Genomic DNA, 55818 nt, shown 5'->3' with positions numbered 1-55818 from the left:
TGCGATCTGGCCGTACTGCAACGCCGGGTGCTCGTAGGGCGGCTGCACCTGTGCCATCAGGGCCGTGGCCACGGTGGTCGACAGCGCGATCAGCCCGAGGAAAACACGACGTCGCACGACGGCCGCCTGCTCCCAGCCCGACAGGGGGGCGGCGGGCTGACCGGAGCGCTGCCTGAACAGGCCTGCGATGCCATCCACCAGCCCGCGCAGGAAGCCGCGCCACGGTTGTGCCGGCATCGAGGCGCGGCGTATCGGCGGCGCGCTTGCCCCGGCAGTGGTGCTGGGCAGGCGCGGCGTGAGATCGCCACGGGGGCTCATTGGGGGGGAATGATGTTGCTCCATGTCTCGGTCAGGATGTCGTTGCCGTGTTGGAGATAGCCCCGCAACTCGACGGGCTCGGCCGTTGAGAGCTGCTGGACGCGCACCGCCATGCGCCACGAGTTGTTGGCCTCGTTGCGGTAGACGTTGCGTTCGGTGATGCGGCCGTTGGGGCCGCTGGTGACCATGGCCTGCAGCTCGGCCCGCAAGGGCAGGTCCGCGAGCTTGGGGCCGGTGAAATCGACGATGAACTGGTGCTCGTTCTTCGCCAGTTGCTGAAAACCGCGGCCCGAGCGGGTCTGTGTGACCCAGCCGCCGGGCGGGCGCTGCTGGGCGTCGCCCTGCCAGCGCATGCGATAGCGCAGCTCGAGCGGCTGCCCGGCAGCGGGTAGCCGCTCCGGCACCCAGTAGGCGACGATGTTGTCGTTGGTTTCGTCGGGCGTCGGCAGCTGCACCAGTTCGACGCGGCCCGGACCCCAGTCGCCGACCGGCTCGATCCATGTGCTGGGGCGCTTTTCGTAGCGAGCCTCGGTGTCTTCATAGCTGCCGAAGGACCGGTCCCGCTGCATCAGGCCGTAACCTTGCAGGCCCTGCATCGAGAACGACGTGGTCAGGGGCCGGCGCGGGTTGACCAGCGGGCGCCACAGCCACTCGCCACCCCGCGTGGCCACCATCAGGCCGTCGGAGTCGTGCACCTCGGGGCGGAAATCCTCGGGGTGCGGCTGGTTCTCGCCGAACATGTACATGCTGGTCAGCGGCGCCAGGCCGAGCGTCGCGACGCCGTCACGCAGGTAGAGCCTGGAACGCACCTCGACGAGCGTCTGTTCGCCGGGCTTCACTTCGAATTGCCAGGCGCCGGCGGCGCGCGGCGAGTCGAGCAGCGCATAAACGGTCAGCGAGGCCGCGCCGCGCTCGGGCTTGCGGATCCAGAACTCCTTGAAGCGCGGAAACTCCTCTCGCTCGCCGCCGACGGTGTCGATCGCCAGCCCGCGCGCCGACAGGCCGTAGTGCTGCCCGGCGCCGAGTGCGCGGAAATAGCTTGCACCGAGGAAGACGATCAGTTCGTCTTTGTAATTTCCCTGCTTCAACGGGAAGTGGACCCGGAAGCCGGCGAAGCCGACATCGCCCCACGTCTGCGGCGAGAGCCGATTCTTGCCGTAGTCGAAGTTGTCGCGATCGAAGCCGACGTGACGCACGCCCTGGGCCGTGATTTCGTTGATGAGCACGGGTTCGGTCTGCTGCTTGCCGAGGTGGAAGAACATCACCTCGAAGGGCAGGCCCTCGCCGCGCCACAACGCGCGTTCGGGCTTGAAGCGGATGTCGCGGTACTGGTCGTAGCTCAGCGCCTGCAACTCCCCCGGCAGCGTCGATGCCGACGCGCGATGGGGCTGCTGCGCCAGGCGGCGCGCACGCTCGCTCAGTTCATCGAAGCCGAAGGCGTTCGCGAGGCCGGGCAGCGCGAACGCGGCCGTCGACCACATGACAAGACGCCACCAACCGGCGTTCCGGTCCCACAAGGGCACGTGCAGAGTCCTTTCCCTGAATCGTCTGCTGATCTGCGAGGAGGCTGCGAAGCTCGCTGCACTCCCCGGTTCGTGACGCAGTTCGCAATGGCTGTGCCAACAGGGAAAAGATCTGGAAGATCAACAACTTAGGCGTGCTTACAAGGGGTTGCATGCCCCAGGGAAACCCTAGGAGCCAGCCGCCCCCTCGAAAATGTCGCCAAGTGGCGACAGGAGGCGGCGCCCAGAGCGCTAAGCTATTGATTTAGAACGAAAAAGTCGGTCGCTATTCGGCGACAGGCGAATCGCCGCGGAACAGCCCGGGCGTCAGGCCGTGCTTTTGCAGCAGCCGGTAGAACTCGGTGCGGTTGCGCTCGGCGAGTCGGGCGGCATCGGCGACGTTGCCGTCGGTGAGCTTGAGCAGCCCGACCAGATAGTCGCGCTCGAAGCGGTGGCGCGCCTCGGCATAGCTGACCACTTCGACGCTGGGGACGCGCAGCGCGCGCTGCACGAGCGCCAGCGGTACCAGCGGGGTGGTCGCCAACGCGCACACCTGCTCAACCACGTTATAGAGCTGACGTATGTTGCCCGGCCACGAGGCGGTAGCCAGTGCTTTCAGGGCGTCCGGGGCGAAACCGTTGAGGCGCCGGCCGTACTTGACCGCGAGCTTGGCGAGGAAGTGGTTGGCCAGCAGCGGGATGTCTTCGCGCCGCTCGGCCAGCGGCGGCAACGTCAACGAGACGACATTGAGCCGGTAGTAGAGGTCTTCGCGAAACAGCCCTTCGGCCATGGCTTCGTCGAGGTTGCGGTGCGTGGCCGAAATGATGCGCACGTCGACCGGCACGGCCTGGGCCGAGCCGACCGGGCGCACCGAGCGTTCCTGCAGCACCCGCAGCAGCTTGACCTGCAGCGGAACGGGCATGTCGCCGATTTCATCCAGAAACAAGGTGCCGCCGTCCGCGGCCTGGAACAGCCCTCGATGGTTGGTGACCGCGCCGGTGAACGCCCCCTTCACGTGGCCGAACAGCTCGGACTCGAGCAACGCCTCGGGGATGGCGCCGCAGTTCACCGCGACGAAGGGCCGGCTGGCCCGCGAACTGGCCTGGTGGATGGCTTGCGCGAGCAGCTCCTTGCCGGTGCCGCTTTCGCCGCGAATCAGCACGCTCGCGTCCGAGGCGGCCACGAGCTTGGCTTCCGCCAGCAGATCGGCCATGCGGTTCGAGCGGCTGACGATGGCTTCGCGCCAGGCCTCGTAGGCCGGCGCCTCTTGCCCGGCCGGCACCGAAAGAGACAGTGCCTGCGCGATCTTGTCGAGCAGCTCCTTGCCGTCGAACGGCTTGGTCAGATAAGTGAACACGCCGCGCGAGGTCGCTTCGACCGCGTCGGGGATGGTGCCGTGCGCGGTCAGAAGGATCACGGGCAACGCCGGATGCCGGGCACGGATCTCGTCATAGAGGGCGAGCCCGTCCTTGCCGGGCAGTTGCACGTCGCTGACGACAAGCTGCGGGCGTTCGACAGCGATCTGCGTCAGGGCGGCCTCGGCAGTCTCGACCGCCGTCACACGATAGCCGGCCGCACCGAGCCGCATCGACAGCAGCCGCAGCATGTCCGGGTCGTCGTCGACGACCAGTACATGGGCGCTCATCGGAGTCTCCTGGGGTCGTTGGTGCGTGATGTCATGGCGGGGTGGGTCGGGTACCGGGCACCGGTGCCGAGGCCGGTGCTGCGGGCACCGGCCTCGGCGCCAGACTGCGCTCGATGGCCTTCAGTGCCTCGAGCTTCTCGTTGAGCTGGTCGATGCGGCGCTGGCTGTCGCGCAACTGCTGGTTCTGCTTGTCGAGCTGTTCCTCGAGCCGGCGCATTTCCAAGAACCTTGCAAGAGTCATGCGAGCCATGGGTTGCCAGGGGGCGGCCTCGGGCTCGGTGGAGCGCAACAGGCCTTCGAGCAGACCGACGGCTTTTTGCAAGTCGCCGGGTGCGCGCGTCTGACCGAGTGCGAACGCGAGCTCCAGTGTCGATTTCGGCGTCACCGGGCTTTCGTTCAACCGCACGATCTCCTGCTGCAGTTCCGGCAACGGCAGGCCGCGTACCCGCTCGGCATAGCGCATGGCATGGCGGTTGGCCTGGTCGACCGGGTCCATCATCGGCACGGGCACGTCGACGCGCACCGGCACCTTGACCTGGCGCACTTCGGTCACTTCGGGCAACGGGGCGCAGCCCGTGATGATCCACAGCAGGCAACAGAAAAGTGCGGCGGGCCTAGGCGGCATGAGGCAACTCGATACGGAAATGGGCACCAGGAGCATTCGGCAGCAGTTCGACCCGGCCGCCATGGGCAGCGACGTACTCCTGCACGATGGACAGGCCCACGCCGGTACCGCGCTCGGCACCTTCGGGCTGGCGTTCACCGCGGTAGAAGGGCTCGAACACCCGGGCACGGTCGGCAGGCGACACGCCCGGGCCTTCATCGACGATGTCGATGCAGGCGAGGCCGGCGTGCCGGGTCAAGGAAAACCGAATGGTAGCGCCCGGCGGGCTGAAGCGTATCGCGTTGGACAGCAGGTTGCCGATCGCCGTGCCGAGCTTGTCCTGGTCGACTTCGGCGTGCAGCGGCTCGCCATTCAGCTCCACGCGCAGTTGCTTGGCCTGCCATTGCAGCTTCTGTTCTTCGACGAGCTGGCGCAGCAGCGCGAGCAGTTCAGTGCGACGGCGCAACAGCCGGCGCGCCTCGAACGCTGCGGCGTTGAAGCGTAGCAGGTCCTCGATCTGCCGTTGCAGCACGCCGGTGTTGTGGTGCAGGATGCGTGCGATCTCGCGTTGGTTGTCGGTCAGCGTTCCGGCGACACCGTCCTCCAGCAGCGCAACGCCTTCGCGCAGCGCTGCCAGCGGTGTTTTCAGCTCGTGGGAGATGTGCCGCAGAAAACGGGCCTTGTCGGCATCCAGTTCCGCCAGTCGCAACCGCAGCCAATCGAGTCGCCGCCCGACCAGGCGCACGTCGGCCGGGCCCTGGATCTCGATCGGTTGATCGAGCCGGTTTTCACCCAGACCGACGATGGCGCGCTCCAACCGCTTCAGCGGCCTCGCCAGCCACAGGCCGAAACCGAAGGCCAGCACCACCGCGACCGCAATCGCGGCGAGCACCTGGCGGCCGAGTTCGAGCCGGCTGGCCTCGAGTTCGTCCTGCAGTTCGCGGTTGCGCTTTTCGTTCGCGCGCCGGATCTGGTCGGCCACCGCGGTGTTGATGTCGGCCAGCTCGCGAAAAGCGAGGCTCAGCGTCTGCTCGCGCAGGCGTGCGGTGGCGCGCGGGCCCTGCATCTGCTCGCGGATGCCGGCCAGGTGCGTGCGCCACTCGTCAGCCAGCTTGGGCGGCAGCCCGTTGTCAGCCAAGCGGGCCAGCACCGTCTCGGCGGCTTCGGCGTCGTCCTCGAAACGCTCACGCAGCACCTTGTCATCCAGCACCACGTACTGCCGCGCGGTGCGCTCCAATCCGACGCTGCGATCTGCCAGGGTCTGTACCTGCGCTGCCAGCTGCACCGCCTGTTCAGCCCCGGCGCGCGACTGCGCCATCAACCGTTCGAGCGTGAACAGCCCGCGCAGCGACACTGCACCGAGCAGGGCGGCGATCAGCAGAAAGGCGACCAGCAGCAACTGGCGGAAGGAGGCTCGGTGCAGCGTGAGCATGGAGTAGGAGGGTGCCGCGCGGTGTGGCGGCTCGCGGCGGCGACTATACCGGGGCCGCGTCAGCGTCGAGGCGCAGGGTCGCCACCACGGGCAGATGGTCCGAGGCAACCCGCGCGAGGGGCGTTGCATGAATTGCGACCTGTTGCAAAAGCGTGCGCGGCTTGGTCCATATGCGGTCCAGCGCAAAGATCGGCCAACGCGACGGGAAGCTCGCCGGTGCCGGCGCTTTCTCGAAGTGCCGGTGCAGCCATCGCAGCGGCCGGCCCGCCAGCAGCCACTCGTTCAGGTCGCCCATCAGCACCGTGGGCATGACCGGGTCTTGCTCGAAGGCGGCGAGCAGCGCCCTGACCTGCGCGCGCCGCTCGGCCGGCCGCAGGCCCAGGTGCGTGGCGACGATACGCAATGCCGCGCTATCGACGCGCAATTCGGCATCGATCGCACCGCGCGGCTCCCGGCGCGGCCATGACAGGTCGAGCCGGCGCACCGCCAACGGCGGGTGGCGCGTGAGCAGGCCGTTACCGTAGTCGCCCTGCGCATCGAGCAGCGTGGGGCCCGCGATGGGGTGCAGGCCGGTGGCGTGGGCGAGGAAGCCCAGCATGTCGAACCCGGTGCGACGTGATTCCACCTCTTGCAGTGCGATCACGTCGGCCTGCAGCTCAGCCAGCACATCGGCGATGCGCCGGGGCACGAAGTGACCGTCGCATCCGACCCCGCCATGGATGTTGTAGGTGGCGAGCCTCACGCTGCTCATCGGGCCGCACGCCGCGCCAAGAGCTGCTGGCGCAGCAGCAGCGAGGCGGCGACCACCACCGCGACGACGATCGCGAGGAAAGTGAGATTGCCCAGGTCGGGGCTGCGCACCGCGTCGACGATGCCGTTGGCGAACAGCACCGTTGCGCAGATGCCCGGCGCCATGCCGAGCAAGGTGCCGAGCAGGTAGTCGCGCAGGCTGATCTGCGAGGCACCCGCGACCACGTTGACGACGGTGAACGGTGCCACCGGCAGCATGCGCAGCACGGTCATCGCGACGACGCCACGCCGTGCGAGCTGGCGACTGAGCCGGTTGATGCGTCGCCCGGCGAAGCGGCGCACCGCGTCGCGCCCGAGCAGGCGGCCGAGGCCGTAGGTGACGGCAGCACTCGACAGCGCACCGGCGACGGCGTAGACGATGCCGAGCAGCGGTCCGAAGACGATGCCGGTGACGGCGATCAGCGCCGTCACCGGCATCACGAGCAGGCCGCCGACGACGTAGGCCAGCAGCGTCAGCAATGGGGCCATCGGCTGCTCGCGCAGGCGTTCGGCCAATGCGGCCAGCGTGGCCAGGTCGAGCAGCTCGTTCAGCGGCGTCAGGCGCCATGCCGCGGCCAGCGTGCCGAGCAGCGCGGCCGCCGCGGCCATCGTCACCACCCGGCGGGAGACGCGCGGCTTCGTCTCGGGCGGCACGAATTCGGCCACGAAGCGGTCCGGGTCGAGCGGGGCCTCCGGGTCGATCAATGCCGAGTCGGGCACCAGGGCGTCCAGCTCGCTCGACACCTCGGGATGCGCAGGTCGCAGCGTACGCCCGGTGCCGCGCAAGGCCTCGATGGCGGCCACCAGGCTGCCGCGCTCGCGAGTCGTTGCGGCCACCACGTCGGGCGTGATCGCGAGGTGTTCGGCAAGCAGCCGGTTGCGCAACGCCGCGACGGCGCCGCGCACGCGTTGCGCGCAGTCGCCGTCCCGCTGGCAGGCGGCCTCGATCACCAGATTGCACTCGGTGTCGAAACCCATCGAGCGGTTGGACAGGTTCGCCGAACCGACGGTCAACAGCTCATCATCAACGGTCATCACCTTGCTGTGCACGTTCAGGCACTGCTCGCCCAGTGCAGGCAGCGACGGGCAGTAGGGGCGATAGCGACCGTGCCGGTCAGCCGCACCGAGCCGCCGGTGCAGCCGTGAACGCAGCACGCCCATCGTCGTTTCCTCGAGCCACCCGCTTTCGCGTTGCGGCGTGACGAGCACGACCTCCGGGCCTTCAGCCTCGGCCAGCCGCTGCTCCAGGGCCTTGCCGACCGCGGCCGAGCTGAAGTACTGGTTCTCGAGGTAGAGCCAGCGACGCGCCGACGCGATGGCATCGAGGTGCAGGTGACGGACCTCCTCGACGGCTTCGTGGCCATCGAAGCGGGGCGCGGTGCGTGCGATCGCGACTCGCACGTCTTCGAGGTCGGGTTTCAAGCCGGGAGGCCACGGCGGGGCGTGAGCGGTTTGCAGCGGCGGATGGGCGCGGACACCGGTCGCCCGGCTCCACCGGTCGCGTGCGAGTTGGCCCAGCGCGCGAGCCACATCGCCTTCGACGACGGCGCCCACATCGTGGAACGGTGCGTACGGCTTGCCGTCCGGATCGACCCGGCGCGGGTCGTCGGGTGCATGAGCGGGCGTGTCCCAGCGGCAGCGGGTCAGGTCGAAGCCGGACACGAAGGCGACGGTGTCGTCGACCACCACGACCTTCTGATGATGCGAGGCGCCGAACGGGTGGCGGTCGTCAAGGCGAAAGCGCAGGTGCCGGTGGGTCAGCCAGTCGAGCTTGTACGTGGTGAGCCACTCGCGCTCCAGCGCGAACAGCATGGCGAAGTCCCAGCTCAGCACCCGCGCCTGCACGCCATGCTTGCGTGCGACGATCGCATCGAGGAATTCGCCGAGCGGCTCGGGCAGGCCGTCGTTCGCTTCGGGCACCAGCTTCATGCGACTGTCGATGTCCCAGCCGAGGATGTAGATGGAGTGCCGCGCCTGCGAGAGCGCGGAACGGACCGCGCTGAAGTAGTCCTGACCATCGATCAGGAAAGCCACGCGGCGCGCCGATTCGAGCCGCCAGCAGTTGTGTCCCGGCCGCAGCACGGCGGCGGACGCTGGCGAGCGGTCCGGAGGGGTCACGGCAGGTGGCGAGCGAAGCATCACAGCGCCGAGAGCAAGAACGACGCCATCAGCCAGCCCGCGGCACACCAGCCTTTCGCGTGGCGGCGGCGTTCGGGCAACGGTAAAAACTACATGCCCCCCCGTCAAGCCGGCGCGGCACACAGATGAAACCGGCGCAGCACGGTTGAAATGCGGCGTGCACGCAGCGCCCCGACGATGCGGTGCTCGTCATGCACAGGGAGGGAAACGGATGACGGAAGTCCATATCGTCGTGAAGGCGGAGCTGACCGAGATCGCCGCTGGCGTGGGCAAACTCGCTCCGTTGCTGGCCGCGCTGCACGACAGCCAACGCGTCGACGGTCCGGCGCAGGCCGAGCGCCAGGCCGGCATCGGGCAAGGGTTGCTGGACGCTTATGGCGCCGCCGGCTTCGAGTTCCGTCTGACCGCCGATGAAGACTTGTACGGTAGCCATCGGCGCGAGCCTTGGCGTTTTCCGGGCGAACTCGTGGCGGCCTTGCGGACGCTGACGCTGGCGGAGCGGCCGGTGTCGGCGGCGCTGCCGGCGGGCCGGCACGGGCAGCTGGTGCTCACGCTGGAAGCGGCCGACGACTACCCCGACGCGATCGGCCGCTTCTATGCCGAACTGCTGGCGTTCTGCGGCTGCCGGCACAGTCGGTACGGTCTCGAATGCGACGAATGGGACTGCTCGTACTGACACCGGGCGCGGACGCGGCGGCGCATGCTTTCCACGTTCGCTTGACCCGCCGGCACCGGGCTTCTAAACTTGCAGCCGCTCCGGGGTGCACTCGTTTGTGCTGAGATGGCTGCAAAGCCGAACCCGCGAACTTGATCCGGTTCATGCCGGCGGAAGAAGAGCTGAATCTGTCCCCCGATCCGTCTCTGGCTCTCCAGAGACGCGCATCTCTCAGGGGCACTTTCCGGAGCACACACACCACCGGAAGGAGCCCACGATGAACGCACCCGACAAACTGTCCCAACTGCTGGCGCTGACGCGCGAGCCGTTCCCCGCCTCGCGCAAGATCTATGTCGCCGGTCAGCAGCACGCTGACGTCCGGGTGCCGATGCGCGAGGTGACGCTGACCAACGGCGAAGTGATTCCGCTGTACGACACCTCGGGCCCCTACACCGACCCCGACGCTGCGATCGACGTGCGCCGGGGCCTGCCCGGGGTGCGCAGCGCCTGGATCGAAGGCCGCGGCGACGTCGAGCGTTACGACGGTCGCAACCACCAGGCGCTGGACGACGGCGCCAAGCACGAGGCGAGAGACGCGCAGCGGCTCGAGGAACTGCGCCGCGAGGCCGCCGCGCTGCAGCGCCGGCCGCTACGGGCCAAGGCCGGTGCCAACGTCACGCAGATGCACTACGCGCGCCGCGGCATCGTCACCCCGGAGATGGAGTACATCGCCGTGCGCGAGAACCAGAAGCGCGAGTGGATGGTGCCCTACCTCAACGACGCCGAGCGCGAAGAGCGGCTGCGCGGCAACCCGATGGGTGCCCGGATCCCGGCGATCATCACGCCAGAGTTCGTGCGTGAGGAGGTGGCCCGCGGCCGCGCGATCATCCCGGCCAACATCAACCACCCCGAGATCGAGCCGATGGCGATCGGCCGCAATTTCCTCGTCAAGATCAACGCCAACATCGGCAACTCGGCGGTGACGTCGAGCATCGAGGAAGAGGTCGAGAAACTGGTGTGGTCGATCCGTTGGGGCGCCGACACGGTGATGGACCTGTCGACCGGCAAGAACATCCACACCACGCGCGACTGGATCGTGCGCAACTCCCCGGTGCCGATCGGGACCGTGCCGATCTACCAGGCGCTGGAGAAGGTCGGCGGCATTGCCGAGGACCTGACCTGGGAGATCTTCCGCGACACGCTGATCGAGCAGGCCGAGCAGGGCGTCGACTACTTCACCATCCACGCCGGCGTGCGGCTGCCCTACATCCCGATGACGGCCAAGCGCCGCACCGGCATCGTCTCGCGCGGGGGCTCCATCCTCGCGAAGTGGTGCATCGCGCATCACAAGGAGAACTTCCTCTACACGCACTTCGAAGAGATCTGCGAGATCATGAAGGCCTACGACGTGAGCTTCTCGCTGGGCGATGGGCTGCGCCCGGGCTCCGGCGCCGATGCGAACGACGAGGCCCAGTTCGCCGAGCTGCGCACGCTGGGCGAGCTGACTCAGGTGGCCTGGAAACACGACGTGCAGGTCATGATCGAAGGCCCGGGCCACGTGCCGATGCACATGATCCAGGCCAACATGGACGAGCAGCTCAAACACTGCCACGAGGCGCCGTTCTATACGCTGGGCCCGCTGACGATCGACATCGCACCGGGCTACGACCACATCGCCTCGGCCATCGGCGCAGCAATGATCGGCTGGTTCGGCACCGCGATGCTGTGCTATGTGACGCCGAAGGAACACCTGGGCCTGCCTGACCGCGACGACGTGAAGCAGGGCATCATCGCCTACAAGATCGCCGCGCATGCGGCCGACATCGCGAAGGGCCACCCGGGAGCGCGGGCGCGAGACGATGCGCTGTCGAACGCGCGGTTCGAATTCCGCTGGCACGATCAGTTCAACCTCTCGCTCGACCCGGACACCGCACGCGACTTCCATGACGAGACGCTGCCCAAGGAGTCGAGCAAGGTGGCGCACTTCTGTTCGATGTGCGGGCCGAAGTTCTGTTCGATGAAGATCACGCAGGAAGTGCGCGAATTCGCGGCGCAGCAGGGCGTCAGCGAGCAGGCGGCCCTGGAGCAGGGGCTGCAGTCCAAGTCCGACGAGTTCAAGCGCGCCGGCGGCGAGATCTACATCCCGATCCAGCCGCAAGGCTGAAGCCGCACGGAAAGATCGGCACGATGAAACGCATGCATGTCGGGGTCGCCGGCGCCGGGCTGCTCGGCCGCCTGCTGGCGTGGCAGTTGTCGGCCCGTGGACATCAGGTGAGCGTGTTCGACCCGTCGCCCGACGGCATGAGCCGCGCACCGGGCACCGCTTACGCGGCGGGCTGGACGGCGGCCGGCATGCTGAGCCCGCTGGCCGAGCTGGAATGTGCCGATGCGAAGGTGGCGCAGTACGGCTTGCGCTCGCTCGACCTGTGGCAGGACATCGTGGCCCGCCTGCCCGGCCCTGTCGACTTCCGCCGCAACGGCAGCCTGTTGCTGGCGCACCGGCCCGACGTCGGTGCCGCACAGCGCCTGCTCGATGTGCTGCGCGCCAAGGCACCCGGCGAGCACTTCCCGCGCAACCTGCCGCTGCAGGACCTGCGCCAGATGGAGCCGTCGATCCACGGCCCGGCACACGCATGGCTGCTCGAACAGGAAGGCCAGATCCACACGGTGCAGGCCATGCTCGCGCTGGCAGAAGGCGCCACGCGGCAAGGCGTGCAGTGGCACTGGGGCCGAAGTGTCGAACGGCTCGGCCCCGGAATCGTCGAAGCCGGCGGTACACGTCGCTTCGACTGGGTGTTCGACGTGCGCGGCCTCGGCGCGCGGCCCGACTTGCCGGTGCGCGGCGTGCGCGGCGAGGTGTTCTGGCTGCACGTGCCCGGCGTGCGGCTCGGGCGACCGGCACGGCTGCTGCACCCGCGCTGGCGCGTCTACATCGTGCCGCGGCCCGGCGACCAGGTGGTGGTCGGCGCCAGCGAGGTCGAGTCGGAAGACCGCTCGCCGGTCTCGGTGCGCACGACGCTCGCATTGCTGAGTGCTGCGCACAGCGTGATCCCGGAACTGGCCGAGGCCCGTATCGTGCACATGGAGTCCAACCTGCGGCCGGCCTTGCCCGACAACCTGCCGGTGATCGAAATACAGGCAGGCCTTACTCGCATCAACGGCCTGTTCCGGCACGGTTGGCTGATCGCGCCGGCCATGGTCGAGGAGGCGCTGTCGCAGATGCCGGACGTCGGCACGCTGCGGCCGCAGAAAGTCGTGGCATGAACGCCTACACCGATGCCTACGTCTCCCCGCAGCAGCCTGGCGCGGTGGCGATCAACGTCAATGGCGCGCAGCGGCATGTCGCCCGCGGGACGACGCTGGCGGCGCTGCTGGAGCGGCTGGGGCATCCGCCAACCTCGGTAGCCACCGCCGTCAACGGCAACTTCGTCGGGCGTGCAGCGCGGGCTGGTTGCGTGCTGCAGTCCGGCGACCAGGTGAGCTGTTTCGAACCCATCGTGGGAGGATGAGATGAGCCGTACGACCTCCGACTTTCAACTGGCAGGCGTTGCACTGCACAGCCGCTTTCTGCTCGGCACCGCCGGCTATCCGTCGCCGCAGGTGCTGCGCGAGGCCGTCGAGGCCTCCGGCGCACAGGTGGTGACGCTGGGCTTGAAGCGCCAGCTGTCGTCCGGCGCGGGCGACAACGGCTTCATCGAGATCATCAAGGGCTGTGGGGCCCGGCTGCTGCCCAACACCGCCGGCTGCCGCACCTCGCGCGAGGCGGTCACGCTGGCGCAGATGGCGCGCGAGCTGCTGGACACGCACTGGATCAAGCTCGAGGTGGTCGGCGACGAGCACACCTTGCAGCCCGATCCGTTCGGGCTCGTCGAGGCGGCCGAACAACTGGTCAAGGACGGGTTCGAGGTGTTTCCCTACTGCACCGACGATCTGGTCACTTGCCAACGGCTGCTCGACGTCGGCTGCCGCATCCTGATGCCCTGGGGCGCGCCGATCGGCTCCGGGCAGGGCCTGTTGAACCCCTGGGCGCTGCGCACGCTGCGGGCACGGCTTCCGGACGTGACCTTGATCGTCGACGCGGGCATCGGCGCGCCGTCGCATGCGGCGCAGGCGATGGAGCTGGGCTACGACGGCGTGCTGTTGAATTCCGCCGTCGCACAGGCGACTGACCCGGTCGGCATGGCGCGAGCGTTCCGCCACGCGATCGAAGCGGGCCGCCTGGGCCATCGGTCCGGTTTGCTGGCACCCCAGGACATGGCGGTCGCCTCCACGCCCGTCACCGGCCGGCCGTTCGAGGTATGACGCGCTCCAAGGGCGCCCGCAGGAGCGCTGGATGAGCCGGCAGGACGACAAGCGCCGGAGCCTGGTCTGGAGCGTGGCCGGCTCCGACAGCGGCGCGGGCGCTGGCATACAGGCCGACCTGAAGGCGTTCGAGGCCTTGGACGTGCACGGGTGCACGGCGATCGCAGCATTGACGGCGCAGAACTCCGTGGCGGTCGAGCGCATCGACGCCGTCTCGCCCGAGATGCTGGATGCGCAACTCGCGGCCCTCGCGGCTGACCTGCCGCCGCAGGTCGTCAAGACCGGCTTGCTCGGCAGTGTCGAGAACCTGCACTGCGTGGCGCGCTGGATCGACCGCCTGCGGCAGCACCGGCCCGTGGCCCTGGTGGTCGACCCGGTGCGGCGCGCGAGCAGCGGCGCCAGCTTCGCGGCCGAGACGTTGCGACAGGCCTTCGTGGCCGAGCTGTTGCCGCGCGCCACGCTGATCACGCCGAACCGGGACGAAGCGGCATGGCTGCTGGGTCTGACGACGCCTTTGCAGACGGACGAGGTGCCGCAAGCGGCAGCGAGGCTGCGCGCTTCGGGAACGGGTGCCGTGGCCATCACGGGCGGCGATGCCGGCAGTCCGGTCTCGCTCGACTTCGCCGACACTCCGCAGGCGCAAGGCTGGTTGTCGCTATCGCGCGTGCCGACACCGCACACGCACGGCACCGGCTGCGTGTATGCGTCGTCCGCGGCGGCGGCCCTGGCGCTCGGCTTCTGCGAGGCCGATGCGGTGGTGCTGGCGAAGATGGCGACCACCGTGGCGTTGCAGCACGGCTACCCGGCCGGACGAGGTGCCGGGCCGGTGCGTCCCCGCAGCGGCTTCGGGTGGCAGTCCGAGATGTTACCCGCATGGCAGGCATCGCCCGGTGGCCCGGACGTGAGCGGTTTTGCGCCGCTCGTCGATGCTCGCATGGGCCTGTACCCGGTGGTGGACAGCGCCGACTGGGTGGAGCGGGTGCTCTCGGCCGGTGTGCGCACGGTGCAGTTGCGCATCAAGCAAGCGCCGCACGAGCTGCTGTCGCGCGAGGTGCGACGCAGCGTGCAGGCCGCTCGCGCCGTGCAGGCGCAGTTGTTCATCAACGATTACTGGCAGCTGGCCCTCGAGCATGGCGCCTACGGCGTCCACCTGGGCCAGGAGGACTTGCAGACGCTCGACAGCGCAGCCCTCGGCGCCATCCGCGACGCCGGGCTGCGCCTGGGGCTCAGCACCCACAGCTACTGGGAGGTGTGCCGCGCGCATGCCCATGCGCCGAGCTACATCGCCTGCGGCCCGATCCACGCGACCACCACGAAGGAAATGCCCTGGCGGCCGCAAGGCGCCGGCAATCTCGCCTATTGGTGCCGGGTGCTGCGCGAGCCGGTGGTGGCGATCGCCGGCATGGACGAGGCGCGCAGCCTGGAAGCCACGCGTTGCGGTGCGGGCGGCATTGCCGTGCTGCGCGGCATCGTGCAGGCTGCGGAGCCTGAGCAGGCGATCGGTCGCTTGCAGGCGGCCATCGAAGCGGGGCGGAAGGCGCCTGCGTTCGCGCCGCCGGAGCTGCCCCGCAGCACGCTGCCAGGCCCGGTGCCCTGGATGTAAAGCGCCGCGAACCACCCGCCCGATACACTTCGGCCTTCTTTCGCTAACGAGACATCGATGACGAACGCCACCGTCACTGAGCAGCCGGTCCAGATCGTGCGCCGTGCACCGACGCCGGAGACCGCTGGGCAGCGCTGGCCGGTCGACGCGGTCCAGGCCCTGTTCGACCAGCCCTTTGCCGATCTGCTGTTCGAAGCACAGACCGTGCACCGGCAGCACTTCGCCGCGAACGAGGTGCAGCTGTCGACGCTGCTGTCGATCAAGACCGGCGGATGCCCGGAGGACTGCGCCTACTGCCCGCAGTCGGTGCACTACGACACCGGTGTCGAGGCCGACAAGCTGATGGACGTGGATGCCGTGAAAGCGGCCGCGGCGGCTGCGCGCGAGCAGGGTGCGTCGCGCTTCTGCATGGGCGCCGCGTGGCGTGCGCCGAAGGACCGCGACATCGAGAAGGTCGCCGAACTGGTGCGCACGGTGAAGGACCTCGGGCTGGAAGCCTGCTGCACGCTGGGCATGCTGACCGACACGCAGGCCCGCACGCTGAAGGACGCCGGCCTCGACTACTACAACCACAACCTCGATACGGAGCCGGAAGCCTACGGCCGCATCATCACGACGCGCGACTACCAGGACCGGCTCGACACGCTGGAGCATGTACGTGCCGCCGGCATGCATGTGTGCAGCGGCGGTATCGTCGGCATGGGCGAGTCGCGCCGCGAGCGCGCCGGGCTGGTCGCGCAGCTCGCCAACCTCGACCCGTATCCCGAGTCGGTGCCGATCAACCACCTGGTGCAGGTCGAGGGCACGCCGCTGCACGGGCTCGACCCGCTCGACCCGCTCGAGTTCGTGCGCACCATCGCGGTCGCGCGCATCACGATGCCCACCGCCCGCGTGCGGCTGTCGGCCGGGCGGCAGCAAATGAGCGAAGCGGTGCAGGCGCTGTGCTTCATGGCCGGCGCCAACTCGATCTTCTATGGCGACAAGCTGCTGACCACCGGCAACCCGGACTGGGAGCGGGACCAGCGCCTGTTCGGCAAGCTGGGACTGCGGGCCGTCTGACCCTCGGGCGCGGGCACGCCTAAGGCATCGGCAACGGCTCGAAACCGCTGTCGCCGCCGTGACGCGGCAGCTCGTCGCCCACACGGTGCCAGGGCACTCGGTCGTCGAAGTAGTAGTGCCCCTCCGGCGTGATGACGGCGCCCGGGGCCAGCACGCCGGCGGGAATGCCGGCGATCCCGGGCAGGCGGCGGTCGTCCGTGTAGACGTGCGTACCGCAATGCCGGCAAAACCGGCGCGTGATGTTGGGGGTGGCCTCGAAGGCCAGCAGATGGCCCGCACCCTCGAGGGTCAATGCGTCGTGGCGCACGCTGGCCCAGGTCGTGAAGGCGCCGCCGCCGAGGCGCCGGCACTGTCCGCAGTGGCAGTGCACGACATTCTGCGGCGCGCCATCGAAGCTGACGCGCACCTGGCCGCAGTAGCACCCGCCCGTCCTCACGTTGCCGCTGTCATTTCGGTTCACGACAAAACCAACCGGATGCCGCTGAACTGCCAGCGCGCTTGCGGCGGAAAGAAGTTGCGATAACTGCTGCGGAGATGGGAAATCGGTGTCGCACACGAGCCGCCGCGCAGCACCATCTGGTTGATCATGAACTTGCCGTTGTATTCGCCGACCGCGCCCTCGGCCGGGCGGAACCCCGGGTAGGGCAGGTAGGCGCTTTGCGTCCATTCCCAGACGTCGCCGAACATCTGCGCCAGGCCGGCGCTGCCGCTGCGCACCGCAGGTCGAGGGTGAAAGCAGCCGTCTTCGAGCAACGCGCCGCAGGGCGTATGAGGGGCCAGCGAGCGCGCAGCGGTTTCCCATTCGGCTTCGGTCGGCAGCCGGGCGCCAGCCCAGCGGGCATACGCTTCAGCTTCGTAGTAGCTGACATGGCAGACCGGTTCGTCGGGATCGACCGTGCAGCGCCCATGCAGCGTGAAGACCTGCCACGGACTCGTCGGCTGCTCGGGAGGCTGCCAGTACAGGGGCGCCAGCCACTCCCCACGTTCCCGGGCGTCCCAGCCGTCCGACAACCACAGTTCGGGCCGCGCATACCCGCCGTCGTCGATGAACTCGAGGTACTCGGCGTTGGTAACCAGGCGCGAGGCCAGCGAGTAGGGTTCGAGCCAGACACGGTGTGACGGGAGTTCGTTGTCGAAGCAGAAGCTCTTATCGCTGTGGCCGATCTCGGTGAGCCCGCCGTCGAACGCGACGTGCTGCAGTGGAGGACGGGACCCGTGAGGCGTCGGCGTGCGCGGACGATAAACCGGTGCGACCGGATTGCGCGAGAAGTGGTGCTTCAGGTCGGTCAGGATCAGTTCCTGATGCTGTTGCTCGTGGTGCAGCCCGAGTTCGACCAGTGCCGCCATGTCGGGAGACAGGTCTGGGCGGTGCAGCACCGCACCCACCTGCTGCTCTATACGGCGGCGATACGCCAGCACCTCATCGAGAGAAGGGCGGGACAGCATGCCGCGCTCAGGGCGCGGATGACGCTCGCCGACACCGACGTAATATGAGTTGAACAACTGCCGATAAGCCGGATCGACGCTGCGATAACCCGGTACCGCGCGCTCCAACACGAAGGTCTCGAAGAACCATGTGGTGTGCGCGAGATGCCATTTGACGGGACTGGCATCCGGCATCGACTGCAGCAGGCAGTCCTCGGCGGACAGTCCCTCGACCAGGGCGTCGGTCTGCCGGCGCACCGCCTGGAACGCGGCAAACAGCGACGTGGGGATGCGCGACTGCGCCGACACGGGTCCGCGGCCGGGTTCCTCGAGCAAGGCGTTCGCCCCGTCGGGCGTCCGGACGGCGCTCATGCCGGTGCAGCGACGAAAACGTGGAACCACTCGCGATCGTCGCTCCAGTGCTGCAATGCACCGAAGCCCGCATCGCGCAGCAATGCCGAGAAGCTCTGCGCCGTGTACTTGTACGAGTACTCCGTCACGACAGCCTCGCCATCGTCGAAGTGCCGTTCGTCGTGGCCGATGCGTACCGTCTGAGCCTCGCGGGACACGAGGTGCATCTCGATGCGGCCGGCATGCGGGTTGAAGACCGCCCGGTGCGCGAAGCGGCGCGGGTCGAAGTCGGCGCCCAGCTCGCGGTTGACGACGCGCAGCACGTTCAGGTTGAAGGCAGCCGTGACGCCCAGCGCATCGTCGTACGCTGCCTCCAGCACGTGGCGTTCCTTGACGCCGTCGACGCCGATCAGCAGGCGACCGTCGGCGCCGAGATGCTCGCGCACGGACCGCAACAGCACCAGTGCTTCGGCCGGCGTGAAGTTGCCGATCGACGAGCCGGGATAGAAGAACACGGCAGGGGCCGGCGAGCGCCTCAGCACGCGTTGCAGCCGCAACGGCTTGGTGAAGTCGGTGGCGACGCCGACGAACTCGACGTCCGGGAAGCGCCCGGTGCCGGCGTCGAGCGAGATGCGCAACCACTGCGGGGAGATGTCGACCCCCAGCCAGCGGCGCGCGCCCACCGGCTCGAGCCACGGCCAAGACTTGGCTCCGTCGCCGCAGCCCAGATCGACCCATTGAGCACCGCGCGGCAGCCGCCGCGCGATGGCGCCGCGGTAGCGATCAAAGATGGCTGCCTCGGTCCGTGTCGGGTAGTACTCCTGCAACTCGCAGATCGCGCTGTACAGCGCGCAGCCTTGCGCGTCGTAGAAGAACTTGGGGGAAATCTGTGCCGGGTGCTCGAACAAGCCGGCGCGCAGCGCGGCGAGCTGCGAGGCACGGTCCTCCACGGCGTCGACGACGATGCTCGGCGGCCCCCACGGGGCGGGCTCGCCGCGGAAGTTCAGTTCGGGGTCGAGGGAGTGTGCAAGAGCCGAGGCGGGGGCCGGTACGTGATGCGGGGGCGGCGGTTTCATTGGGGTCCTTTGTTGCGCGGGCCTGCAGCCGTACGGGCGACGGCTGCAGGCACGGTAACGCCTGCCGGGCGCTCGTGCAAGCCCGCGGCGCCTCGCGACAGGTGGCGCGAAGCCACCCGTCGAGAGCGCCCGGCCGCATCAGCGCTTGCTTCGCGGCGCGTTGGCGGCAGGTGACGGCAATGAATGTCCGGGGTGCTCAGTGCGCGGTGCGCGAACCTTTGCGAGCCGGTTTCGCCGCGCCGCCGTCGCTCGTCCCGGTGGTCGATCGGTCCGGCTCGGACGGTGAGGAGATGCGTTCCAGCGTGTCCTCGACGTCTGCTCCGTGCCTGGTTGCCAGGTCGCCCAATGAGACGATGCCGACCAGATGCTTGTCGCGGTCGACGACAGGCACGCGGCGGATCTGCACGTCGCTCATTTGCTGCATTACTTCGTCGACGTCCTGGTCTTCGAAACACCAGCGCACCTGCTCGGTCATCACGTCCTTCACGGCGGTGCCGTCGGCCGGGAGGCCGCTGGCGACCGCGCGCACCGTGATGTCGCGGTCGGTGATCATGCCGACGAGCCGCTGGCCCGTGCAGACAGGCACCGCGCCGACGTTCAACTCGTCCATCACCTGCGCTGCAGCCTGCAGCGTGTCGTCGGGCGAGACCACGCGCACGTCGCGCGTCATGACTTCAGAGATCTGTTGTTGCATCTTGACGGACTCCTTGAAAACGACCGGGACCCACGCATGCAGGCCTTGCTCGCTTGCTGCAAGCGGCATACCCGATACACGCGTTTCAGCGCCGCCGGTGACAGCGCCGCCGCGTTGCGTCCAGAATCAGCGCCTCGCACCGCGTGTGCAATCACAACGAACAGGAGGCCCATTGCATCCCCCTTCGCATCCCGCGACTTCGCACTCGCGTCCGCACACGTCGCGGTTTCTGCTGCTGCCGGCAGCAGGCTTCGTGGCAGGCGGCATCTTCACCTCGAACAGCACGCAGCAGTGGCTGCGCCAGCTGATGCCGCGGCCGCAGGACGGCATGGAAACGGTGGCCGGCGTCACGCTGCGCGTGATCGCGTCGGCTGCGAGCGACGGTACCAAGGTGGTTGCGCTGACCCCGAACGAAGCCGCGCTGCTGCAGGCCGGCATGCCAGGGCTGCGTGTCGTGCCCGAGCGCCGCTACCTGCCGGCCAGGGCCCCCCGGCTGCGCGCGTTGCGCAAGCCGGCCGTGAAGGCCGCGGAGCCTCCCCAGACCCTGACGCTGCGTGTCACGGCCGGCGAGGGGCAGCATGCGAAGCCGCTGCCGGACTGCGTGGTGGTGGTGCTGACCGACGTCGCGACCGGCACCGGTGTCGAGGGCACCAGCAATGCGCGCGGCGAAGTGCGTCTGCGGCTGCCGGCCACGCTGCGCCAGGCACCGATCGTGGCCGCCTACCCGCTGCACGGTGCATGGGCGCGCGAGTGGCGCAACTTGCCGTTGCAGGCGGGCATGGCGATCGCGCTGCCGGCCCTCGAACTGGGCTTTGCCGATGCCCGGCGCGTGCTGTACGAGGCGCCGAAAGGCGACGAAGGCGGGGGCGTGAAGGTGGCCGTGATCGACACGGGCGTCGGGCCGCACGCCGATCTGCGCGTTGCGATCGGGCGCAACACGACGCTGGTGGAGCCGGTCGACCAGTGGCACGACGAAGACGGCCACGGAACGCACGTCGCCGGTGTCATCGGGGGCCATGGAGCGACCGGGCAGGGCGTCAGCGGGGAGGCGGCACAGGTTCGCCTGCACGCCTACCGGGTGTTCGAGCGCGGCGAAGGTGGGGCCTCGAATGCCGCGATCCGCGAGGCGATCCGCCAAGCGGTGCTCGACGGCTGCGACATTCTCAACATGAGCCTGGGCGGGGGCGACAGCGACCCGGCGATCTCCGAGGCGATCCAGTTCGCACGGCTGAGCGGGGCAGTTTGTGTCGTCGCGGCGGGCAACGAAGGCGGGCCGGTCAGTTTCCCGGCCAACGACCCGCTGTCACTGGCCGTGGCGGCCGTCGGTATCAAGGGTGCATGGCCGAAGGGGGCCGCGCAGCAGCGCCACCTGACCCAGCCGCCCGGCAAACATGACAGCTTCGTCGCGCGTTTTTCCAACCGCGGGCCCCAGATCCGGCAGGCGGCGCCGGGCGTCGGCATCATCTCGACCATCCACCGCGACCGCTACGGCGTGATGGACGGCACCTCGATGGCCAGCCCGGTGGCCGCCGGCGTGCTCGCTCGCGTCCTGGCGAGCACGCCGGAGGTGTTGAATTCACCCCGGGATGCGCGGCGCTCGGAGGCGATTCTGGAACTGGCCGCGCGGCGCGCCGAAGACCTGGGCTTCCCTGCGACTATGCAGGGCAAGGGTCTGGCGCGATAATCCTGCCCATGAAGCGCTTTGTCCTTTATTGCGGGGGGGCTGCCCCCAGCGGCCCGCAGGTCGGCCCCGAAGAGGCGGCCGCAGCCACCCGCGCCGAAGGAGCCAAAGTGGTCGCGGCCGGCACCGGCACATTGATCGTCGATGCCGAATTGCCTCAGATCAAGCGCATCTCCCGGCTGCTGCCCGGATGGTCCTACACCGCCGAGACGCGCAGCGTGCGCAAGCCCGCGCCGCCTCGCCGCAAGGCGGCCTGACGACTCGCGGCACGCCTCGCCGCACTTTTCCGCATTCTGTTCGGCTAGCCGTAGGCGCCTTGGCGCGGCGGGCCGCCGGAGACCCCGGTGGTCGGCAGGCGGTCGGTGCCATGCGTGGGCGGGCCATCGACCCCAGCCACCCGTGCGCAACTCTTGGCGCAGCGCTCGCAGGCGTCCACGCAGTCTTCCATGCCGCCCAACTGCCGGCAGCTTTGCGCGCAGGCGCCGCAGACTTTTGCACAAAGTGCGCAAACCTCCGCGTGCAGCGTCGACTCCGCCAGCATGAAGTGGCCGGCGGTACCGCACATCTCGGCGCAGTTGAGCATCAGGCTCAGGTGTTCGCGTTCGGCGTGCGCACCGCCTTGCTCCAGACAATGACCCATGGCCATCGCCAGGCAGATGGTGCGGCATTGCAGGCAGTCGTCGATGCACTGCTTGACGGCGGGGTCGTTGGCAATACCGGTCACGTCGGGACTCCTCGGGTTGCCTAGCCTGGGCGGCAAGCGACGTACCTGCAGGAATGGGGCTTGCCGCGCAGGCAGCACGAACTTCCTGCAAGCGAGGCGACATGAAGACCTGGTCCGTATCGATGAAAGATTCCCTCGTCTCCGGTGGTACCGCTGGCGTGCTGTCGGCCGCCGTGCTGGCTTGGCGAGGGCGGCACGACACGCGCAGTGCGGTGGCACCGCTCAACGCGACCAGCCATATCGTGTGGGGCGACGAATCGCTGCATGTCGACCGCCCGACCGTGCGGCACACTTTGACCGGCACCTTGCTGCATGCCGGCTCGGCAGTGTTCTGGGGCGTGCTGTTCGAGCGGCTGCTCGGACGTGAACGTCGGCAGGATCACTTCGATGCGGTCGTGCGCAGCGCGGTGAAGGCGACCGCGGCGGCGGCCGTCGTCGACCTGTGCCTGGTGCCGCGGCGCCTGACGCCGGGCTTCGAGCGGCGGTTGTCCGGCCGCAGCCTGTGGCTGGTGTACGGTGGGCTCGCCGCCGGGCTGGTGACGGGCGCCTGGCTGCTGAGACGCACCGGCCGCTGAGCTGCCGCCAAAGAAAACGGGCCCCGGAGGGCCCGTATGAATGCACAGCGAGCTGTGCTCTCAGGAGGAGGCTATATCACCAACGAACGTCTGACAATCGCACCAGAAATCAATGGATGTGCAAGCCACCGCTTGCCTTGCCCTTGCCGGCGCGCGCCGGCGGATTGCACATGCCGCACACATAGTGCCGCGCGATCTCGTGCGGGTGGGTCACGAAGTGCCCGCCGCATTTGCTGCATTGGGTCATCGACAGCATGCCGTTGTCGATGAACTTCACCAGGCGCCACGCGCGGGTGACCGACAACAGCGGCTCCAGCGACTGCGCCTGCGTCTGCTCCAGGTACAGCCGGTAGGCCTTGATGATGGTGTCGATCTCGTCGAGCTCGGCCACCTTGTTCAGGTATTCGTGGATGTTCAGGAACAGGCTGGCATGGATGTTCGGCTGCCAGGTCATGAACCAGTCGGTGGAAAACGGCAGCTGCCCCTTCGACGGCGACTTGCCGGAGACTTCCTTGTACAGCCGCAGCAGTCGTTCGTACGACAGGTCGGTCTCGGACTCCAGCACCTGCAGGCGGGCACCGAGCTGGATCAGGGTGACCGCACGCTCGATCTGCCTGGCTTCGGTGAGGATGCTCTTGTTGCGCATGGGGCGGGCTTTCGCGAGGGGTGTCGATGATCCGGGGGCGGTCAGGCCGCTTCTTGATGGCGGCCGGCCAGCACGATGGACGCGTGCAGTCGCGAGGTGCCGTCATTGGCCGCCGTCTTGCCGTGGTTCGTCAGCAGGCCCCAGACCAGTTCGTCATCGAAGCGGAAGCGGCACAGCAGCGTGTTGCCGGAGGCGATCTTCATCATCTGGGCCGGAGTCAGCATCGCCAGCATGTCCGCGGTGTCTTCACTGATGCCCAGGCGGAACAGCGCTTCTTCGCGGTCGGAGCGGATCAGATTCTGCGCCAGCATCAGGTACGACAGATTGGCTTCGCGGATTTCGGTGAGGATCTGGTCGGCGGTGGTGGTCATCTTCTTGGCTCCTTCTTGTCCCCGCTGTTCGCGGAACTGGCCCGGTTTCTGGTGTTTGCTTTTGCTTGCACCGTGAAACCAATTCTGACCAACCCCTTTCGAACGGCCCATCAGCCCGCTTCTGTTCGGCGCGTCGCCGCGAACTGAGGGGGCTTGTCAGGCAAATTCCTACAAAACTGCCCGAAAGCCGTTTCACTTTCCGCTCAAGTACGCCGAATCAGAAATCCATCACGGGGACGATCTTGAAGACCGCCGCCTCCGGCCAGCGCTCTGCGGCCAGTGCGCAGGCCGTCTGCACCGCACTCTCGCGCTCGGCGTCGAGAATTTCGAGCCAATGAGGGGCGGCGTCCCCGGCTGGGTATTTGAAGGCCACCAGCCAGCCTGTGATCTCTCCGAACATCTGATCCGTCTTGCTCGCAAAACGCCCGCGCGGGCCGGCGCAGGACACTGCGCTGCCTGGGGCTCGAGCGATGGTATCGGTCGCCACGGCGAAGAAGGGCCGTGCCGCCGCAGGCAGCCGCGGGCTCCGAGAATTTGTGCCGCGCCCGCGGTACCGGAGTCAACCGGGATCGCGCAGGGTGTGCGGATGTTGGCGCTCGTAGCGCTCCTGGCAGGGCGCGCAGCGCGAGGCGGTAGGCTGGGCCAGCAGCCTGCGCTCGCCGATCGGCTGGGCGCAGTCGATGCACTCGCCGTAGCTGCCTTCCTGGATGCGGCGGCGCGCCGCTTCGATCTGGTCGAGTTCCTCGATGTCACGCGACATCTCGATGTGGCGGATGCCGTTCTGCAGGTGATCCGTCGCGTTGTCGCCGTGGTCGCCGACCACTCCGGCCTGACCGATGGCCTGCTGCTCCGCTGCCTCGCGCGCACTGCGTACCTCGGCCTGCAGATCGGCCTCGCGTCGGTCGAGCAGACGGCGCAGTGTCTGCAACTGCTGATCGGACAAATGGGACATCGTTTCCTTTCGACGAGGGTCTGGGGTGGCGATGTCAGTCAGCAATTCCGGCGCCTACGCTACGCGCAGGACCGTTCATTCGACCTCGTCGTGCTCGCGCAGCCGGATGCACTGCGGATGATTGAAGAAGTGGCCCTGCCTGCACTGCGACTGCATGCAGTAGTACAGCGAGAAGTTGGTACGCGACCCGCAGGCTGCCCGCGGGTTGCTGGCAATCTGCGGTGCGGCGACCTTGACCGCCGGCTCGGCCGCAGCAGGCGCCGGTCCTGCGGCGGGCGGCTGGGCCTGGATCTGTTCGTCTTCAGGGGGGCTGACGTCTTCTGACTCACCGCGCGCAGACACCGGAGCGGCCTCGGGAGCGGGAGAGGCTGCGACCACGGGCTCGCGTGGAGCCGGTGCCGTTTCGGCAACGGGTGGAGGCTCGGGCGCTGTCGGAACTGGCGCCGGCTCTCGTGCAGGCGGTGCGGCGACCGCCGGAGGCACCGCGGTGGCCTGCTGCGGCGGCGTTTCGTCGCTGCCAAGCGAAGTGTTGGCCAGCCGGCGCAGCAACTCTTCGGCGGTGCGGTGTTCCTGCCATTGCCAGGCGCCCAGGCCCAGTGCAGCCAGCACCGCGAGCGCGGCGCCCCACCGCGCACCGGCGCCGCGGCCCGCGCGCGTGCGCTGCTGCACGTCGTCGTCGTCCGGCCGCATGGTGCCCCACGCGGGGTCGGGCCGGCTGGGCGGGATCGAGCCGAGCGCAGCGTTCAGGGCGGCCATGACCGCAGCGTCCGAAGGGACCTCGTCGGACAGTGTGGGCGGCGCGGCGACGGAAGGAGCCGCGGCGGGAGACGGCGCAGGGGCCGGCGGCGGAACCGGCGTGGCAGCCGTCGCAGCGGGCGGCACGGCCGTGGGCGCCGGGGAAGGCCCGAGCGGCGGGATGGCCGCGAAGAAGGGGGACTCCGCGGGTGCGGATGCAGGTATGGGCGCGGGTGCGGGGGCGAACGAAGCGGCCGGTGCCGACACCGGACGCGACCAACCTGGCTGGCTCAATGCGTCGCGCAGCTGGGCCACCGTTTGCGGCCGGTCCTTGGGGCGCACCGACAGCGCCCATTCGATCACCGACAGGAAAGACGCGCTGTAGCGCAAGTCAGGGAAGGTGTTGCGCAGCGATTCGGCCACCTCGGCCAGCGGCTTGAGTTGATCGTCGACGGCTCGCACCGTCGACGGCAGCGGCGAGCGGCCGCTGATCAGGTAGTACATCACCGCGCCGAGGGCGTACAGATCGGTCCAGGGGCCCTGCTGCAGATGCCCGGCCTCGGCGTACTGCTCGATCGGTGCGAAAGCGGGCTTGAGGATGGCTGTCAACGTCTGCGTACGGTCGCCGATCACACGGCGAGCCGCACCGAAATCGAGCAATACCGGCCGCCCGTCGGGCAGCAGCAGGATATTGTCGGGAGCGATGTCGCGGTGGTAGCACGAACTGGCGTGCAGGACCTCCAGGGCGCCCATGAGCGACAGCAGCAGGTTGCGCAACCAGGTTTCGTCCGGAGGCTGCGTCATGGCCATGCGGGCGGCCGCCAGCGTCGTGCCTTCGTAATAGGGCATCACCATATAGGCGGTGCCGTTTGCTTCCCAGAAGCGGTACACACGCACCAGCGAAGGGTGGTCGAAGCGGGCCAGCAGCCGCGCCTCGTTGACGAACGAGCGCAGGCCGAGCTTGAAGGTGTCATTGTGCGACGTGGCGCGCAGGGTGACGGAGGCGCGAGCACCGCGGGCAGCCAGTGCGGCGGGGAGGTATTCCTTGATCGCCACGTGACGCTGCAGCCCGTGGTCGGCTGCGAGGTAGACGATGCCGAAGCCGCCTTCGCCGAGCACCCGCTCGACCTCGTACTCCGCCAGCCGGGTCCCGGCCGGGAGTGCGTCATGGCTGGGTGCCAGTGTCTGTGTGGGTTCGAACCCCGGATCGAAGCTCTCCGGGGGCGCGGGTGGACGAGGGTGGTTCATCGATCGGGCCAGTTCGGAGCCCGGAGGCGCCGCAAGAACTGAGCCATCGCTCAGCAGGTCATTTTGCCCGTTTATAGACGAAAGACCAGCTTGAAACCGTTGCGAAGGGTGACCCTGGTCAGGGGCATCGCGGGCGGGCTTGACTTTCGGCGAACCGTGCGCGCGCCGTGCAAGGGCAGCCGAAGCGACGGGGTGCCGGCCGGCCGCCACGGTTTTCATCGGCACGCCGTTGCTCTGAACCAACGACCGCGCGAGCCTGTCAAGAACCGGACATGGTCTTTGTGTGATGCTCTCGATTCTTCCTCGCTGCCGCGCCCTGCGCGTCCGGGGGCCGAGCTTCAAAGGTGCCGTCATGCCTTTCGCTGCCGTTCGCGATACCCTTGCTCTGCTGCACTGGGTCGGCCGTGTACTGGTCCCGCTGGCACGCCGACGGCGATCGCCGTTGCACCGGCACTTGGCCACCGGCCCGTCCATCCTGCAGCATCGACCGCGCACCGGGCTCCAGCGTCACGCCGATTTTCAGGACACCCAGCCGCGCATCCACCCGCTGCCACCGCACCACATCGGGCGCGAGGGGCCGCTCGGCCTGGGCTGACGGTACTTGCCCCTGCTGAGGGAGGGGGTCGCAGGTCCGGCGCCGCCGCGAGAGACCGATACTGGGGCGTTTCGGCTGCCATGGCCCCACCACTCTTCGACGATCGCGCTCATGCCGGACGGTTGCTTGCCGCCCGGGTGAAAGCGTTGTCGCTTCACGACCCTCTGGTGATCGCGCTGCCGCGCGGCGGCGTGCCGGTGGGGGCCGAAGTTGCCAGGGAGCTGCAAGCCCCGCTCGAGTTGTTGCTGGTGCGCAAGATCGGCGCACCGTGGCAACCCGAACTGGCGGTGGCAGCGGTCGTCGACGGCTCGCCGCCGGAGTTGGTGGTGGACGACCATGCGCTGCGGGCCGTCGGCTGTGGACGCGCGCATGTGGAAGCACAGCTGCCATATGCGCTGGCCGAGATCGAGCGTCGCCGCGCAGCCTACCTTGGCGCCGAAGCACCGGTGGACCCATCCGGGCGCGACGTCGTGGTGGTCGACGATGGCCTGGCGACAGGCACCACTGCCCGCGCGGCGTTGCGAGCACTCAGAAGGCGCCGCGTGCGGCGTCTGGTGCTCGCCGTTCCGGTGGCGGCGCGCGAGAGCCTCGAAGCCTTGCGTGGCGAGGCGGACGACGTCGCATGCCTGTCCACCCCCGAGCACTTCGAGGCGGTCAGCCCGTACTACCGGCGCTTCGAGCAACTGGAAGATGGCGAGGTGGTCGAGCTGATCCGTGCAGCAAGAAGCGCAGAAAGATGAGCCGGTCCGGGAACGTCCCTTGCCGAGACGGGACATGGCTGTACCGCCCGCTGACTTCGACCTGAGTGAGCTGCTCGCTCAACTGGCTCGCAGCGGTCTCGAAGCCTGCTGCGCTCGCGGCCTCGTCTTCCTCTATGACCACGAAGGCCTGCATGCGCTGGTGCGTGGCTCGGAAGAGCGCTTCGCGGCGCTGGTATCGGCGGTGCTTGCGCGGGCCATACACCTCGCGCGTGGTGGCCATGTGTTTTGTGGGGCGCAGGTCACCGCCGGCCAGGACGGAGCCTGCGACATCGTCGTGCAGATCGCGTTGAGCGCGCCGATGCCGGAGTTCCTGCGCGAATGGTCCGCGCTGGGTGAAATGGAAGGGGTGCCCTGGACGGCGCCGCCGGTGCAGGGGTCCGGCGGCGTTCAAATGCTCAGTTCGCACAGCGCCGCGACGGCGGCTCAGATTGCCGTGCTGAGCTTCGCCGACGCGGGAGCCGTCGTGCGCCTGGAGACCCGCATGCCATGGACGGCGTCGGCCGGAGCCTGGGCCGACGCACGTGGCGCCCGGGCCTGGGTGATCGCGCCGCCGGCGCGCTGTGCACATGGGGAAACGCTTGCCCGGCGTCTGCAGCGACTCGGATGGCACACGACGCAGTTCGCGTCGCCGGGCGATGCGCTCGCCCATCTGGACGATCGCTCGTGCGAGTTCGCTCCGCCTCTGCTGGTGCTTGGTCTGGCGGACGAGGCGGCAGCACTCGCCGAACTCGAGCAACTCGCGCAGCGGGTGCCGCTGGGCACGGCGGTGATGCAGGCGTGCCTGCCCGGCGGGCCGCGTGGCAACGAAATGGTGTTGCCGGCCTGCGCACTGCCGCTCGGCTTGTCGGATCTGCTCGAGTTGACGCGCGGTGTGGCCGAGCGCGCGCCGCTGCCTTCGGGCAGGACACAGCCCGGTCCCTTGTCGATGAAGGCCCGACAGCATCTGTTGCTGGCCCTCGAAAACCCGGTCGAGCAGGCGCTGGCGAGCGCAATGCTGCACGCGCACGGTTATGAGGTGGCGCTGGCCAGTACCTTCGACGAAGCTGCCGCGCACTGCGAGCGTTTTGCACCGCGCGCCGTGTTGATCGACCTGCAGCCCGACGGCCGCGGGCTCGCGGCCCTGCGCGCCTTGCGCCAGCGCCAGCTCGACGGCAGCCTGCCCGAATCGCCCTTGATCGCTGCGTGCACGAGTACCGGCCTGCGCGACGCGGCGCTTGCAGCCGGCGCGCACGCCGTGGTCGGCAAGCCATTTGACGCGGCGCAGCTGCGGCACGCCATCGACGCGACTACCGTCGGACGCTGAATCGGCGAGGTTCCGGTCCCATATCCATGGGATAGGCGCATGCGCTGACGCAGTTACGATGGCGTGCGCACTACGCGCGGCCGTTCCCCGAGGTATCCCTTGATCACGCGCCTGGACCTGTTCTCCCTCAAACTGTTCGTCGACATCGTCGACCTGGGCAGCATCGGCAAGGGAGCGGAGAAGAACTTCATTGCCGTATCGGCGGCGAGCAAGCGCATCGCCGATCTGGAGCACGAACTCGCCGCACAGCTGCTGCAGCGGCAGGCGCGCGGCGTCGCGGTCACGCAGGCGGGGCTCGCGGTCTACAAGGGGGCGCAGGAAACCTTCGTGCAATTGCAGCGGATGGCGACGGAGGTCGACGAAATGAGCAGCGGCAGACGGCAACCCGTGCGCCTCTACGCCAACCTCACGGCCATGATGTGCCACCTGCCGGATGCCGTCGCAAGTTTCTGCGCCAGCCACCCCACGATCAAGGTCGACCTGCATGAACAATCGACCGCGACGACGCTGAAGGCGGTGTCGCGCGGCGAAGCCGACATCGGCATCGTCGCCCCGATCGTTCCGTATCCGGACGACCTGCAGCGCAGCCGCTACCAGCAGGTCCGGTTGGCAGTGGTTGTCAGTTCTCGGCACGCACTGCGCGGTCGCGGCCCGGTGACTTTCGAGCAGGCGGCGGTGTACGACTTCATCGGCCTCGACAGCGACGGCGCCTGGGACCGTATGCTGGGCCGGTTCGCGCAGGAACGCGGCTGCGCGTTCCATGTGCGCGTGCGCGTGCACGGCTTCGACGCGATGTGCCGGATGGTCGCAAGCAACCTCGGCGTGGGCATCGTGCCGTTGCCGGTGGCGGTGCAATGCGCGGCCAGCATGGACCTGTGCGTGCTGTCGCTCGACGAGCCATGGGCCGACGTACCGCTGGACATCTGCACCCGCGCACCGGAATTGCTGTCCGAGGGCGCACGGCTGTTGCTCGACCACTTGCGCCGCCATGGCAACGTGCAGCGAGCGGCACCACAGCCGCCTGTCTCGTTGCTGCACTGGCCGTCGGCAACGGCGCCGGCCGCGGCGCTGCCACTATGAACCGGCCATGCTAAGCAGTTCAGCGTTCGCCGGCAGCCGTCAGTGCAGCGGGCGCCCGATGAGCGCCCGCGTCCTGGGCCATGGCCGGTGCCGCCAGCGGCAGCCACAGTCTGACCACCGAGCGGCCGGGGGCCGATTCGATCGTCAACTGTCCGCCCAGGCCGGCGGCGCGTTCGCGCATATTGCGCAGCCCGTGCCCATACGATTGCGCAACGGCGGCGTCGAAGCCGACACCGTCGTCGGCGATGCTCACTTCGACGCCGGAGCGCCCGTCGTGCGCCTGCTCGGCGGTGCGCACGGCAACGCTCGTCGCACGCGAGTGCCGCACCACGTTGCTCAGCGCCTCTTGCAGCACGCGCATGATGGACAGCGCCTGCGTCACTTCCAGCCACGGCAGCGCGGGCAGTTCCTGAACCTGCCACTCCATGCGGATGCCGGCCGCCAGCAGGCGCTTCTCGAGCCGGTAGCGCAGCGTCGCGATCACCGCGACGAGGTCGTTCTCCATCGGCTCGAGCGAGTCGATCGTCAGCTTGAGTTCATCGATGCATTCGCGCACGACCGCAGCCAGGCTGTGGCGGTCCATGCGGCCGCGCTCGATCATCGCGAGAGAGGTGTTCAAGCTGGCGCCGATGCCGTCGTGGATTTCCCGCATCAGGCGCTGCCTTTCCTGGGCCACCGCGAGTTCCTGCTCCTTGCGCGCACGCCCCAGCAGCAGTTCCTGGATGCGGTCCAGGGACTCCTGCAACTGCCGGTTGCGCTCGTGCAGTTTCTTGCGCAGCAGGCCCACGTGGGCGGCGACCACCGTGAAACGCCCGAGCAAGAACATCAGCAGCACCCACAGCACCAGCGCTTCGTGCGGCGTCGACGCGGGCAGCGCGAGCCGGTCCCAGACGAAATAGAAGATCGCCGCCGAGCCGGCGCCGACGACGAGCAAGGCCCGGCGGAACTCCGGCAGGCCAAACTGCACCAGCCCGAACACACCGGTGACGAACAGGCTCGACAGCGATGCAAACGCGAGCTGCGGCGCCACGCTCAGGAAGGTCAGCGCGACCAGGCCACCGTGGGCCATCTGCCAGCCGAACAGGTTGGGGTCGCGCAAACGCAGGTTGGCGCCCCGGCGCACGAGCAGGAAGAATACTGCGCTGCCGCCCATGCTCGCGACCGCGTACAACGCCGGAATGTCCCAGCCGACCGTGCCGATGAGCGCATACAGCGACATCGTCAGGATGCCGAAGAGGTAGTTGACGGCCGAGACGCCGATCATGCGCACCCGGTTGTGCTGGTCGCGTGCGACGCGGTCGGTCGGAGCAGGAATGTCGGTCGCGGTCATGCGGCAAGGCGAGGAGTTGCCGCGATGCTCGCCGGCTTGTGCTGCCCATGCAACCGGGCCTTTCCCTCGCCGGACCGGCAACGCGCGCTGCACCGCCGACCGTGCGCGGCAGGCCCGGCCGGAAGAGGCGAGTGATGATCGAGGTCATGCTGGTCGAAGACGACCTTCACTTCGCGGAACGCTTTGCCGAGGCGCTGGAGCGCTCGGGCAGCATGCGGCTGGCCGCCCGCTGCGGCACCGTGCGCGAAGCGCTGGAGCGGCTGCAATCGCTGGCGCCCGACGTGCTGCTGGTCGATCTCGGGCTGCCGGACGGCAACGGCATCGAAGTGATCCGCAGCGCGGTCCAGCGCTACCCGAACTGCGACGTGCTGGTCGTCACGATGTACGGGGACCAGACCAACGTGCTCACCTGCATCGAAGCCGGCGCCAGCGGCTATTTGCTGAAAGAGGCCGTGAAGGAGGACATCGTCAAGCACATCGACGACCTGCGCTCGGGTGGCTCGCCGATCTCGCCGGTCATTGCGCGCCAGCTGTTGCGCAAATTCCAGCCGTCGCGACCGGCCGGACCGGCGCCGACGCCGCTGGCCGAGCATGTCACCGAGCGCGAGCTGCAAGTGCTGCAACTGCTTGCACGCGGATTCAACTACCAGGAGATCGCCGGCCTGCTGGGTGTGTCGATCCATACCATCGGCACCTACATCAAGCGCATTTACCGCAAGCTGCACGTCAATTCGCGTGGCGAAGCGGTGTACGAGGCGCAGCAGATGGGCATCCTGAAATAGCCGCGCCCTGAGCAGACATCGTGTGCAGCCAGCCGCGAGTCGAGCCATCAATCGGCGGGCGCCGAATGCACCGGCCGGTTGCGCGTCTCCCACCAGCGCATCACCTGCATCGGTGCGTCCGGCTTGCGGGCCGTGAGGTGCTTGACCAGCAGACGCGCGGAAACCGGCAGCGTCTTGAGGTCGCGGAAGCACACGTGCAGCGGCACCGATGCCCACATTTCGTTGAGCAGCAGCGTGCGCAGGCCCAGAGAGGCGGCATAGATCTCGGCCGTCGTCGTCGGCACGATGGCGAGGCCCAGGTTTGCCTCTACCATGCGGCATGCGGCCTCGAAACCGTTGACGCGGACGCGCACCTTGACGCTGGCGCCGCAGGCCCGCGCCATCTGCGTCAGCAGCAGGTCCCAGCCGCCTCGCGCTTCGAGCCCGATGTAGTCGTAAGCCAGCGTCTCGGGGAAGCTGAGGGACTGGCGTGCGGCAAGCGGATGCGTGGGATGAACGACCACGACATGCTTGACCGTTTCATAGTGCCAGTAGTGCAGCTCGTCTGGGTACGGCACGACCGGCGCGACGATGCCAACATCGGCGCTGCCGCGCTGCAAGGCCTCGAGGGTCGGCAACGTCGAGTGCTCCTCCAAATCGACGCGCACGTTGCGGTGCTCGTCCACGAAGGCCGCCAGATCCCCCGGCAGGCAATGGATCATGGCCGTGAGATTGGAGTACACCCGCACCTGACCGCGCACGCCCTTGGCGAACTCGCTCATCTCCACCATCAACTGCTGCAGGTCGCCGAGCGTCTGCTTGATGCGCATGTGCAGCGTCTCGCCCGCGTCCGTCGGCAGGACGCCCCGAGCGTGACGGTGCAGCAGGTTGGTGCCGAACAAGTGCTCGAGGTCGGCGATGCGTTTGCTGGCCGCCGACACCGCGATGTTGTTGCGCTTGGCACCCTGGTTGATGCTGTGCGTGTCGACGATGTCGGCAAAGAGATGCAGCGAGAACAGATCGAGGCGCATCGGGGCTTTCTCAACGTTCCGTAACGAATGCCCTTCGGCAAGGCGGGGGGCGATGATATCGAGTGCTCGCCGATGCGAGCAATGACGCCGGGTGCACAGGGGGCGGCGATTCAGTTTTCTTGCAACGCGAACGCTCGTTTTCCCAAACAACGCTTGTGCGCAAGTGCGCATTCCTTCACGCTGCGGCTGCCCCGTTTCGATCTTGGGGAACGGGTCGCTCACAACGACCCAATCCGAGTGCGGCGCCCCACCTGAGCGCTGCCACGGTCGGGAGATCGCAGGAGCAAAGGGAATCGACAATGGATCTGACGATTTGCGAGCCATTTCATGCGCCGGAAACACCGCCGGCGTGTTCCGTCCCCTCGATCGGCGCGCCCATGGCGTCTTTCGCAGCGACATCGCGTGACAGGGGCATCCAGCTGCCGCCCGCCCAAGGCAACGGCGTGCTGCTGTACGGCGAGCGCGATCTCGTGCCGCGCGGCGACGCTCGCCGCCGAGGCGGCATGCCGGGGCTGGTCAATGACCTGCTCAATGCAGGCACCATCGAGGAGCGCGAGCGTCTGGTACGCGGCATGCTGCACGCCATCGGCTTCGAATGGCTGGCCTACGGCACCACTGTGCAAATGCGCGGCATGTCGGCGCCGCGCAGCTTTTTCACCAGCTACGCACACCCTGCCTGGACGCAGCGCTACTTCCGCGAACGCTATCACGAGATTGACCCACGCCACCAGGACGCGCCCTGTTCGAGCCTGCCGCTGGTGTGGGACCTGCAGGACGTCGATGCGAGCGCGCAGACACGGGTCGCCATGGGCAAGGCGCGCCGCTTCCTGGACGACTTCCGCGACAGCGGCATCCGCAGCGGCGTGTTCTTCAGCCTCGCCTCGCCGGTGCATCCCAACGAGCGCACCGTGATCAGCCTGATGTCGAGTTCGCCGAGCCGGCGCTGGATCGTCGAAAGCGTGCTCGGACAGGCGTTGACGCTCGGACTGTCGATGCACGAGTTCCTGTCGCGCCACATGCAGCCGGATCAACCGCACGCCGACAACGGCACGCCGCTGTCGGCGTTGCAACGCGACATCCTCGACTGCCTGATCCGGGGGCAGAGCGACAAAGAGATCGCATCGAGGCTGCAGCTGTCGCTGCACAAGGTCGACTATCACCTGCGCCAGCTGCGCCGCCGCTTCTCGGTGCGCAACCGCGTGCAGCTGGTCAACGCCGCAGTCCAGGCGAGCGCGGTGAACTGACGGACTTCGCGCGTCTGCTCTTGCGGAATCGGCCGGGCTTGCCCGGCCGATATGCTTTCACGGTGCGTGATCGGGTTAACGAGTACGTGTCACCGCGCAGCGCGCTTCGTGGTGCAACGGATGTGCGCCATGGAAAAACCGCCCACACTGGGCGCGTTCCGTGCGTCAGCACGGAACCCTTTCTTCCGTCAGGAAGGAGAGCGAAGCGCAAGAGGAGACGGGCCGGTGTCCGCCGCGGACCCAACGGCGACAAGCGCAGCCGCGCTGGCGGAGCCGGCCCCGCATCCTGACGGCAATCGGGGCAGAGCCAAGTTACATTGTGCGGTCATCAGTGCACAGTCACGGTGCGCCGCATGCTGTCCGAGAGCGCATGCATGCGGCGAAGACCGGACGAGGAGAGCAGGACAGTTCATGGCCACCGCAATGCCGCTCAAGACCAAGATCGTGCTGCTGGCGGTGATTCCGCTGGCGGCAACGGTGATGCTGATGGCGCTGGCCGTGCGCTTTCAGGGGCAGGATCTGGCACGCCGCGAGCGGCAGCTGGTCGAGCAGGCCTACATGAAGTCGAAGGAAACCGAGCTGCGGCACTACGTCGAGCTCGCACTCAGCGCTTTGCAGCCCTTGTATGCCTCCGGCCGCGACGACGACGCCGTGCGGCAGCAGGCGATCCGGCTGCTCGCATCGATGGACTTCGGCAGCGACGGCTATTTTTTCCTGTACGAGATGAACGGCCTCACCCTGATGCACCCGCGGCAGCCGGAGCTGGTGGGCCGCAACCTGTGGGAAATGCGTGACCCGAACGGGCTGGCGGTGATCCAGGCGCTGATCGCGCAGTCGCGCAGGCCCGAGGGCGGCTTCGTGCACTATCTGTGGCGCAAGCCGTCGACTGGGCAGGTGACACCGAAGCTGGGGTATGTCGTTTCGCTCGAGCGCTGGGGCTGGATGTTCGGCAGCGGTCTTTATCTCGATGAGATCGACGCCACCCTGGACCAGATCGACGGGCAGGTGAGGGCCAACGTCGACCAGACCATGCTGATCATCGCCGGCATCGCGGTGTTCGGCGCTGCATTGATCGGCGTGTGCGGGCTGATCCTCAACCTGAGCGAGCACAAGGTGGCCTACGCCAAGCTGAGGCTGCTCGCGCACCAGGTGGTGCAGTCGCAGGAGAACGAGCGCGCGCATCTGTCGCGCGACCTCCACGACGGCACCAGCCAGACGCTGGTGTCGATCAAGCTGCTGCTCGAATCGGCGATCGAGCAACTGCGCCGTGCGCCGGTGGTCGGGGTGCCACCCGCCTTGACGAAGGCGCTCGCGCGCCTGCAGGACGCGGCCGCCGAGGTGCGTCGCATCTCGCACCGCCTGCGGCCGGCGCTGCTTGACACGCTGGGCCTGCCGTCGGCGCTGAAACACCTGGGCGAGGAGTTCTGCGAGCACAGCGGCGTCGCGTTCTCGATGCAACTCGAAGGGGCCCCGGTGGAACTGCCGGAAGACATCAAGACGGTGTTCTTCCGCGTCGCGCAGGAAGCCCTGACCAACATCGAGAAGCATGCCGGGGCGAACCGGGTCGAGATGGTGCTTGCGTTCAGGCGAGACGCACTTGTGCTCGTCGTGCGCGATGACGGTTCCGGTTTCGACGCCGCGTGCGTGCAGCAGGACCCGAGCCGCGGCATCGGCCTGCGCAACATGCGCGAGCGCCTGCAATCGATCGGGGGGCGCTGCGATGTGAACTCCAGCGCTCATGGCACCGAAGTGCGGGCGGAGGCCGGCTGGTCGGCGACCCGGGTGTTCGAACATCACGTACGGGCCTGACATGCTGCGCGACACCATCCGGATGCTGATCGTCGATGACCACCCGCTCGTGCGCGAAGGACTGACAGCGCGCCTGTCCAGTGTGCCGGGCATCGAGGTCGCGGGCGACACCGGCAGCGCGAAACAGGCGCTCGAACTGCTGCCCAGGTTGCGGCCGGACCTGCTGCTCACCGACATCGGCATGAAAGAGATGAACGGTATCGAGCTGACGCGTGCGGTGGTGCAACAGCACCCGGCCGTGGCCGTGCTGATCCTCAGCATGTACGACAACCCCGAGTACGTGCAGCAGTCTCTGCTGGCCGGGGCGCGGGGCTACGTGTTGAAGGACGCGCCTTCGTCGCAGATCGTCGCCGCGATCGAGTCGGTCGCCGGCGGCGGCACCTACCTCAGCCCCGGCATCGCCAGCCGGTTGTTTGCGCAGCGCAGTGTCGAGCGCAACCTGTCGCAGCGCGAGAAGGAGATTCTCGACTGCCTCGCGAAAGGCCAGTCGAGCAAGCAGATCGCACGGGCGCTCGACATCAGCGTGCGTACCGTCGAGTCGCACCGGCAGAGCATCAAGCGCAAGCTCAACCTGGCGGGCCAGGCCGAACTGATCAAGTACGCGGTCGAACGTGCGCGACCGTGACATACGTCGGCAGGGCGTCGAAAAAGAGGCTCAGGGACGGGATCCTTCGCATTGCATTCGACTCTCGCCCAGATAGTCTGGCCGCGATTGCCGTCGAAGCCCACGAAACCCGATACCGGAGACCGACATGAACATCTGCCGAGCGAACTGGATCGCGCGTTGCAGCGCTGCCTTGCTGTTGACATGGTGCGCCGTGAGCCAGGCGCAACCGCTGCGTGTGGGATTGATCGGGCCGTTCTCGGGAGGCTCGGGCGACTTCGGCAACAGCGCGCGCTTCGGTGCCGAACTTGCCGTCAAGGAGATCAACGCGGTGGGCGGCTTCCTCGGCCGGCCGCTGGAGTTGGTGGTGCGAGACGACCAGGCGGTGCCCGACGTCGGCCGCCGGGCCGCCGAAGACCTGGTGCTGAAAGAGAAGGTGGCCTTCACGATCGGCTTTTGCAACACCGGCGTTGCGATGAAGGCGCTCGACGTGTTCCAGCAGAACAAGCACCTGCTGATGGTGCCGTGCTCGCAAGGCACGGCGGTGACCACCAAATACCCACCGGCCGAGAGCTACATCTTCCGCATTGCCCCACCCGACCTGCTGAACGCCAAGTTCCTGATCGCCGAGATCGTGGACCGCCGCAAGCTCTCTCGCGTGGCGATCTTTGCCGACCAGACCGGGTATGGCGAAGGCGGACTGAAAGACCTGACCGCCGAGCTCGAAAAGCGCGGGCTGAAGCCGGCCTACATTGCGCGCTTCCCGCTCGGCGTGACCTCGCTGCACGAGCAGATGCGTGCCGCTCGCGACGCCGGGGTCGAAGCGATCGTCGCCTACACCGTGGGCCCGGAGCAGGCTGCGGCCGTCAAGAGCCGCCTCGAGGTCGGCATGAACGCGCCGTTCTTCGCCCCGTGGCCGCTGTCCTTCGGCAGCGTGCTCGAGAACGCCGGCGCCGCTGCGGTGGAGGGCACGATGATGGTGCAAACCATCGTGCAGGACAACTTCAACGAACGGCGCGCGTCGTTTCTTGCACGCTATTTCAAGCACTCGAATGAAAAGCGCATCGGCTCACTGATGGCCGCAGCGCAGGCATACGACGCGGTCCACCTGATGCTGTGGGCGTTGTTCCAGACCAAGGGCGACTACTCGGGCGATGCGCTCAAGCAGGCGTTGGAGAATCTGGAGCGCCCCTACCAGGGCGTCGTCACGACATACAGCCAGCCGTTCACCAGCGCGGACCACGATGCGATCGCGATCAACATGCTGTGGCTCGGCGCCTGGCGCAAGGGCCAGATCGAGTACTACTACCGCGAGGATGCCAAGCGGGCTGGCTATGTCAGGCGCAAGGAGGTTCGATGATTTCTATGCTGCGTTGCATCAACATCCTCTCGTTTTCCCGTGTTTTCTTGTGATCCTTCCACACGGCGGTGCGCGTCGCGTCTATATTCGTCAAGCCTCGCTGCAGGTGCATCCGAGGCCAGGCGCCTGCCGCCGATCGCAGCGGCTCTCGGGCGCAGCTTTCCAATCCGGGCGAGCGACACGCCGCGAGATGCAAGGAGACGACCGATGCTGGCAGCGCAATGTGTCTTCACCATGCTGAGCGCGGAACATTCCGTGATCCGTCGCAACTTGTCCGCGCTCATGGACCTGGTGCGAACCGACGGCTGGCATCGGCCCGGTGCGATGCTCGACCGGCTCGGCGATCTGGTGAAATTCCTGCATACCTACGAGCGGGACTTCCACGCCGGCAAGGAGCGCGAATGTCTGTTGCCGGCGCTGCAGGGCCGCGGCCCGGAAGCTGACCGGCTGGTACTCGAAGTGGAACTGGCCGACGCCCACCACGGCGTGCTGCTGTCGCGTGCCCTGGCGTTGTTGCAGGCACTGAGCCGGGGCGACTCGGCGCGCGCCCCCGAGCTGGCCGATCTGCTGGGCCACTACGAGGCCGGCGTGCTCCGGTTGCAAAGCATCGAGGAGGGCGAACTGTTCAGGATCGGTCAGGAGCTGCTGTGCGGCGAGGACTGGTCGCAGATCGCTTCGGCGATGTCCCGCGGAGCGGGAGGCAGCCGCCGCCCGCCCGTCTCGGGGTGGCAGACCGCCGGTGGCAGCACGTCGCGTGCGGCCTCGTCCCACCCCCTGCACTGAGGTTTTCCAACGGGCTGCGTTCAGGCGATGGTGCTGAACAGCACCGCCTGAAGCAGGTAGCCGTGCTTGCCGGTCGCTGAAGACTACCGGGCTCCGGTGCGCGGGCTTTGAACTTCAAGGGTGACAGGCTGGGCTTCGACGGCATCGCGACGGGCCGCTGCGGTTGCGATGCCGTCGCCATGGACACCGGCGAGGACTGGTCCTTTCGTCGTGAGACGCTGTTGCAGGCCTGCACCGAGCCTGCACTGATGGCGCTGGTGCGTGCTGCCATGAGCCGCGAAATCGCGCGCGACCGTGACTCGCTGTTGTCGCTGTGCACGCTGCCGGCCGATGCCCCGTGGCGGACCTCCTGCGCTCCTGGACCAAATCGCGGGCGATGCGCGGCTTGCGCACCGACCAGATCACGCTGCGGTTGATCCATGCGGAGATCGGCGACCGTCTCGGCATGAAGCTCGAAACGATCTGCCGAGCGATGTCACGGCGGGCTCGCGACAACGTGGTCCGCTTGGCCGGACGCGGTCGCCGCGACGTGCAGATTCCCGACGTCGGCGCTCTCCGTGCGTTCATCCAGCGCCGTCGGGCAGCCCGGTCGCCGGGGTCGCAACCGCGTCACCGCGGCCGGTGATGATCACCAGCCCGCAGCGAAATTGCTCGCCCCACTGCCGCGCGATCACGAAACCCTCCTCGCCGGGCAGCCCCAGGTCCGGCAGCACCAGCTCGGGCGGGTCCGACTTCATCAATTCCGACAGCGAGTGGCCGTTGTGCAGCTGGCTGACGCGGAAACGTGGCCCTTCAGGCAGTTGGCCAGCAACCGGGTGATGTCGACCTCGTCGTCGAGAACGGCAATGTAGGAAGAGCTCACGAGAGACAAGAAGGGGAGGTGGAAGTTTCTGCGGTATCGAACGCCGCCGGCCCGGCACAGCGCCGGGGGGCGTGCTGGGCAGGCATCGGCGATGCGTGCGACAGAAGTTGCGCCGCCGCCCCTGGATGGCCGTCAAGAATCGGCGGCAGCCGAGCGGGACCCGGGCGGCGTCGTGATACCTTTGCCGCTTGTTGTTTCGACCGCCCGCCGCGCCGCCCACAGACTCATGAGGTTGCCTCGCATTCCGCCATGCTGCGTTCCACGATAACGATGCTGTGGCGCGCACTGGCCGTCCTGTCGCTGGCGGCAGGGGTGATCGGTGTTTTCCTGCCGGTGGTGCCCACCGTGCCGTTCGTGCTCGTCGCGGCATGGGCGGGCAGCCGTGGCTGGCCCGCGCTGGAACGCTGGCTGCTGGAGCACGCGGTCTACGGGCCGCCGATCCGGCAGTGGCGGGAGCGCGGTGCCGTGTCGCGCCGCGCCAAGTGGTTTGCGACGGTGGCGATGTCCGGCAGCAGCGTGATGATCTGGTTCTTCCCGCTGCCGCTATGGCTGCAGGCGTCCGTGTGTTCCGTCATGTTCTGCGTGGCCTGCTGGCTCTGGATGCGGCCAGAACCGTGAAGACGGCGCGCTTGCTACCCCGTTCCTGTCACTTCCTACAGTTCACATGACCGGTCGGCTCGTCTTGAATGCCACACCAGCGTGAGGCCGGCATTCGTCGTGATCGTCGTGAGGAGCGACGCGGCGGTAACCAGATGTCGAACCGGCCCACGTTCCGGGCTCACGCTTGCGCGGAACGGCGGCAGCGGCCACACTTGCCCGGCAGCCGTCCGGCCGAGGCCCCCGGTCGATCCAAGGGGCCCATACAGGAGAGGCGCCAGGACCCGCATCAGCAGGCCCGGCGAGACCGAACGCACTATTAGAAGGTACAAAGGGACCTGATGTTCCATCCCACCGCCGAGCTTCTGCCGTACTGGTACACAGCGGCCGTGCTCCTGGTCGACGACGACGAGGGCTATCTCGACGCCCTGGCTTCGCTGCTGTCGGCCGAACGCAAGATCTACACCGCCACCAGCCACCGCGAGGCGCTCGCGCTGCTCGACCGGTCGAAGGCGCTGAGTCGCAACTTCATCCGGCGCAGCACCGATCAGAGCACCGCCCCGCACGAGCACATGGTCACGATCGACGCGTCACGCGTCACCAGCCTGGCACAGGAGCCGCGGCGCTACGAAGAAATAGCGCTGGTTGTCGCTGACTATTCGATGCCCGATGGCGACGGGCTGAGCCTGTGCCGCTCGATGCTCGAGTTCCCTTGCCGCCGCATCCTGCTGACCGGCGCGGCCGACGAGCGCCTGGCCGTCGACGCTTTCAACGAGCGGCTGATCCATCACTTCATGCGCAAGGCCGACCGGCTGACGGAACAACTGCAACAGGCCGTGGCAGTACAGCAACACGCCTATTTCCGCGAATTGACCCGGCCGCTCGCCGAGGGGCTGCGCCAGCGACTCGGCGCCTTCGAGCACGAGCCCCCGGTCGCCGCGGCCGTGCTGGAGCTGTTTGCCGCGATCAGCGCCACCGAGTACTACCTCTGCACCGAGCCGGGCGGCTACCTGGTGCGCACGGCGTCGGGACAATGGCGCTTCCTGCTGGTGCAATCCGGCGAGGAGCGTGAATCGACGCTGGAGATCCTGCAAACGATGCCGCGCTTCGAGACGTTGGCCCGCCAGCATGCCCAGGGGGATTCGCTGGTCTACCTGTCGGATCCGTCGCGGCTGCCGAGGGCGGGCGGCTACGAAGGTTTCGTGGTGCCGCCGCTGCGCACCGTGGCGGCCGGCGGCCAGACCTACCGGCTGGCCTGGGTTGACGCGCCGGGTCACATGACACCGCATATCGCACGTGGAGGCCGCTCATGAGCCGGTTGGCCTCGACAGGCACCTTCGCACCGGTTCGCGCGCGCAAGCAAGGCAGCTTGATGCAGGCCTTGCTTGCCAGGGCGCGGGCGAGCGTCGGCACCTTCCATCTGCAGGGGGGCTCGCCGTTGCTCGATGCGGTGCTCGACAGCGCGATCGATGCCTGGCCCGCACGCATCTACGTCGGCCTGATGGGCGTGATCGGTTTCCCGATGTATTACGTCGTCTGGACGTACTGGGCGCCACAACCCTACGAATCGCTCGGGCTGCGGCTGGCGATCGCCGCGCTGTTCCTGCCTTTCCTGCTGCCGCGGGCGTGGCTCGAGCCGCTGCGCCGCTTCTGGCCGTGGTACTGGCACGGCACGCTGCTGCTTGCGCTGCCGTTCTTCTTTCTGTTCATGGCGCTGGAGAACAACACCACGCCCTGGGCACTGAGCTATGTCACGGCACTGATGTTCACGGTGGTCCTGGCGCCGGCTCCGGTCGCGGCCGTGATGTTGTTGACCGGTGGTCTGCTCGCCACGTCGCTGCACCTGCTGCGGCACCCGGATGTCCAGTTGTCGACCCAGTTGATCGTTCAGGCATGGCCGGTCGTTCTGTTCGCGTTGGGCGGGGGTCTGGTGCTGAACGTTGCGGTGGCGCAACATAAGCGCCGCCGCACCGAGGCGCTGCTGTCCGTGGCCGGCTTCGTCGCGCACGAGTTGCGCACGCCTCTGACCGCGATGGAAATGCAGGTCGCGGCCTGTCTGCGCGAACCGCACAATGCCGCCGAGCGGCTGCCGGCGATGGAGCGTGAGGCGCGGCGTGCGCACATCTTCATCGACATGCTGCTGTCCAGCATCCGGCCTGCCAGCTTGCAGGTGCAGGCACACGAACTGGAGCCGGTCGGCATTTCGAACGTGGTGCGCAGCGCGGTGCAGCGCTATCCGTATGCCAACGAGCGTCAGCGCAAGGCGGTCCAGGCGCAGATGTCGCACGACTTCACGGTCGCAGGGGTGGAGATCCTGCTCGAACACCTGGTGCTGAATCTGATGAAGAACGCCTTCACCCACGGCGGGGGCGCCGCCGGCTTCCGTGTCACGATCACGAGCGAGTCCCGTCCCCACGCCAACGTGCTGGTGATCTCCGACAACGGCCGGGGCATCGACGGCGGAGACCTGCCGCGAGTGCTCGATCGCTACTACCGTGGCGGCAACCCGGGCGGAGCCCTCGGCTCCGGGCTCGGACTGTCGTTCTGCCAGGACGTCATGCGCAGCCTGGGCGGACACCTCGAAGTGCAGTCGGCTCCCGGCGAAGGAGCCAGCATGAAGTTGGTGTTCCCGCACTGGCCCGCTGATCAGCAGGCCACGGCCTCCTGAAGCTCTGCCGCCGCTTCGGCCGGGTTCGTCTCGCGTGTGTCGCGCGCTTCGGCTGACGGCCGCGTTGCCGCACCACGCCCGGGCTTCAGGAACGGACGGGCGTACTCCATGGCTTCGAGCACGCGGCCGATCTCGTAGTCGTTCAGCCCGGCGTTGACCGTCAGCCGCAGGATGGCGTTGCGCCATTCGGTCGCCGGGTACCAGAACAGCGAGCCGTAGATGCCGCGGCGTTCCATCGCGTCGCGCAGCGCCACCGCGTTCAGCACCGGGCCGCTGCGGATGCCGATGATCTGCTCGGTGCCGTTGCTGATGTCATAGCCGAGTTCGGTCATGCCATCGCGCAGCAGCCGGGTGTTGCGCCACAGCCGCGTACGGCGGTCCGGTTCGGACGCGATGACGTCCAGCGTCGCGTCGAGCCGTGCGACTTCATGTTCCAGCAGTGTCGAGCTGAAGATCGCCGGAAAGGCCGTGAAGCGGATGTACTCGACGTAGCGTTCGCTGCAGGCGATGAAACCGGCGCGGTAGGCGAACGCCTTCGCGAGGCTGGACGTGATGAAATGGACCCGGTCCGACAGCCCGAGCGTGTGCACCAGGCCTTCGCCGTGCGCACCGTGGGTGCCGAGAGAATGGGACTCGTCGACCACGAACACGCAGCCGAATTCCTCGGCCATGTCAGCCATGCGCGCCAGCGGGCAGACGCTACCGCTGGTGCTGTACACCGAGTCGACGACGATCACGCCCGGCCCGTTCTCGACGATGAGCCGGCGCAGGTCCTCGGTGTCGTTGTGCTTGAAGTGCACGGCGCGGGCCTCGGCGGCGTGGATACCCTGCCACAGCGAGGCATGCGCGTACTGGTCGATGTAGACCGGCAGCCCTTTCTGAGCGACCACCTGCAGCAGGCCGACGTTGGCGTCGTAGCCGGACTGGCACAGGATGCCGGCGTCCATGCCGACGTACTGGGCCAGTCGCTCCTCGAAGCGGGCCGACGGCGTGGCCCCTCCGCGCAGGAACACGAAGATCGGCGACATCACGCTCGACGACGAATGGCGCCGCAGGCTGGCGACGGTCGATTCGACGATGTGCGGATGCTCGGCCAGCGACAGGTAATCGTTGCTTTGCAGCGAAAGGCTGGCGCTTGCGGGAGCTTCAACGCTGTACCAGAAGGGCAAGCCGGGTTTTTCAGGGTGATCGAAGAACCGTTTGCGGAAGAAGCGGTCGATCTGCTGGTCGAGAAAGTTGGGGGTTGCGGCTCGCGTCATGTGGAGGCTCCTTGGTCAAACAACAGGAAAGGGACGAACCCTGGGGAAAACCGGCGGCGCTCCGCATGCCGGACGGCACGGAGACGACGAGGTGGAGGCCTTGAACGAAGACGGTAAGGGCGTCTTCTTTGTATTCTTGTGAACGCATAGCCGCTGCGACGTTGCATGAGGCCGCGGAGGCACCTCGCGGGTGCCGGCGGGTCAAGGGTCGCGCCTGCGCGCAGCTTCGTGGATTGCGTGCTTTGGTGCAAGCGTCCGATGGATGGAGGGCGGTGTTCGGTCAACCGTCGAGCTTCCCCGAGAGCCGAAACCGTGATCTTGTCGGCAATGCAAGCGCTTGTCCCACAAGGGATTTCTCCACTCCCCGGCGGCCGCGGATCGGTGCAGCAGGGCGCCGGCCTAGAATGCCGCGCATCCGTCCGTTTTGATCAACCATGAGTCCTACGCCGCCCGATGAGCGCAGCCGAGCGCGGCCCCGGGGGCCGAGCGCAGGGCTGGCATGGCTGCGGTCGCTGCTGCGCACGGTCGCCGCAGCCGCTGTGCTCGGCGCGGTGGCCATGGTGGCGGTGATGCTGCTGGCCGGCGTGGCCTTCGCCATCGCTTACCCGAACCTGCCCGAGATCGACGAGCTTACCGACTACCGGCCGCGGCTGCCGCTGCGCGTGTACTCGACCGACGGCGTGCTGCTCGGCGAATACGGCGAGGAGCGTCGTCATTTCCTGCGGCTCGACGACATTCCCCAGGTGATGCAGGACGCGTTGCTGTCAGTCGAGGATGCGCGTTTCCACCGCCACGGCGGGATCGACTACCTGCGCGTGCTGGGCGCGGGGCTGCGCAATCTCGCCGTGCCATTGAGCCAGGGAGCCTCGACGATCACGATGCAGGTGGCACGCAACTTCTACCTGCCGACCGAGAAGACCTTCACCCGCAAGCTCTATGAAATGCTGCTGGCACTGAAGATCGAGAGCCAGCTCGGCAAGCGGCAGATCCTCGAGGCCTACATGAACCAGATCTACCTGGGGCAGCGGGCCTACGGCTTTGCGGCGGCGAGCGAGATCTATTTCGGCAAGCCGCTGCAGGAGGTCACGCTGGCCGAGGCGGCGATGCTGGCCGGCCTGCCGCAAGCGCCGGCCACCCACAACCCGGTCGTCAACCCGCAGCGCGCCCGCACGCGCCAGCTGGTCGTGCTCGAGCGCATGTACCGCACCGGCGTCATCACGGGCGAGCAGCGCGATGCTGCACGCGCAGAGCCGCTGCGCTATCGAGTGCGCCAGGCGCTGCCGGTGTATGCCGAGCAGGCCGCCGAAGCGGCTCGCTTGCTGGTGTTCAGCCACTACGGGGCCGAGGCCTACACGCGCGGGCTCAATGTGCACCTGACGATCGACTCGCGCGAACAGCAGGCGGCCTACCGCGCCGTGCGACAGGGCGTACTCGACTACGAGCGCCGCCAACCGTATCGGGGGCCGGAAGGCTACGTCGATCTGCCGGCGCAACCCACCGACGTGGACGACCGGGTGGCCGAGGCACTGCAGGCGCACCCCGACAGCGACGACCTGCGCGCGGCGGTGGTGCTTGACGCGGCCCCGACGCAGGTGACGGCGATGCTGCAGGACGGCACGCTTGTCAGCGTTGCCGGCGAAGGCCTGCATGCCGCGGCCGCAGGCTTGGCGCGGGATGCCGGGCCGAGGCAGCAGATCCGCCGCGGCGCCGTGGTGCGGCTGCGTGCGGCGGACGACGGCAGCTGGTCGCTGACGCAGTTGCCCGACGTCGAGTCGGCTTTTGTCGCGCTCGACCCCCGCAATGGCGCTGTGCGGGCGTGGGTCGGCGGGTTCGCGCCATCGCGCGGCGGTTTCGACCGCGTCACCCAGGCCTGGCGCCAGCCGGGCTCGAGCCTCAAGCCCTTCATCTATTCTGCTGCGCTGGAGCAAGGCTACACGGTGGCGACCGTGATCGATGATGCGCCGCTGACGCTCGACGCCGCAGAAACCGGCGGCCAAGCGTGGGAGCCGCGCAACTATGACGGCACCTACCAGGGGCCGATGTCGCTGAGGCGCACGCTGGCGGCGTCACGCAATCTGCCGGCCGTGCGGCTGATGCGGGCGATCGGCGCACCCTACGCGCAATCGTGGCTCGAACGTTTCGGCTTCGATGCGCAGCGTCACCCCGCCGTTCCATCGATGGCGCTCGGCGCCGGAACCACAACGCCGCTGCAACTGGCACTGGCCTATGCGGTGTTCGCCAACGGCGGCTACCGTGTCGAACCCGTGCTGGTGCGCCGGTTGACGGATGCGCACGGCCGTGTGCTGAAAGAAGAAGCGCTGCCGGCGCTACCCGACGAGGCCATGCGTGCCATCGATGCACGCAACGCTTTCGTGATGACCGACCTGCTGCAGGAGGTCACTCGCTCGGGCACGGCGGCGTTGGCGCAGCAGGCGCTGAAGCGCCCCGACCTGTACGGCAAGACGGGCACCACGAACGACGCCATGGACGCCTGGTTCGCGGGTTTCCAGCCCAGCGTGGTCGCCGTAGCCTGGATGGGCTACGACACGCCGCGCAAGCTGAGCGACCGGGCGTCCGGCGGCACGCTGGCGCTGCCGATATGGATCGACTACATGCGTGCCGTGCTGGCCGATGCGCCGGTCGAGCTGCCGAGCGTGCCCGACGGGGTGGTGAACATCGACGGCGAGTGGTACTTCAGAGAGTACACGCCCGACAACGGCGTGCACAGCCTCGGCGTGCCGCCGGTGCTGCCGGCATCGACCGAGGACGAACGCAGGTCCATCCTCGATCTGTTCAGGGACTGACCGGCCGTCCGGCGTCCGTCATTCGCAGGGCACGATCTTGAATTCGACACGACGGTCGAGCGCGTCGACCGAGTTGTCCGAGCCGCTGCCGACGATGTTCTGCCGGAAGCCCATGCCGACCGGCTTGGTGCGTGCGGCAAGTTCGGCCGCTTCGGACGACAGGCGCTGCTTCACGTAGGCTGCACGCTGCAGCGACAGCGCGTCGTTGGCCTGCTCGGAGCCGGTCCGGCTGGTGTGGCCGATGATGTTCATGCACGCCTTGGCGAGGGTCGCTTCGCGCGCGATCTGGCGCAGCCACATGCCGTAGGCACCGCTGATGCGGGTGTCGGACCAGAACTCGGTGCTGCCAGGGTTGAACAGGAACTTCACCCCCAGCTCGTTGTAGGCGATGCCCATCGCCACCACACGGCCGAAGGCCTGCTCGGCTTCCTTCATGCGTCCGAGCTTGACGTTGGTGAGGTAGATGCCGTTGAGCACGCGCAGCTGTTCGCCGGCCGGCGTGGCGAGCGCGCTGCGGTACTGGCCCAGCGCGTCCTGGTAGCGCTCGGAGTTGTACAACGTGGTCGCCTCGTTGATCAGCGTGGCGGTGGCGATGCGTTCGAGGTAGGTGGCGTCGGCGCGCTGACCCGGCGCCGTGGCCGACGTGCGCACATAGCCGTCGACCACCTTGTCCTTGGCCAGCAGCACCGGGCTGTCGCGGTAGTAGGGCAGCGGGTTGTGGTCCAGGCCTTCGTCGCGTGCCACCGCGGAAGACTGTGCGACGACGTTGCCGCTGCGCAACTCGGTCAGTGCAAGGTTGATCTTGAGCGCGGCCTTTTTCGAGCGTGCGGTCTGCACGCGCGTCATCGTGCCGGTCAGCAGGTATTGGGCCTTGCCCAGGTTGGACGACTGGAAGGGCAGGATCTCGATCTGGTCGTACTTCGCCGTCATGTGCTCGGTGACCTGTTTCTCGAGCGTCTGCGTGGCCCCGGTCTGCTGGCCGCTGCCGGCGTCGAGCATCGGGTCGAGCACCACGCCGCGCTTGGCGATCTTCGATTCGACCTTGGCCAGGAAGGCCGGCAAGGTCTGCGTCTGCGAAACCAGGCCGTCGGTGGCCTGCACGACGGCCTGCTCGAACGGCAACTCGTCGGTGACCCGGGTGGCCTGCGGTGCCGCGCAGCCGGCGACGAATGCAATCAATGCAAGCAAGGCAGCGGCGAGCGCTCCTCGCTGTCTTGTGGTGGTTGGCTTCATTTGCATACCCTCTTCAGAAAATCGGTCTCGCTGGAACTCAGGGCCTGGAGTGAGGCCTTTTGCAGGATGTCGGTGCAGCGTGCCTGGTCAACCGCCGAGACGGCCGGGGCCGGGGCCGGCGCGGGAGCCGGGCGCGCCGGCGCCGGACGGGCCGATGCCTCGATGCGCACAGCCTGCACCGGTGCAGGTGCGGGTGCCGGTGCAGCGGCCGGCATCGGCGTTGGTCGAGGCGGCACGACCGCCTCGGCAGCGGGTGCCGGTGCGGCGGCGGGGGCGACGGCCGGCATTGCGACGGGCGTGGGTGCCGGCTCGTGTGCGCGTCTTGCGGCGGCCGGCGCGGCCACGGCCTGCAGCGGGCTCTCGATCACCGCGGGCGTGCCAGCAGGGGCAGCTTCGACGGCCACCGGCGGCACAGCAGGACCAGTCACATACGTCCACGCGGCGGCACCGCCCAGCAGCGCGACCGCCAGCGCGGCGATGGCGACGCCCTTGCGGCTGCCCTGCGCGGAGGCCGCTCCGGCCGGTGTGCCCGTGCTTTCCCCGGGCACGCCCGGGCGCGGCGTCGCCTGGGGCGCGGAGGCCGCCTGCGCCGGTTCGATGCCGAGCAATTGTCGGAATTGGGCGACGCTCTGCGGTCGGTCCTGCGGCTTGACCGACAGGGCGGTATCGACGGCGCGCAGGAATTGGTCGCTGTAGCGGCCGGCGGCCTGCTGTGCCAGCGGCTGCAGCCGGTCGGCGATCAGTCGCTCGACCGACGACATCGGCGTGGTGCCGGTGATCGCGTAGTAGACAACGCAGGCCAGTGCGTAAAGGTCGGTCCAGGCGCCTTGTGTCATCGACGGCGCCTCGCCGTACTGCTCGATCGGCGCATAACCCGGTTTCAGCACGACGGTCAGCGCATGCGTCATGTCGCCCACCACGCGGCGGGCTGCACCGAAATCGAGCAGCAGCGGGCCGCTGTCGGTGAGCAGGATGTTGTCGGGTGCGATGTCGCGGTGGTAGCAACTGGCCTGGTGCATCACCTCCAGTGCATCGAGCAGCGGGCGCAACCAGCCCCGCAGCGTGGCCTCGTCAGGGCGTTGACCCATCGCCGCGAGGGCGGCCTTCAACGTGGGGCCCTGGTAGTAGGGCATCACCATGTAGGCGGTGCCGTTCGCTTCCCAGAAGCGGTAGACCTTCACCAGCGCCGGGTGGTCGAAGCGCGCCAGCAGCCGCGCTTCGTTGACGAAACTGCGCAAACCGACCTTGAAGGTCTCCGCGTGCCGCTCGGACTTGGCCGCCACGTTCGCGCCCAGTGTCGAGCGCGACGCGAGCGATGACGGCATGTATTCCTTCAGCGCGACCTGCCGCTGCAGCGAGGCGTCGTACGCGAGGTAGACGATGCCGAAACCGCCTTCGCCGATCAGGCCGGTGATCTCGAACTCGCCGAGCCGGGTGCCGACCGGCAGCGTGTGGCTCACGAGCGCGGAGTTCGAAAAATCCTGCCCGCGGTCAGGCATCACGGACGACGGCCCGATGATCGTCTTGTCGTCGTCCGATGAAGCCTGGGTCATGCGCTTTCCTCGCGATGGCGGCCCGGGCAGGGGCCCCGTGCTACGTACAGAAACAAAGGCAGTCATTGTCGCGCGTACGCCTCGTCACACCACCCGCGGATGAGGGTGGCGTGCCCTGCAAGTTAGGGATGGATCACGACGTTCGAGCCGGCTGCCGTGGGCGATGTCCCATGAAGGGGGGACAGGCAAGGCAGGGCGGCATCGACGCTGCCCACCTTGCCCACGGCGGGGAGTTGCGCTTGGGACGATGATCCGATCGGTCGCCAGGGTGAAGGGACACGCCGTGACGTCATCGCTGTGGTCGCGCCGCCAGGTGCTGGTGCTGGGGCCGGGATGGATGGCCGTGCCAGCAGGGGGCCAGGCTGGGCCGCCTGCGGTCGAATTGTTGCGTCGGGGCGGTGTCGCGGTGCTGCTGCGGCACGCCGCGACGGTGGCCGGCGTGGGCGACCCACCGGGTTTCCGGCCAGGCGATTGCCGCACCCAACGCAACCTGTCCGAGCAAGGCCGCGAGCAGTCGCTGCGCATCGGCCGGTGGTTCGGGCGGTACACGCTGACCCCGTCCGCGGTGCGGTCGAGCGCGTGGTGTCGCTGTGTCGACACTGCGAAGCTCGCGTTCGGCCACCACCAGCCCTGGCCCGTGCTCGATTCCCTGTTCGGCAACCGTGGCGAGGCGCCGCGTCGACGTGAGCGCATGGCGCAAGCATTGCGGCGGCTGGAACCGGGCCGCTTCGAGGTGTGGGTCACGCATCAGGCGAACATCATGGCGCTGACGGGTTCCGCTGTCGCAGCGGGCGAGGGCCTTGTCGTGCAAGCCGGCCAGGCAGGTACATCAGCGCAGGTCGAGGTTGCGGCTCGCATCGGGTTCGAGCAGGGCTGACGGTTCGTGCGCACTTTGAATTCCGTATACACCGTGCAAAATCCCGCCATGCCCGACCGCCTGCAAAAACTCGAATCGGCTCCCGACCTGGTCGAGAAGGTGTACCACGCGCTGCTCGACGCGATCAGTGAAGGTTCGCTGCCGCCCGGCACCCGGCTGAACCAGGAAGAGCTGGCACAGCGGCTCGCGGTATCGCGCCAGCCCGTGGTGCAGGCGATGCGGTTGCTGAAGAAGGACCGCTTCCTGCTCGACGCTGTGGGCCGCGGCCTCATCGTCGCGCCGCTCGACCCCGGCGAGATCGCCCAGATCTATGAAGTACGCAGCGCCCTCGACGCGCTGGCGGCGCGGCTGGCCAGCCAGCATCGCGCACGCATCGATCCCAAGATCCTCGAGCGCGGCCGCAAGGCCGCCACCGGCAAGAGCGTGCGCGCGATGATCGAAGCCGACACCTCGTTCCACAACGCGGTCTATGCGGCGGCGCGCAACGCACTGCTGTGGCAGAGCGCTCACGTGCACTGGCACCACATCCGGCGTGCCATGGGTGCGGCGCTGCAGGCTTCGTGGCTGCGCGAGGTGGCGTGGGACGACCACGAACACATCGCCGATGCGATCGCGCGCGGCGATGCCGACGAAGCCGCGCGGCTCATGGGCATGCACGGCGCCGAAGCCAGCCTGTACCTGACCGAGCGGCTCGGCCAGGCACTGCGACCGCTACAAGGCTGACCTTGAATTTGATTACAAGATCTTTCAAATAAATTAATGAAAGCTTATTGAAATCGATTTCACGTCTCGCTATCGTGCGTTCCAGCAGGGCCCGCAGACGGTCCTGCGTCTTCAACCAACACCTGAGGAGACGACATGAACGCACGCCATCGGGCGAGGCGCAGGCTGGCCTTTGCCTGCACTTTTGCATCCTTGGTCGCGGCGGGCCTGGTGGCCTGCGGCGGAGGCGGTTCCGACGACCCGCCGGATGACCGCATCCCCACCACCGAACTGAGGGACTGGCCGCAGCTGCGCAGCGCGATCGCGACCGATGCGGCGCTCGAAGCCGAAGTGGAGGCGCTGCTCGCCAAGCTGTCGCTGGCCGAGAAGGTCGGCCAGATGACACAGGTCGAGATCCAGGGTGTCACGCCCGACGACATCCGCCAGTACCACATCGGCTCGGTGCTCAACGGTGGCGGCTCGTTCCCGGGCCAGAACAAGGCCGCGGCGGTCGACGACTGGCTGGCACTGGCCGACTCGCTGTGGGAGGCATCGGTCGACCCGGCCAATGCCAACCCGATCCCGCTGATCTGGGGCACGGACGCGGTGCACGGGCACAACAATGTGCGCGGCGCGACGATGTTCCCGCACAACATCGGCCTGGGCGCGGCACGCGACCCCGACCTGATGCGCCGCATCGGCGAGGTCACCGCACGCGAGGTGGCCCGCACCGGCATCGACTGGGCGTTCGGCCCGACGCTGGCCGTCGTGCGCGACGACCGCTGGGGCCGCACGTACGAGGGCTTTGCCGAGGACCCGCTGCTGGTGCAGTCCTACGCCGGCGAGATCGTGCGCGGGTTGCAAGGCGCACTGGCCGACGATGTGCAGGCGAACGAGAAAGTGGTGGCGACCGCGAAGCACTACATCGGTGACGGCGGCACCATCGATGGCAAGGACCAGGGGGTGACCCGCGTCGACGAACGCGAGCTGATCAACATGCACGGCCGCGGCTACTTCACGGCGCTGCAGGCCGGTGCGCAGACAGTGATGGCGTCGTTCAGCAGCTGGCAGGACGCGGCGCAAGGCGATGCGGCACGCGCCGACAAGATGCATGGCCACAAATACCTGCTGACCGACGTGCTGAAGACCAAGATGGGCTTCGACGGCTTCGTCGTGTCGGACTGGAACGGCATTGGCCAGGTCAACCAAGCCAACAGCGACTCGACCGTCGACTGCACCAACGCCGACTGCGCGCACGCGATCAACGCCGGCATCGACATGGTGATGGTGCCGTACCGCGACGACTGGCTCGCGTTCATCACCAACACGATCGCGAGTGTCGAGGCCGGCGAGATCCCGATGGCGCGCATCGACGATGCCGTGCGCCGCATCCTGCGCGTCAAGCTGCGCGCCGGCCTGTTCGACAAGCCCAAGCCGTCCGAGCGGCTGGCCTCGCGCGAGGTCGGCAGCGCTGAACACCGTGCGGTGGCGCGCGAAGCGGTGCGCAAGTCGCTGGTGCTGCTGAAGAACAACGACGGGGTGCTGCCGCTGGCGCGCGACGCGAAGATCCTGGTCGCCGGCAAGAGCGCCGACAGCCTGGCCAACCAGACCGGCGGGTGGACGCTCACCTGGCAAGGCACCGACAACGTCAATGCCGACTACGGCGGGGGCCGCACGCTGTGGCAGGCGGTGCAGCAGATCGCGCCGAACGCCGAACTCGACACCAGCGCCGGCGCCGACCTGGCCACGCCCGAACATGACGTGGCGCTGGTGGTCATCGGCGAAACACCATACGCCGAAGGCATCGGCGACATCGGGCCGAACAAGACGCTGGAGCACGCGCGCTGGCGCCCGGAAGACCTGGCGCTGATCGACGCGTTGAAGGCCAAGGGCGTCAAAAAGATCGTCACGGTGATGTACTCGGGCCGTCCGCTGCACGCCAACCGCGAGATCAATCGCTCCGACGCCTTTGTCGCCGCCTGGCTGCCGGGCACCGAAGGCGACGGCCTCACCGACGTGCTGTTTCGCAAGGCCGACGGCAGCGTCGACCACGACTTCAGTGGCAAGCTGTCGTACTCGTGGCCGCGCTCGGCCTGCCAGGTGGCATTGAACCGCGGACAGGAAGGCTACGATCCGCTGTACCCCTACGGCTACGGGCTCAGCTATGCGCAGCCGGGCGCTGCGCAACCCCAATACGACGAGACCAGCATCAGCCAGGGCTGCGGCCAACCGCCGGGCGGCGGCGGGGGCTCGGCCACCGAGCCGATCGGCTTCTTCAGCGGCGGCGCGGTCGAGCCCGGCTGGGCCGTGCGCATCGGTGCGCCGTCGAGTTGGAGCAATGTCGTTGCGTTGTCGACCGCGAGCAGCACCGAGCCGCCGCAAGGCGAGATCACCGCGACGCCGGTCGACGACGAAGGCGGCCGCCAGTGGGCTGCGATCCGTGCGCGCTGGAACAACGCGATGGGCCAGCTCTATCTGCAAAGCCAGAACGAGAACGACAAGGTCGATCTGCTGCCTTACCTGAATGCCGGTGGTGCGCTGGTCTTCGAGGCCCGGGTCAGCACCGCGCCGACCGACGCGGTGAAGCTGCGCGTGGACTGCGGCTACCCATGCATCGGCGAGATCGACGTGACCTCGGCGATGAACGCGATGCCGGTCAATGGCTGGACCGAGCTTGCCGTCCCGCTGCAGTGCTTCGCCGACCGCGGCACCGACTTCTCGGGCATCAACACGCCTTTGCTGGTGTACAGCTCCGGCAGCTTCGAGCTGTCGGTGGCGAACGTCCGATGGGAGCCTGGCAGGGCGGGCAACGTGTCGTGCGAAGGCGCGTTGACCGGCACGCCATGAACACGCGCGTATAGCGGTCGCCGTTGTCGACCGGCGCAGGCGCTCGCGGCCTGTGCCGGTCCGCTTTCTCGCGGCCGCGCGGACGCCGACCGGATTGCCGCTTTCCGGGCATGACGTTCGCGATCGAGGAGTTGTCATGACCCAGGCAGCTTGTGCTCGCAGCCACTCCCGCGGGGGCGGGGCAGGCGTCGCCGCCTGGACTCATGCCGCCTCGCCTTCACGAGACGCCGACAGCTCGATGACGGGAATGCGCGTCGCTGCCCAGGCACCGAGGCCGGCGAACAGGGCGAGCGACAGGAACACGAGGCGGAAGGCCCGTGCCACTTCGGCGGGTGCCAGTTGTGTCAGGCCCACGGGCATGGCAGCGCGGCTCGCACCCGGCTCAAGATGCAGCAGCGCGAATGCGAGGCCCGCGAAAGCCGCCGTGCCGAACGAGGCGCGGGACGACCGCGTCAGCGAGATCAGCGCTGCCGCCGCACCCAGCTGCCGACGCCCTGCAGCGAGCTGGGTCCACAGCTGGGCATTCGGCATCACGAAGCCCAGGCCCAGACCGCAGCAGGCTGCCGCGAGCAGTGTCAGCCAGGGCAAGGGCGGGGCGAGTGCGAGCACGAGCAGAGCCATGGCGCATGCGCCCAAGCCCCGCGCGGGAAGGTGGCCGGTCCTGCCGGAACGAACCGTGAGGTGTCCGTTCAGCCACGACCCGAGAACCACGCCGACCGTCAGCGGCAGCATCTGCATGCCGGACGCCGAGGCTGAAGCACCATGGCCGATCTGCTGGTAGATCGGCAGCAGGAAGACCAGCGCGAACAGCGTGCTCGCGAAGAACAAGACTGACGCGGACACCCATCCCATCGACGGCAGGCGCAGGATGTCCAGTGGCAGGAACGGGTGGGGGTGGCGTCGCTGCTGGCGCCACAGCAGGCAGCCGTAGAGCGCGGCAAACCCGGCGAGTGCGCAGCCTGCGGGCGAGCGCATCGGCAGCTGATGTCCGACCATGCTCAGCCATGACAAGGCGCCGACGGCCGTGACGGCGAACAGCAGCACGCCCAGCGGATCGGGCGGTGCCCCGCGCGTCGGTGCCACATCGGGGACGGGCAGCCGCGAGACGCGCCAGTACGCGAGCATCGACAACGGGAGACTGCCGAGGAACAGCCACCGCCAGCTGACGTGGTCGATGACCAGCCCACCGACGACGGGGCCGCCAACGCTCGACGCCGTGAAGACCAGCG

The 55818-nt window shown here is 68.1% G+C and carries 53 protein-coding genes and 1 riboswitch (2 of these 54 running past the window's edge); of the genes, 29 read left to right on the top strand and 24 right to left on the bottom strand.

Annotation, left to right across the window (positions count from 1 at the left end):
* The 7 genes from mdoH to M8A51_RS20900 all read right to left on the bottom strand — a co-directional run.
* Nucleotides 1-318: the 5' end (the start) of a glucans biosynthesis glucosyltransferase MdoH gene (gene mdoH, locus M8A51_RS20930; RefSeq protein WP_251780477.1), read on the bottom strand. Its footprint begins 1938 nt before the window's first position; the window shows 318 of its 2256 coding nt (coding positions 1-318); the start codon lies at nucleotides 316-318; its stop codon lies off the left edge, out of view.
* On the bottom strand, nucleotides 315-1799 hold the full coding sequence (locus tag M8A51_RS20925; protein WP_251780476.1) for a glucan biosynthesis protein G: 1485 nt from the start codon (nucleotides 1797-1799) through the stop codon (nucleotides 315-317). Before M8A51_RS20925 ends, mdoH begins: the two co-directional genes overlap by 4 nt.
* Before the next feature lie 307 nt (nucleotides 1800-2106).
* Nucleotides 2107-3465 carry a sigma 54-interacting transcriptional regulator gene (locus M8A51_RS20920; RefSeq protein ID WP_251780475.1) on the bottom strand — a complete coding sequence of 453 codons (1359 nt, stop codon included), beginning with the start codon at nucleotides 3463-3465 and terminating at the stop codon, nucleotides 2107-2109.
* Nucleotides 3466-3496: 31 nt separating this feature from the next.
* Nucleotides 3497-4090: a hypothetical protein gene (locus tag M8A51_RS20915; RefSeq protein ID WP_251780474.1), complete on the bottom strand. Its 594-nt coding sequence runs from the start codon at nucleotides 4088-4090 to the stop codon at nucleotides 3497-3499.
* Entirely contained in the window at nucleotides 4080-5501 is a 1422-nt protein-coding gene (locus M8A51_RS20910) for a sensor histidine kinase (RefSeq protein WP_251780473.1), read from the bottom strand. The genes M8A51_RS20915 and M8A51_RS20910 overlap by 11 nt, the downstream gene beginning before the upstream one ends.
* 43 nt (nucleotides 5502-5544) lie before the next feature.
* On the bottom strand, nucleotides 5545-6252 hold the full coding sequence (locus M8A51_RS20905) for an endonuclease/exonuclease/phosphatase family protein (RefSeq protein ID WP_251780472.1): 708 nt from the start codon (nucleotides 6250-6252) through the stop codon (nucleotides 5545-5547).
* The gene (locus M8A51_RS20900; RefSeq protein ID WP_251780471.1) at nucleotides 6249-8408 is read right to left on the bottom strand and encodes a VTT domain-containing protein; all 2160 of its coding nucleotides are present in this window, start codon (nucleotides 8406-8408) and stop codon (nucleotides 6249-6251) included. Before M8A51_RS20900 ends, M8A51_RS20905 begins: the two co-directional genes overlap by 4 nt.
* Before the next feature lie 232 nt (nucleotides 8409-8640).
* On the opposite strand from M8A51_RS20900, the gene M8A51_RS20895 reads away from it, so the two are divergent.
* The 7 genes from M8A51_RS20895 (at nucleotide 8641) to bioB (ending at nucleotide 16048) form a co-directional block, all read left to right on the top strand.
* Complete coding sequence (locus M8A51_RS20895) at nucleotides 8641-9105, top strand: hypothetical protein (RefSeq protein WP_251780470.1); 465 nt, start codon at nucleotides 8641-8643, stop codon at nucleotides 9103-9105.
* Between the two features lie 71 nt (nucleotides 9106-9176).
* A riboswitch (TPP riboswitch) is annotated at nucleotides 9177-9280 on the top strand.
* 81 nt (nucleotides 9281-9361) lie between these two features.
* Nucleotides 9362-11248 (top strand): phosphomethylpyrimidine synthase ThiC, encoded by a 1887-nt coding sequence (gene thiC / locus M8A51_RS20890; RefSeq protein ID WP_251780469.1) that lies wholly within the window; start codon nucleotides 9362-9364, stop codon nucleotides 11246-11248.
* Nucleotides 11249-11280: 32 nt separating this feature from the next.
* Nucleotides 11281-12348, top strand: coding sequence for an FAD-dependent oxidoreductase (locus M8A51_RS20885; protein ID WP_251780513.1), 1068 nt, complete (start codon nucleotides 11281-11283; stop codon nucleotides 12346-12348).
* A complete protein-coding gene (thiS, locus tag M8A51_RS20880) occupies nucleotides 12345-12593 on the top strand; it encodes a sulfur carrier protein ThiS (RefSeq protein ID WP_251780468.1) in 249 nt (82 codons plus the stop codon). The genes M8A51_RS20885 and thiS overlap by 4 nt, the downstream gene beginning before the upstream one ends.
* 1 nt (nucleotide 12594) lies before the next feature.
* The gene (locus M8A51_RS20875; RefSeq protein ID WP_251780467.1) at nucleotides 12595-13386 is read left to right on the top strand and encodes a thiazole synthase; all 792 of its coding nucleotides are present in this window, start codon (nucleotides 12595-12597) and stop codon (nucleotides 13384-13386) included.
* A gap of 31 nt (nucleotides 13387-13417) precedes the next feature.
* Nucleotides 13418-14989 (top strand): bifunctional hydroxymethylpyrimidine kinase/phosphomethylpyrimidine kinase, encoded by a 1572-nt coding sequence (thiD, locus tag M8A51_RS20870; protein WP_251780466.1) that lies wholly within the window; start codon nucleotides 13418-13420, stop codon nucleotides 14987-14989.
* A gap of 57 nt (nucleotides 14990-15046) precedes the next feature.
* The gene (gene bioB / locus M8A51_RS20865) at nucleotides 15047-16048 is read left to right on the top strand and encodes a biotin synthase BioB (protein WP_251780465.1); all 1002 of its coding nucleotides are present in this window, start codon (nucleotides 15047-15049) and stop codon (nucleotides 16046-16048) included.
* A gap of 19 nt (nucleotides 16049-16067) precedes the next feature.
* Here the strand turns inward: bioB and M8A51_RS20860 are convergent, their stop codons facing one another.
* The 4 genes from M8A51_RS20860 to M8A51_RS20845 all read right to left on the bottom strand — a co-directional run bounded on the left by M8A51_RS20860 (nucleotide 16068) and on the right by M8A51_RS20845 (nucleotide 19594).
* A complete protein-coding gene (locus M8A51_RS20860) occupies nucleotides 16068-16508 on the bottom strand; it encodes a GFA family protein (RefSeq protein WP_251780464.1) in 441 nt (146 codons plus the stop codon).
* Nucleotides 16505-17845: an ergothioneine biosynthesis protein EgtB gene (gene egtB / locus M8A51_RS20855; RefSeq protein WP_251780463.1), complete on the bottom strand. Its 1341-nt coding sequence runs from the start codon at nucleotides 17843-17845 to the stop codon at nucleotides 16505-16507. The genes M8A51_RS20860 and egtB overlap by 4 nt, the downstream gene beginning before the upstream one ends.
* Entirely contained in the window at nucleotides 17842-18900 is a 1059-nt protein-coding gene (gene egtD, locus M8A51_RS20850; protein ID WP_251780462.1) for an L-histidine N(alpha)-methyltransferase, read from the bottom strand. Before egtD ends, egtB begins: the two co-directional genes overlap by 4 nt.
* 196 nt (nucleotides 18901-19096) lie before the next feature.
* Nucleotides 19097-19594, bottom strand: a complete 498-nt coding sequence (locus tag M8A51_RS20845) for a CBS domain-containing protein (protein WP_251780461.1) — start codon at nucleotides 19592-19594, stop codon at nucleotides 19097-19099.
* A 253-nt stretch (nucleotides 19595-19847) separates the two neighbouring features.
* On the opposite strand from M8A51_RS20845, the gene M8A51_RS26610 reads away from it, so the two are divergent.
* Together M8A51_RS26610 and M8A51_RS20835 are read left to right on the top strand one after the other, a co-directional pair.
* Complete coding sequence (locus M8A51_RS26610; protein WP_251780460.1) at nucleotides 19848-21278, top strand: S8 family peptidase; 1431 nt, start codon at nucleotides 19848-19850, stop codon at nucleotides 21276-21278.
* Nucleotides 21279-21286: 8 nt separating this feature from the next.
* A complete protein-coding gene (locus M8A51_RS20835; RefSeq protein ID WP_251780459.1) occupies nucleotides 21287-21532 on the top strand; it encodes a hypothetical protein in 246 nt (81 codons plus the stop codon).
* Between the two features lie 44 nt (nucleotides 21533-21576).
* On the opposite strand, the gene M8A51_RS20830 is transcribed toward M8A51_RS20835, so the two are convergent.
* Nucleotides 21577-21999 (bottom strand): four-helix bundle copper-binding protein, encoded by a 423-nt coding sequence (locus M8A51_RS20830; protein WP_251780458.1) that lies wholly within the window; start codon nucleotides 21997-21999, stop codon nucleotides 21577-21579.
* A 101-nt stretch (nucleotides 22000-22100) separates the two neighbouring features.
* Between M8A51_RS20830 and M8A51_RS20825 the strand changes: the two genes are divergently transcribed.
* Nucleotides 22101-22574 (top strand): hypothetical protein, encoded by a 474-nt coding sequence (locus M8A51_RS20825; RefSeq protein WP_251780457.1) that lies wholly within the window; start codon nucleotides 22101-22103, stop codon nucleotides 22572-22574.
* Nucleotides 22575-22683: 109 nt separating this feature from the next.
* Here M8A51_RS20825 and flhC read toward each other — a convergent pair whose 3' ends face one another.
* The 5 genes from flhC to M8A51_RS20800 all read right to left on the bottom strand — a co-directional run bounded on the left by flhC (nucleotide 22684) and on the right by M8A51_RS20800 (nucleotide 26526).
* On the bottom strand, nucleotides 22684-23220 hold the full coding sequence (flhC, locus tag M8A51_RS20820) for a flagellar transcriptional regulator FlhC (RefSeq protein WP_251780456.1): 537 nt from the start codon (nucleotides 23218-23220) through the stop codon (nucleotides 22684-22686).
* A gap of 41 nt (nucleotides 23221-23261) precedes the next feature.
* Nucleotides 23262-23591 (bottom strand): flagellar transcriptional regulator FlhD, encoded by a 330-nt coding sequence (gene flhD / locus M8A51_RS20815; protein ID WP_251780512.1) that lies wholly within the window; start codon nucleotides 23589-23591, stop codon nucleotides 23262-23264.
* A 217-nt stretch (nucleotides 23592-23808) separates the two neighbouring features.
* Nucleotides 23809-23991, bottom strand: a complete 183-nt coding sequence (locus M8A51_RS20810) for a hypothetical protein (protein WP_251780455.1) — start codon at nucleotides 23989-23991, stop codon at nucleotides 23809-23811.
* A gap of 159 nt (nucleotides 23992-24150) precedes the next feature.
* The gene (locus tag M8A51_RS20805) at nucleotides 24151-24543 is read right to left on the bottom strand and encodes a TraR/DksA family transcriptional regulator (RefSeq protein WP_251780454.1); all 393 of its coding nucleotides are present in this window, start codon (nucleotides 24541-24543) and stop codon (nucleotides 24151-24153) included.
* A 75-nt stretch (nucleotides 24544-24618) separates the two neighbouring features.
* On the bottom strand, nucleotides 24619-26526 hold the full coding sequence (locus M8A51_RS20800; protein ID WP_251780453.1) for a serine/threonine protein kinase: 1908 nt from the start codon (nucleotides 26524-26526) through the stop codon (nucleotides 24619-24621).
* A 352-nt stretch (nucleotides 26527-26878) separates the two neighbouring features.
* Here M8A51_RS20800 and M8A51_RS20795 point away from each other — a divergent pair, with 352 nt between their 5' ends.
* The 4 genes from M8A51_RS20795 to M8A51_RS20780 all read left to right on the top strand — a co-directional run bounded on the left by M8A51_RS20795 (nucleotide 26879) and on the right by M8A51_RS20780 (nucleotide 30265).
* Entirely contained in the window at nucleotides 26879-27121 is a 243-nt protein-coding gene (locus M8A51_RS20795; RefSeq protein WP_251780452.1) for a hypothetical protein, read from the top strand.
* A gap of 80 nt (nucleotides 27122-27201) precedes the next feature.
* Nucleotides 27202-27861: a phosphoribosyltransferase gene (locus tag M8A51_RS20790; RefSeq protein WP_251780451.1), complete on the top strand. Its 660-nt coding sequence runs from the start codon at nucleotides 27202-27204 to the stop codon at nucleotides 27859-27861.
* Between the two features lie 34 nt (nucleotides 27862-27895).
* Nucleotides 27896-29185: a response regulator gene (locus M8A51_RS20785; RefSeq protein WP_251780450.1), complete on the top strand. Its 1290-nt coding sequence runs from the start codon at nucleotides 27896-27898 to the stop codon at nucleotides 29183-29185.
* A gap of 99 nt (nucleotides 29186-29284) precedes the next feature.
* Nucleotides 29285-30265 carry a LysR family transcriptional regulator gene (locus tag M8A51_RS20780; protein ID WP_251780449.1) on the top strand — a complete coding sequence of 327 codons (981 nt, stop codon included), beginning with the start codon at nucleotides 29285-29287 and terminating at the stop codon, nucleotides 30263-30265.
* Nucleotides 30266-30284: 19 nt separating this feature from the next.
* On the opposite strand, the gene M8A51_RS20775 is transcribed toward M8A51_RS20780, so the two are convergent.
* On the bottom strand, nucleotides 30285-31595 hold the full coding sequence (locus tag M8A51_RS20775; RefSeq protein WP_251780448.1) for a sensor histidine kinase: 1311 nt from the start codon (nucleotides 31593-31595) through the stop codon (nucleotides 30285-30287).
* A gap of 134 nt (nucleotides 31596-31729) precedes the next feature.
* On the opposite strand from M8A51_RS20775, the gene M8A51_RS20770 reads away from it, so the two are divergent.
* Nucleotides 31730-32377 carry a response regulator transcription factor gene (locus M8A51_RS20770; RefSeq protein WP_251780447.1) on the top strand — a complete coding sequence of 216 codons (648 nt, stop codon included), beginning with the start codon at nucleotides 31730-31732 and terminating at the stop codon, nucleotides 32375-32377.
* Between the two features lie 47 nt (nucleotides 32378-32424).
* Here M8A51_RS20770 and M8A51_RS20765 read toward each other — a convergent pair whose 3' ends face one another.
* Nucleotides 32425-33711 (bottom strand): LysR family transcriptional regulator, encoded by a 1287-nt coding sequence (locus M8A51_RS20765; protein ID WP_251780446.1) that lies wholly within the window; start codon nucleotides 33709-33711, stop codon nucleotides 32425-32427.
* Nucleotides 33712-33764: 53 nt separating this feature from the next.
* Between M8A51_RS20765 and M8A51_RS20760 the strand changes: the two genes are divergently transcribed.
* The 7 genes from M8A51_RS20760 to M8A51_RS20730 all read left to right on the top strand — a co-directional run bounded on the left by M8A51_RS20760 (nucleotide 33765) and on the right by M8A51_RS20730 (nucleotide 39812).
* Nucleotides 33765-34631 carry a LuxR family transcriptional regulator gene (locus M8A51_RS20760; RefSeq protein WP_251780445.1) on the top strand — a complete coding sequence of 289 codons (867 nt, stop codon included), beginning with the start codon at nucleotides 33765-33767 and terminating at the stop codon, nucleotides 34629-34631.
* Between the two features lie 411 nt (nucleotides 34632-35042).
* On the top strand, nucleotides 35043-36440 hold the full coding sequence (locus M8A51_RS20755; RefSeq protein WP_251780444.1) for a cache domain-containing protein: 1398 nt from the start codon (nucleotides 35043-35045) through the stop codon (nucleotides 36438-36440).
* A gap of 1 nt (nucleotide 36441) precedes the next feature.
* Complete coding sequence (locus M8A51_RS20750) at nucleotides 36442-37065, top strand: response regulator transcription factor (protein WP_251780443.1); 624 nt, start codon at nucleotides 36442-36444, stop codon at nucleotides 37063-37065.
* Nucleotides 37066-37192: 127 nt separating this feature from the next.
* The gene (locus M8A51_RS20745) at nucleotides 37193-38404 is read left to right on the top strand and encodes an ABC transporter substrate-binding protein (protein WP_251780442.1); all 1212 of its coding nucleotides are present in this window, start codon (nucleotides 37193-37195) and stop codon (nucleotides 38402-38404) included.
* 207 nt (nucleotides 38405-38611) lie between these two features.
* Nucleotides 38612-39187: a hemerythrin domain-containing protein gene (locus M8A51_RS20740; RefSeq protein WP_251780441.1), complete on the top strand. Its 576-nt coding sequence runs from the start codon at nucleotides 38612-38614 to the stop codon at nucleotides 39185-39187.
* Between the two features lie 107 nt (nucleotides 39188-39294).
* Nucleotides 39295-39603, top strand: a complete 309-nt coding sequence (locus tag M8A51_RS20735) for a hypothetical protein (RefSeq protein ID WP_251780517.1) — start codon at nucleotides 39295-39297, stop codon at nucleotides 39601-39603.
* Nucleotides 39564-39812, top strand: a complete 249-nt coding sequence (locus tag M8A51_RS20730; protein ID WP_251780511.1) for a helix-turn-helix domain-containing protein — start codon at nucleotides 39564-39566, stop codon at nucleotides 39810-39812. The genes M8A51_RS20735 and M8A51_RS20730 overlap by 40 nt, the downstream gene beginning before the upstream one ends.
* Here the strand turns inward: M8A51_RS20730 and M8A51_RS20725 are convergent.
* Nucleotides 39751-39924, bottom strand: a complete 174-nt coding sequence (locus M8A51_RS20725; protein ID WP_251780516.1) for a response regulator — start codon at nucleotides 39922-39924, stop codon at nucleotides 39751-39753. The genes M8A51_RS20730 and M8A51_RS20725 overlap by 62 nt on opposite strands.
* A 374-nt stretch (nucleotides 39925-40298) precedes the next feature.
* On the opposite strand from M8A51_RS20725, the gene M8A51_RS20720 reads away from it, so the two are divergent.
* From M8A51_RS20720 to M8A51_RS20710, 3 genes are all read left to right on the top strand, one after another.
* Nucleotides 40299-40667, top strand: a complete 369-nt coding sequence (locus tag M8A51_RS20720; RefSeq protein WP_251780440.1) for a YbaN family protein — start codon at nucleotides 40299-40301, stop codon at nucleotides 40665-40667.
* Nucleotides 40668-40987: 320 nt separating this feature from the next.
* Nucleotides 40988-41959 carry a response regulator gene (locus M8A51_RS20715; RefSeq protein ID WP_251780439.1) on the top strand — a complete coding sequence of 324 codons (972 nt, stop codon included), beginning with the start codon at nucleotides 40988-40990 and terminating at the stop codon, nucleotides 41957-41959.
* Nucleotides 41956-43314 (top strand): sensor histidine kinase, encoded by a 1359-nt coding sequence (locus tag M8A51_RS20710; protein ID WP_251780438.1) that lies wholly within the window; start codon nucleotides 41956-41958, stop codon nucleotides 43312-43314. The genes M8A51_RS20715 and M8A51_RS20710 overlap by 4 nt, the downstream gene beginning before the upstream one ends.
* Here the strand turns inward: M8A51_RS20710 and cqsA are convergent.
* A complete protein-coding gene (gene cqsA, locus M8A51_RS20705; protein WP_251780437.1) occupies nucleotides 43293-44573 on the bottom strand; it encodes an alpha-hydroxyketone-type quorum-sensing autoinducer synthase in 1281 nt (426 codons plus the stop codon). The genes M8A51_RS20710 and cqsA overlap by 22 nt on opposite strands.
* A 434-nt stretch (nucleotides 44574-45007) precedes the next feature.
* On the opposite strand from cqsA, the gene M8A51_RS20700 reads away from it, so the two are divergent.
* Nucleotides 45008-47377, top strand: coding sequence for a penicillin-binding protein 1A (locus M8A51_RS20700; RefSeq protein WP_251780436.1), 2370 nt, complete (start codon nucleotides 45008-45010; stop codon nucleotides 47375-47377).
* Between the two features lie 18 nt (nucleotides 47378-47395).
* Here M8A51_RS20700 and M8A51_RS20695 read toward each other — a convergent pair whose 3' ends face one another.
* A complete protein-coding gene (locus M8A51_RS20695) occupies nucleotides 47396-48610 on the bottom strand; it encodes an OmpA family protein (protein WP_251780435.1) in 1215 nt (404 codons plus the stop codon).
* A complete protein-coding gene (locus tag M8A51_RS26390) occupies nucleotides 48607-50163 on the bottom strand; it encodes a serine/threonine protein kinase (RefSeq protein WP_280926118.1) in 1557 nt (518 codons plus the stop codon). Before M8A51_RS26390 ends, M8A51_RS20695 begins: the two co-directional genes overlap by 4 nt.
* Before the next feature lie 283 nt (nucleotides 50164-50446).
* On the opposite strand from M8A51_RS26390, the gene M8A51_RS20680 reads away from it, so the two are divergent.
* The 3 genes from M8A51_RS20680 to M8A51_RS20670 all read left to right on the top strand — a co-directional run bounded on the left by M8A51_RS20680 (nucleotide 50447) and on the right by M8A51_RS20670 (nucleotide 54589).
* A complete protein-coding gene (locus M8A51_RS20680) occupies nucleotides 50447-51040 on the top strand; it encodes a histidine phosphatase family protein (RefSeq protein WP_251780434.1) in 594 nt (197 codons plus the stop codon).
* Nucleotides 51041-51088: 48 nt separating this feature from the next.
* On the top strand, nucleotides 51089-51763 hold the full coding sequence (locus M8A51_RS20675; protein WP_251780433.1) for a GntR family transcriptional regulator: 675 nt from the start codon (nucleotides 51089-51091) through the stop codon (nucleotides 51761-51763).
* A gap of 135 nt (nucleotides 51764-51898) precedes the next feature.
* Nucleotides 51899-54589 carry a glycoside hydrolase family 3 protein gene (locus M8A51_RS20670; protein WP_251780432.1) on the top strand — a complete coding sequence of 897 codons (2691 nt, stop codon included), beginning with the start codon at nucleotides 51899-51901 and terminating at the stop codon, nucleotides 54587-54589.
* Between the two features lie 201 nt (nucleotides 54590-54790).
* On the opposite strand, the gene M8A51_RS20665 is transcribed toward M8A51_RS20670, so the two are convergent.
* Nucleotides 54791-55818, bottom strand: the 3' portion of a protein-coding gene (locus tag M8A51_RS20665; RefSeq protein WP_251780431.1) for an MFS transporter. It continues 370 nt past the right edge of the window; 1028 of the gene's 1398 nt are visible here — the last part of the coding sequence; its start codon lies beyond the right edge, outside the window; the stop codon is at nucleotides 54791-54793.

Source organism: Caldimonas mangrovi (assembly GCF_023721835.1).
Classification (GTDB): domain Bacteria; phylum Pseudomonadota; class Gammaproteobacteria; order Burkholderiales; family Burkholderiaceae_C; genus Caldimonas; species Caldimonas mangrovi.
This window is presented reverse-complemented; position numbering and strand designations above follow the sequence as displayed.

Bases quoted from the DNA above. Each gene is read 5' to 3' on its own strand.
- M8A51_RS20925 (WP_251780476.1), bottom strand. From the start codon at position 1,799: ATGTGGTCGACGGCCGCGTTCGCGCTGCCCGGCCTCGCGAACGCCTTC.
- M8A51_RS20920 (WP_251780475.1), bottom strand. From the start codon at position 3,465: ATGAGCGCCCATGTACTGGTCGTCGACGACGACCCGGACATGCTGCGG.
- M8A51_RS20915 (WP_251780474.1), bottom strand. From the start codon at position 4,090: ATGCCGCCTAGGCCCGCCGCACTTTTCTGTTGCCTGCTGTGGATCATC.
- M8A51_RS20910 (WP_251780473.1), bottom strand. From the start codon at position 5,501: ATGCTCACGCTGCACCGAGCCTCCTTCCGCCAGTTGCTGCTGGTCGCC.
- M8A51_RS20905 (WP_251780472.1), bottom strand. From the start codon at position 6,252: ATGAGCAGCGTGAGGCTCGCCACCTACAACATCCATGGCGGGGTCGGA.
- M8A51_RS20895 (WP_251780470.1), top strand. From the start codon at position 8,641: ATGACGGAAGTCCATATCGTCGTGAAGGCGGAGCTGACCGAGATCGCC.
- thiC (WP_251780469.1), top strand. From the start codon at position 9,362: ATGAACGCACCCGACAAACTGTCCCAACTGCTGGCGCTGACGCGCGAG.
- M8A51_RS20885 (WP_251780513.1), top strand. From the start codon at position 11,281: ATGCATGTCGGGGTCGCCGGCGCCGGGCTGCTCGGCCGCCTGCTGGCG.
- thiS (WP_251780468.1), top strand. From the start codon at position 12,345: ATGAACGCCTACACCGATGCCTACGTCTCCCCGCAGCAGCCTGGCGCG.
- M8A51_RS20875 (WP_251780467.1), top strand. From the start codon at position 12,595: ATGAGCCGTACGACCTCCGACTTTCAACTGGCAGGCGTTGCACTGCAC.
- thiD (WP_251780466.1), top strand. From the start codon at position 13,418: ATGAGCCGGCAGGACGACAAGCGCCGGAGCCTGGTCTGGAGCGTGGCC.
- bioB (WP_251780465.1), top strand. From the start codon at position 15,047: ATGACGAACGCCACCGTCACTGAGCAGCCGGTCCAGATCGTGCGCCGT.
- egtB (WP_251780463.1), bottom strand. From the start codon at position 17,845: ATGAGCGCCGTCCGGACGCCCGACGGGGCGAACGCCTTGCTCGAGGAA.
- egtD (WP_251780462.1), bottom strand. From the start codon at position 18,900: ATGAAACCGCCGCCCCCGCATCACGTACCGGCCCCCGCCTCGGCTCTT.
- M8A51_RS20845 (WP_251780461.1), bottom strand. From the start codon at position 19,594: ATGCAACAACAGATCTCTGAAGTCATGACGCGCGACGTGCGCGTGGTC.
- M8A51_RS20835 (WP_251780459.1), top strand. From the start codon at position 21,287: ATGAAGCGCTTTGTCCTTTATTGCGGGGGGGCTGCCCCCAGCGGCCCG.
- M8A51_RS20825 (WP_251780457.1), top strand. From the start codon at position 22,101: ATGAAGACCTGGTCCGTATCGATGAAAGATTCCCTCGTCTCCGGTGGT.
- flhC (WP_251780456.1), bottom strand. From the start codon at position 23,220: ATGCGCAACAAGAGCATCCTCACCGAAGCCAGGCAGATCGAGCGTGCG.
- flhD (WP_251780512.1), bottom strand. From the start codon at position 23,591: ATGACCACCACCGCCGACCAGATCCTCACCGAAATCCGCGAAGCCAAT.
- M8A51_RS20810 (WP_251780455.1), bottom strand. From the start codon at position 23,991: ATGTTCGGAGAGATCACAGGCTGGCTGGTGGCCTTCAAATACCCAGCC.
- M8A51_RS20805 (WP_251780454.1), bottom strand. From the start codon at position 24,543: ATGTCCCATTTGTCCGATCAGCAGTTGCAGACACTGCGCCGTCTGCTC.
- M8A51_RS20800 (WP_251780453.1), bottom strand. From the start codon at position 26,526: ATGAACCACCCTCGTCCACCCGCGCCCCCGGAGAGCTTCGATCCGGGG.
- M8A51_RS20795 (WP_251780452.1), top strand. From the start codon at position 26,879: ATGCCTTTCGCTGCCGTTCGCGATACCCTTGCTCTGCTGCACTGGGTC.
- M8A51_RS20790 (WP_251780451.1), top strand. From the start codon at position 27,202: ATGGCCCCACCACTCTTCGACGATCGCGCTCATGCCGGACGGTTGCTT.
- M8A51_RS20785 (WP_251780450.1), top strand. From the start codon at position 27,896: ATGGCTGTACCGCCCGCTGACTTCGACCTGAGTGAGCTGCTCGCTCAA.
- M8A51_RS20775 (WP_251780448.1), bottom strand. From the start codon at position 31,595: ATGACCGCGACCGACATTCCTGCTCCGACCGACCGCGTCGCACGCGAC.
- M8A51_RS20770 (WP_251780447.1), top strand. From the start codon at position 31,730: ATGATCGAGGTCATGCTGGTCGAAGACGACCTTCACTTCGCGGAACGC.
- M8A51_RS20765 (WP_251780446.1), bottom strand. From the start codon at position 33,711: ATGGCTCGCAAATCGTCAGATCCATTGTCGATTCCCTTTGCTCCTGCG.
- M8A51_RS20760 (WP_251780445.1), top strand. From the start codon at position 33,765: ATGGCGTCTTTCGCAGCGACATCGCGTGACAGGGGCATCCAGCTGCCG.
- M8A51_RS20755 (WP_251780444.1), top strand. From the start codon at position 35,043: ATGGCCACCGCAATGCCGCTCAAGACCAAGATCGTGCTGCTGGCGGTG.
- M8A51_RS20750 (WP_251780443.1), top strand. From the start codon at position 36,442: ATGCTGCGCGACACCATCCGGATGCTGATCGTCGATGACCACCCGCTC.
- M8A51_RS20745 (WP_251780442.1), top strand. From the start codon at position 37,193: ATGAACATCTGCCGAGCGAACTGGATCGCGCGTTGCAGCGCTGCCTTG.
- M8A51_RS20740 (WP_251780441.1), top strand. From the start codon at position 38,612: ATGCTGGCAGCGCAATGTGTCTTCACCATGCTGAGCGCGGAACATTCC.
- M8A51_RS20730 (WP_251780511.1), top strand. From the start codon at position 39,564: ATGCGCGGCTTGCGCACCGACCAGATCACGCTGCGGTTGATCCATGCG.
- M8A51_RS20725 (WP_251780516.1), bottom strand. From the start codon at position 39,924: ATGAAGTCGGACCCGCCCGAGCTGGTGCTGCCGGACCTGGGGCTGCCC.
- M8A51_RS20720 (WP_251780440.1), top strand. From the start codon at position 40,299: ATGCTGCGTTCCACGATAACGATGCTGTGGCGCGCACTGGCCGTCCTG.
- M8A51_RS20715 (WP_251780439.1), top strand. From the start codon at position 40,988: ATGTTCCATCCCACCGCCGAGCTTCTGCCGTACTGGTACACAGCGGCC.
- M8A51_RS20710 (WP_251780438.1), top strand. From the start codon at position 41,956: ATGAGCCGGTTGGCCTCGACAGGCACCTTCGCACCGGTTCGCGCGCGC.
- cqsA (WP_251780437.1), bottom strand. From the start codon at position 44,573: ATGACGCGAGCCGCAACCCCCAACTTTCTCGACCAGCAGATCGACCGC.
- M8A51_RS20700 (WP_251780436.1), top strand. From the start codon at position 45,008: ATGAGTCCTACGCCGCCCGATGAGCGCAGCCGAGCGCGGCCCCGGGGG.
- M8A51_RS20695 (WP_251780435.1), bottom strand. From the start codon at position 48,610: ATGAAGCCAACCACCACAAGACAGCGAGGAGCGCTCGCCGCTGCCTTG.
- M8A51_RS26390 (WP_280926118.1), bottom strand. From the start codon at position 50,163: ATGACCCAGGCTTCATCGGACGACGACAAGACGATCATCGGGCCGTCG.
- M8A51_RS20675 (WP_251780433.1), top strand. From the start codon at position 51,089: ATGCCCGACCGCCTGCAAAAACTCGAATCGGCTCCCGACCTGGTCGAG.
- M8A51_RS20670 (WP_251780432.1), top strand. From the start codon at position 51,899: ATGAACGCACGCCATCGGGCGAGGCGCAGGCTGGCCTTTGCCTGCACT.